At 46.8% G+C, this 57,671-nt stretch carries 28 protein-coding genes (1 of these 28 running past the window's edge); 17 read left to right on the top strand and 11 right to left on the bottom strand.

The window, feature by feature from the left end; all coding sequences use genetic code 11:
* The 3 genes from L3C95_RS06715 to L3C95_RS06705 form a co-directional block, all read left to right on the top strand.
* Positions 1 to 44 carry the 3' end of an alpha/beta hydrolase gene (locus tag L3C95_RS06715; RefSeq protein ID WP_236386048.1) on the top strand. It extends 757 nt beyond the left edge of the window, so the window shows 44 of its 801 coding nt (coding positions 758-801); the start codon falls outside the window, past its left edge; it ends in the stop codon at positions 42 to 44.
* Positions 45 to 340: 296 nt separating this feature from the next.
* The gene (locus L3C95_RS06710) at positions 341 to 1,672 is read left to right on the top strand and encodes a M23 family metallopeptidase (protein WP_236386047.1); all 1,332 of its coding nucleotides are present in this window, start codon (positions 341 to 343) and stop codon (positions 1,670 to 1,672) included.
* 51 nt (positions 1,673 to 1,723) lie between these two features.
* Positions 1,724 to 2,083, top strand: coding sequence for a DUF6717 family protein (locus L3C95_RS06705; protein WP_236386046.1), 360 nt, complete (start codon positions 1,724 to 1,726; stop codon positions 2,081 to 2,083).
* 49 nt (positions 2,084 to 2,132) lie between these two features.
* Here L3C95_RS06705 and L3C95_RS06700 read toward each other — a convergent pair whose 3' ends face one another.
* Positions 2,133 to 3,224, bottom strand: a complete 1,092-nt coding sequence (locus L3C95_RS06700) for an amidohydrolase family protein (RefSeq protein ID WP_236386045.1) — start codon at positions 3,222 to 3,224, stop codon at positions 2,133 to 2,135.
* A 456-nt stretch (positions 3,225 to 3,680) separates the two neighbouring features.
* On the opposite strand from L3C95_RS06700, the gene L3C95_RS06695 reads away from it, so the two are divergent.
* Entirely contained in the window at positions 3,681 to 4,427 is a 747-nt protein-coding gene (locus L3C95_RS06695; RefSeq protein WP_236386044.1) for a ferritin-like domain-containing protein, read from the top strand.
* A gap of 20 nt (positions 4,428 to 4,447) precedes the next feature.
* Positions 4,448 to 5,101 carry a DUF1361 domain-containing protein gene (locus L3C95_RS06690; protein ID WP_236386043.1) on the top strand — a complete coding sequence of 218 codons (654 nt, stop codon included), beginning with the start codon at positions 4,448 to 4,450 and terminating at the stop codon, positions 5,099 to 5,101.
* A gap of 189 nt (positions 5,102 to 5,290) precedes the next feature.
* On the opposite strand, the gene L3C95_RS06685 is transcribed toward L3C95_RS06690, so the two are convergent.
* Complete coding sequence (locus L3C95_RS06685) at positions 5,291 to 6,016, bottom strand: SDR family oxidoreductase (RefSeq protein ID WP_236386042.1); 726 nt, start codon at positions 6,014 to 6,016, stop codon at positions 5,291 to 5,293.
* Between the two features lie 182 nt (positions 6,017 to 6,198).
* Between L3C95_RS06685 and L3C95_RS06680 the strand changes: the two genes are divergently transcribed.
* Positions 6,199 to 6,399 (top strand): hypothetical protein, encoded by a 201-nt coding sequence (locus L3C95_RS06680; protein WP_236386040.1) that lies wholly within the window; start codon positions 6,199 to 6,201, stop codon positions 6,397 to 6,399.
* A 10-nt stretch (positions 6,400 to 6,409) separates the two neighbouring features.
* Here the strand turns inward: L3C95_RS06680 and L3C95_RS06675 are convergent, their stop codons facing one another.
* Positions 6,410 to 6,880: a DinB family protein gene (locus L3C95_RS06675; protein ID WP_236386039.1), complete on the bottom strand. Its 471-nt coding sequence runs from the start codon at positions 6,878 to 6,880 to the stop codon at positions 6,410 to 6,412.
* Positions 6,881 to 7,145: 265 nt separating this feature from the next.
* Between L3C95_RS06675 and L3C95_RS06670 the strand changes: the two genes are divergently transcribed.
* From L3C95_RS06670 to L3C95_RS06620, 11 genes are all read left to right on the top strand, one after another.
* Positions 7,146 to 7,931, top strand: coding sequence for a hypothetical protein (locus L3C95_RS06670; protein ID WP_236386038.1), 786 nt, complete (start codon positions 7,146 to 7,148; stop codon positions 7,929 to 7,931).
* A gap of 24 nt (positions 7,932 to 7,955) precedes the next feature.
* Entirely contained in the window at positions 7,956 to 8,294 is a 339-nt protein-coding gene (locus L3C95_RS06665; protein ID WP_236386037.1) for a hypothetical protein, read from the top strand.
* 22 nt (positions 8,295 to 8,316) lie between these two features.
* Positions 8,317 to 9,189, top strand: coding sequence for a hypothetical protein (locus tag L3C95_RS06660; protein WP_236386036.1), 873 nt, complete (start codon positions 8,317 to 8,319; stop codon positions 9,187 to 9,189).
* A 5-nt stretch (positions 9,190 to 9,194) separates the two neighbouring features.
* The gene (locus L3C95_RS06655; RefSeq protein WP_236386035.1) at positions 9,195 to 9,869 is read left to right on the top strand and encodes a response regulator transcription factor; all 675 of its coding nucleotides are present in this window, start codon (positions 9,195 to 9,197) and stop codon (positions 9,867 to 9,869) included.
* Positions 9,847 to 11,196 (top strand): sensor histidine kinase, encoded by a 1,350-nt coding sequence (locus L3C95_RS06650; RefSeq protein ID WP_236386034.1) that lies wholly within the window; start codon positions 9,847 to 9,849, stop codon positions 11,194 to 11,196. Before L3C95_RS06655 ends, L3C95_RS06650 begins: the two co-directional genes overlap by 23 nt.
* A gap of 146 nt (positions 11,197 to 11,342) precedes the next feature.
* On the top strand, positions 11,343 to 11,948 hold the full coding sequence (locus tag L3C95_RS06645; protein ID WP_236386033.1) for a Crp/Fnr family transcriptional regulator: 606 nt from the start codon (positions 11,343 to 11,345) through the stop codon (positions 11,946 to 11,948).
* A gap of 83 nt (positions 11,949 to 12,031) precedes the next feature.
* Complete coding sequence (locus L3C95_RS06640) at positions 12,032 to 12,430, top strand: YybH family protein (protein ID WP_236386032.1); 399 nt, start codon at positions 12,032 to 12,034, stop codon at positions 12,428 to 12,430.
* A gap of 60 nt (positions 12,431 to 12,490) precedes the next feature.
* Positions 12,491 to 13,459 (top strand): zinc-binding alcohol dehydrogenase family protein, encoded by a 969-nt coding sequence (locus L3C95_RS06635; protein ID WP_236386030.1) that lies wholly within the window; start codon positions 12,491 to 12,493, stop codon positions 13,457 to 13,459.
* A 242-nt stretch (positions 13,460 to 13,701) separates the two neighbouring features.
* Positions 13,702 to 14,028 (top strand): MGMT family protein, encoded by a 327-nt coding sequence (locus tag L3C95_RS06630; RefSeq protein ID WP_236386028.1) that lies wholly within the window; start codon positions 13,702 to 13,704, stop codon positions 14,026 to 14,028.
* A gap of 207 nt (positions 14,029 to 14,235) precedes the next feature.
* Positions 14,236 to 15,738: a choice-of-anchor I family protein gene (locus L3C95_RS06625; RefSeq protein ID WP_236386025.1), complete on the top strand. Its 1,503-nt coding sequence runs from the start codon at positions 14,236 to 14,238 to the stop codon at positions 15,736 to 15,738.
* 255 nt (positions 15,739 to 15,993) lie between these two features.
* Positions 15,994 to 18,438, top strand: a complete 2,445-nt coding sequence (locus L3C95_RS06620; RefSeq protein WP_236386023.1) for a TonB-dependent receptor — start codon at positions 15,994 to 15,996, stop codon at positions 18,436 to 18,438.
* A gap of 110 nt (positions 18,439 to 18,548) precedes the next feature.
* On the opposite strand, the gene L3C95_RS06615 is transcribed toward L3C95_RS06620, so the two are convergent.
* From L3C95_RS06615 to L3C95_RS06580, 8 genes are all read right to left on the bottom strand, one after another.
* Complete coding sequence (locus L3C95_RS06615; protein WP_236386022.1) at positions 18,549 to 19,868, bottom strand: KamA family radical SAM protein; 1,320 nt, start codon at positions 19,866 to 19,868, stop codon at positions 18,549 to 18,551.
* A 48-nt stretch (positions 19,869 to 19,916) separates the two neighbouring features.
* Complete coding sequence (locus L3C95_RS06610) at positions 19,917 to 20,882, bottom strand: TauD/TfdA family dioxygenase (RefSeq protein WP_236386021.1); 966 nt, start codon at positions 20,880 to 20,882, stop codon at positions 19,917 to 19,919.
* A 26-nt stretch (positions 20,883 to 20,908) separates the two neighbouring features.
* The gene (locus L3C95_RS06605; RefSeq protein ID WP_236386020.1) at positions 20,909 to 22,507 is read right to left on the bottom strand and encodes an MBL fold metallo-hydrolase; all 1,599 of its coding nucleotides are present in this window, start codon (positions 22,505 to 22,507) and stop codon (positions 20,909 to 20,911) included.
* 29 nt (positions 22,508 to 22,536) lie between these two features.
* Positions 22,537 to 37,779, bottom strand: coding sequence for a non-ribosomal peptide synthetase (locus L3C95_RS06600; RefSeq protein WP_236386019.1), 15,243 nt, complete (start codon positions 37,777 to 37,779; stop codon positions 22,537 to 22,539).
* A 32-nt stretch (positions 37,780 to 37,811) separates the two neighbouring features.
* Positions 37,812 to 38,474 carry a methyltransferase domain-containing protein gene (locus tag L3C95_RS06595; RefSeq protein WP_236386018.1) on the bottom strand — a complete coding sequence of 221 codons (663 nt, stop codon included), beginning with the start codon at positions 38,472 to 38,474 and terminating at the stop codon, positions 37,812 to 37,814.
* Between the two features lie 20 nt (positions 38,475 to 38,494).
* Positions 38,495 to 46,627, bottom strand: a complete 8,133-nt coding sequence (locus L3C95_RS06590) for a non-ribosomal peptide synthetase (protein ID WP_236386017.1) — start codon at positions 46,625 to 46,627, stop codon at positions 38,495 to 38,497.
* Positions 46,624 to 49,986, bottom strand: a complete 3,363-nt coding sequence (locus L3C95_RS06585; protein WP_236386016.1) for an amino acid adenylation domain-containing protein — start codon at positions 49,984 to 49,986, stop codon at positions 46,624 to 46,626. The genes L3C95_RS06590 and L3C95_RS06585 overlap by 4 nt, the downstream gene beginning before the upstream one ends.
* On the bottom strand, positions 49,983 to 57,671 hold a 7,689-nt coding region (locus tag L3C95_RS06580; RefSeq protein ID WP_262915845.1), incomplete at its 5' end, for a non-ribosomal peptide synthetase. The genes L3C95_RS06585 and L3C95_RS06580, both read right to left, overlap by 4 nt.

Genomic DNA, 57,671 nt, shown 5'->3' with positions numbered 1-57,671 from the left:
CACCGGAGAAAACGGCGGCTTTGCTCGAGTCATTTGCAAAATAATGAGGCATTTCGGAGCATATGAGTTGCATATGACTAGCATATGACCAGGATTAACTTCCGATTATCCTCCGATCAAATCGGAGGATAATCGGAAGTTAATCCTGGTCATATGCTAGTTACATCCTGGTCATATCCCCACATCAGGACAATAGAACCGATAGCATGAATCCGGTAGAGATTCGCCTGACCTTCGGTCAAGGTAGGATGAGTAACAGGGAAGGGCATCCAAAGAGGGGGGAGTTGACTTGTCAACGACTGGCGTGACAATTGTATGCTTTACTCTGAAACACATCGTTATGATCAACAGAATAGCATATAACAGCCCGATTACGGGGCTTTTTTTCATATACTGCCTTCTTGTATGCACGGCGTGTTCGTCGTCAAAACGGGGCTTATTTGCAAAGAAAACCGCCCATGAGCAGTATGCCAGCCGTATTACAGACGCCGGACTGGGTACCAGTACAATGGGCAGCCTGTGGTTTGCGGCTGCAGAAAAGGCCTTGGTCCGTCCATTGACAGTAACGTTGCCTTACAGGGAAACGGGGTATTTTGCTGCAGAGAAACCGGATGCTGCCGGTTATCTTTTTACAGCGCGTCGTGGTGACAGGCTGGATGTTCAGATCACTGTAAAATCATCAGTCCGCCTGCAACTTTTCACCGAGCTCTGGCAACCGGCAGAAGGGAGTGAGAAACCACGGCTGCTGGCTACGGCAGATACTGTTACCGGCAGCTTACAGTACGAGATAGAGCGAAACGGCCGTTTTTTACTTCGTCTGCAACCAGAGTTACTGCAAAGCGGTGAATATACTGTGAGCATCAATACAGCCCCCTCACTGGCATTTCCGGTGGCAGGCAATATGGATCACCGGATCGGCAGTTTCTGGGGTGACAGACGCGATAAAGGCGCCCGTAGTCATGAAGGGATCGATATCTTCGGCAAATTCCGGACACCGGTAGTGGCAGCGGCGGATGGTATTGTTACCAGTACCCGACAGACCAACCTGGGAGGGAAAGTGGTCTTTTTATCTCCAAACGGGAAACCATATGCCCTGTATTATGCACATCTTGACTCACAACTGGTCAGAGAAGGGCAAAGAGTACGTACGGGCGATACGCTGGGCCTGATGGGCAATACAGGTAATGCCCGTACAACACCCACTCATCTGCATTTTGGCATATATACCAACAGCGGCGCCGTTGATCCACTACCATTTGTAAGCAGGAACAGACCAGAACCTGCAACAGTACAGGCCAATACCAGCCTACTCCGGCAAACTGCCCGCAGCACAACTGCAACGCCATTGTATGCTTCTCCCATAAAAAACAGCACCTCTCTGGAAAAATTGCCGGCAAACTACATTATGTATGTGATGGCTGCCACAGGCAACTGGTATAAAGTAGTGCTGCCTGATAGCCGGGAAGGATTTGTAGAGAGCAAATCTGTATCCGGACAGCCGTATAAACGATTGCTCACTAAAACAAGCACACGCTTATTCGACGCACCCGACAGCATAGCGGCTGTGAAAACGACGATTCCCAAGGGGAAAGATATTAACGTTTTAGGCAGCAATGGTATCTACCAGTTTGTTAACTATGAAGAGCTGAATGGCTGGATACAGGTTGATTAGCGTTGTGTTCAGGAAGAAATCAATACCTTTGCCACCTTTAAATATTCGGAGATGAGACACACATTCAGATTTTACAAGTCTCCCTCAAACAGGTGGTACATTGATCTTCCGGGATGGGAAGGCAGTATCAGCGAGCTGGAAATGGTTGAAGGTGCGGATACTATGCTTGACAAGATTAGTGGTGATACCAACGAATGTTTTATTGACATCAGCGACGAACCTTTTGAGGGATCGGATACGGTTAAACTGGTTAGCGACTTACGTGATTCCATAGGTGGGGGCAATTATATAATGGAAACATATATGGGCGAACCTGTCAACCATCCGATGTGGCTTTGCGCGGTTACAGAACATGTATTTGCAGACCTTCCGGAAGCTATTTATGTTAGTCCGGTAACAAATAACGATTGATGTTATAACCAAAAGGGACTGAGAAATCAGCCCCTTTTTTAATGTGATATTATTCAAACAAACTCTTATCTATTCCAGGAATGATCCTCAACGCATTCTGATAATATACTTTCTTCAATATATCATCCGGCAGCGCCATACCATACATACGCCAGAAAGCATGATACTTTTTGTGATACGGGAAATATTCATCTGCAGTTTCAAGTACGCGGAAATACGTGGTATATTCTTCCGGCTGCCAGGAATCTTTACCGAAAAGGATCCGGTTCTGATACTTCTCAAAGAATTGTCTTGCCATCCTCGGTTGACGCCCCAGTTCAGCAATCACTGCTCCAAATTCAACATACATATTCGGTATCTGTTCCATCAGTTGCGATAAATGAGCCAGGTCGCTCGCGTACCAGCCGAAATGCGCATTTATAAAGGTGGTAGCCGGATGTTTCCTGAACATGCGGTGTTGCTCCTCAATGATCTGTTCCCAGGGTGCCGGATCAGTATTACTGCGTTTGCGGCCCGGATGAGTAATCAATTCCAGCCAGCGTTCGTTGTTATTATCCGCCGGCTGCCAGAATTGTTTGGGATCAGCGGCATGTATCAAGACGGGGATCTTCAGTTTACCACACTGGTCCCATACGGCATCCAGCCGGGGATCATCAATGGCTACCCGCTTGCCGTTATTATCACGTACACTAAGTCCCAGGTTCTTGAATACTTTCAGACCGTTTGCACCATTCTTCACGTCTTCTGTCAGCTGACGCACGGCTTTCTCCGTCCAGCCCTCCTCTCCTATGCCGCTGAAATCAATATTGGCGAAAATGATAAACCTGTTTGGCGCCTTACTCTTTACATTGTCTGTCTGCGCTTTCAGGCGGCTGCCGTTTCCACCACTAAGATTCACCATCACTTTCATGTTCAGGGCATCCATATCCTGTAGCAGGTCCCGCAGGTTTCCCGACGACAAGCCATTCTGATGATTATGCACATCTATAAAAGGGAACTTCGCCTTTGTCAGTTTATGTTCCGGTACTACCAGGGAGGAAGGCGGGTCGTATTTTTCAAAATCAATGGTGGGTCTTTCCTGGCCATAACACATAGAGCTGGTACTTAGTAAGGCACAGGCGACAATAGACAGTTTACGCATATGTTCTAGAGATAGTTTATTCTAAATTTATAAAAAGATCATAAGTATCAAAGGCAAGCTTTATGAGCGGTAAAAGGAAAGCAAAAATATTTTGTTGAAAGTTAAAAATTATTCATTTACTTTGTCATTCAAAGTGCTTTAAAAACACTTTTCAGACATTGAGGAACACCGGCCTGCATTAACTTGTAACCCATTCATGGTAATGCAGTTAGCCGAATACCTATATGTTTACCTATTGCCGGCAGTTGCACGTCAAAGGATACCATAATGGTTCCCGAACCCGATGGTAGCATCATCTTTTGTACACTTCAGTAACCCGGTTCATTGAATCAGGACAAGCATAATGCTGATAGTCTGATATAGGCATTGTCTTGTCATTTTTTTGCCTTTACACTTTGAAACACAAAGTATATATAGAACAATTACGACCTGTACTCACTATGAAAAATATAACACATGAAGACAAGTAATCAGTGGATTTTGTACTTCGAAGAAAACGCAAAACAGCGACGTATAGACTGGTCTTTGAACCCCGATATTTCTGAACAGGAAATTTCAACAATACTCCACTCTCTGCAAGCCTGGCAGCTGGGAGAGACATCTGACGGCCGGCATCTACTGCAGGCAGTAACCAGGTACGCAAAGCAGATAAATGACCTGGCTTATATTGAAGCTACCGCGCTGTTTATAAAGGAAGAACAGAAACATGGCAACAATTTAGGGACTTACCTGGACAGAATAGGAAAGCCAAGGATCAAAGCGGACCTCGGCGATACTCTTTTCAGAAAAGTGAGGTATTTCAACGCCAATATGGAAATATGGACACTCACCGTTACAGTTGTTGAAAGTACCGCACAAATATTCTATCAGTCCATGAAAGATGCTACCCGCTGTAAGTTACTGAAGCAGATCTGTACCGATATACTCATTGATGAAGCGCCTCATATTGCGTTTCAGACCGAGCGGCTTTCGATCATCTTCAATAGTAAGACCGCTTTAGGGAAAACAATCGCCCTGAAGGTCTATTATGTTTTCTTCTTCTCTACGGCACTCGTGGTGTGGATGGCGCACAGGAAGCTGTTCAAAGCAGGTGGTAACACGCTTGGGAAATTTATGCTCAAGATGAGATACAAGTACAATAGGATCATCAATCGCATCACTGCTAACAGCGCTATATTCAGAAACAGTGTTATTGCACACTAATGTTTTAAATTATTTTGTCAATGTTAAAGAACATTTCTCCACTTGAAAGAATGCTGCTGGTATCAGTATCCTTTACCATGCTGTTGTTGTTAACAAGGGTGATGTACACGAAAGAGCTGGTTTACGGTTTTTACATCTGGAATACCTTCCTGGCAATATTGCCTTTATTATTCAGCCGTTCGCTGATCCGGCAGAACAGGTTCAATCTCAGGGCAATACTTCTCCTCACCTGCTGGCTGGCATTCTTTCCGAATGCTGCTTATATCATAACAGATCTTTTTCATTATACAGAAAAGCCGCCCGTTCCTAAATGGTTTGATCTGCTACTGGTAACTTCGGCAGCATGGAACGGTCTTCTACTGGGGATTGTATCGCTTATGCAGATAGAACAGTTTTTGTCAGGGCACCTGAGAGACGGATGGGTAAAGATTTCTGTGATCATTAGTTTTATATTATGCGGCTATGGCGTCTATATAGGCAGGTACCTGCGTTTCAATAGCTGGGATGCCGTTACCGAGCCGCAAAAGCTTCTATATACATTCTCCGTGCATATTTTCCGGCCACAGGAGCATGTCATGATGTGGGCGTTTACCTTTCTGTTCGGAACTATGTTTGGCATTGTTTATTTCACGTTAAAACAATTCCGATTACCCGCGGTTGTCAACCGGTTATAAAGACACGTTGCCGGGTTGAAACCGGCGCTACAAACACCCCGCACCTAGCGGAGCCGATTGGTGTTTTGTTCCCGGCTTATTATCATCCCGGGGCTGTCCCCGCAGAATCAGATGACACTATTGTTTGTAAAATAGTGTCATCTGATAAGCCTAATAAGCCAGGCAGGAGCTTTTTGAGTTACCACCCCGTCAGCTTGGGTTCAGCCTGTTAAAAGCGCTATTCAGCTCTTCCGAGCCGGCTTTCGACACGGCTTCAGTGAATCCGAAAGTCAATGCTGTTTTACCTTCTTTTAACTGTGTGAATATAGCGTCTAAAAAATCACTTACCGGAGGGGCCGCATCGTGCAGGCCCTTTCCACCAAGATCGGTATTCAGTGCGGGCGGTATCACTTCAATCACTTCTATGCCTCTTGCCTTGAGCAGGTATTTTGACGAAAGTGTGAAGGAATGGAAAAAGGCTTTGGTGCCGCTGTATACAGGTACTTTAGTCAGTGGTACGAATGACAGTCCGGAGGTCACGTTCACAATCGTATGCAGTGATTGCAGTTTAATGAATAGCGCAGTCAAATGCACCGGTGCTTCGATGTTCGTAGCAATTTCATTTTTTGCACGTTGATAAAAGTCCGCATCTGTGATGTTCATCCAGTTCTGGATACCTGCATTGTTCACCAGTACGTTCAGATCACTGTGCTGGGTGGCAACCCAGTTATAAAGATCTTCCCGTCCAGCTTCTGCTGACAAATCGCATACTTTGGTAATGATGGATGGATATTTAGCTGTAACCTCTTTTAAGGCAGATTCGCGTCTTCCACAGATCAACACGGTATTGCCTTCCTGTAGAAATCTTTCTGCAAGCCCCAGTCCAATACCGCTGGCGCCGCCGGTAATTAAAATTTTATTTCCTGTTAGTTTCATGAATAGTGCTGTTTACGATAAAGAATGAGCAAAATTAAGAAGGGACGGTATCAGACCAGTTACGAACATCAAACCATCATTTGCGAAATTCAAACAATCCATTCATTTGCCTGTAAAACCTGCTCATTGTGTTAATGCCTTGGCATGATTTTGTTACCTGAACAATAAATAAATGATATTTTATGATACAGGACAATCCTAAAGATAAAGACGTCAAAAAAGAAAAAGAAGATTCCAGCATAAAGCCAGACCCTGAAACACTCGGACCGGATCCTGAGGAGCATATGAAAGGGCCAATCTCTTCCATTGTCAGGAAGATTGGCGAGGAAGCTGAAGAAAATGACGAGAAAGATAGTGATGAAAAAGAAGAGGAAAATGATTGAGGCCGTGTAATTAATTACCGGCCTTAATCAGCTTTTTCAGGATCACAATCTGCCCCAGATGATAGTGCAAATGCTCCACCGTACCTTGCAGATTTCTATAAGTGGATGAATGATCTGCCACAATTGGCTCCGGCAACCTGCTTTCATTTACCTTTTTTATTGCCTCTGCCAGTTCATAAGCAGAAGCTACCAGTTCCTTCTTCAGGTTCGTCCAATCCTGTTCACTTGTTAAGCCGGGAACATCAAATCCGTTAACATCAGGTATGGTTACCCTGATCCCGTTTATACGTTGTATCATCACCCGGTTCCAGTAGATAAGATGATTTACCAGCGCTGCGATCGTGTTGGGCGAAGCTTTTGTTTTCAAAGTGGCTTCCTGTACTGTTACGTCCTTCAGGCTATCCATAATATTTACATCAGTCCAGTTTTCTCCCTCGATGACGTCCAGCAGATGTGTGGATATTTGTGTAAGAATATTCATAGCTGTGATGGTTACTATATAAAGATATCACTTCCTCTTCGATGCCCGATTGCAAAAAATAGCCGTTCCTGCCCAGAGAACCCCAAATACCAGGCCATGACACCAGAAGGCCTCCCCTGTTGCACATGATATTATTTTAACGTGCTTCAAGTATTTTTCTGGCATTCTGCCTTCTCCCCCACAAGCCGTTTTTCATTTTTTCTTCATGTTGGGCATCTAAGTTTGCATCAACAAGCAATAAATACTAACTTAAAATTGGAAATGTATGAAAACAACACTTTTTGTCATTGCTGCTTTTTTATTTTCAAACGCTATATTTGCCCAGCAAGCAACTGTTAAGACAACACAATCGGCGACCGTCGGGACAAATTCAGTGAACGGAACAATGTCTGGGCAGACTCATGCCCAGGCTGATGTTAAATCAGGCAATGTAAAAACAGCGTCTACTGGAGCTGCAAATGCATCAACAGGAGTAAATACTAAAAACAGTACAGCCATTGCTGCTCAAGACAAAACAAACATTTCTGCAGCTGCTACAGAGCATGCAGATGTATTAAAGAATAGTGTAAACAGTGCAAGCGGTGTGACTGTTAAAAGCACACAAAACACCACGACTGCTGTCAATAGCGACATAAAAGAGAACGCTGTGGGTACCAGTAACGTGGCTGTTAAAAGCACACAAAACGCCGCCACTGCTGTCAACAATGACATAAAACAGACGGCTGCAGGTACCATTAACACCACTGTTAAAAGCACGCAGAATGTTGGTACTGCTGTCAACAGTGAGATTAAACAGACAACTGTCGGCACCACTAATGCTACTGTTAAAAGCACGCAGCATATCGCCACAAATGTCAACAGCGACATTAAACAAACTGCTGTTGGTACAAAAGCAGCTGTAAAATCAGTAGATGCAGGTGTAAAAAATCATACTAAAATTGCCGCTTCCTCATCTATCAAGGCTGCAGGAGCTGTGCACAATACCGTGAAAGTGCCATCTATCAAAACTGCTACTCATGTCGGAGCAAATATGAAGGTAGGCCTGAGGTAACACATTATTAATACTGTCGTGAATATGAACAAAGGGGCTATATATCGCCATGTAGGAATAACCGCTATACTATCAATCATTTCCCTCTATAGTTGGGGTAGTACTACACTACCCCAACCTACTTACAAGGTAATTCCCCCGGATGCCGTGCGGATGGACACCATTCCTGTCAAAAAGCCGGTAGAGACGGAAACAGTAGAACCAACGCAGGAGCTGCCTGTGGAACCGGTTATTAAAGAGGTTCCCAAGGCTAAAAAACAGGTGAAACCTATAGCCGTTCCATCAGTGATAACGCCTGTAAAAACACCGAAAATCATCAAGCCAAAGATTGTCATCAAGAAAATAGGTGTTCGTGTTCCATAGCACAGCGCTTCAATGAAAAACCATGAAACAGATATTCTTTTTACTGCCAATATTATTAGCCAGTGCTTTCTGCCAGGCGCAGACAGACAGTACATTACAAAAGGACAGTGCAGCTACCGCTGAAAAATCCACACTTACTATTGGAACCAGTTATGCCAACAATGCGAACTATTACGGTCAGAAAGCAGATGAAAGAATGGCCTATGTAGCGGCAGTAGCCAAATATCAGCATCGCTCAGGCTTCTCACTGACCGGTACCAGCTATCGTTTACTGAATGACCATGACCGTGTTGTTTCTGCATACAGTGCAGGAGCAGGCTTTTCCTTTAAACTGAGTAAACGTTTGTCGGCAGAGCTGAGCTATAATTATACTTTTTATCCTAAGCTTTCTCCTTTCCTGCAAGCGGCCAATCCTCATTCAGCAGCTGTGGGGCTTACGCACAGCGGCTGGCTCACAACTACGCTGGGAGTGGATTACGCATTTGGAAAGACGAATGACTTCTTCTCTACGCTGGGTATCAGCAAACAGATCAACCTGTTTAGCCTGACCTCAAAAGACATCGTCACACTTACGCCGTTGATAGATGTAACAGCCGGCACACAACGGTTTTATACCTATTACATACAGGAAAAAACTATCAGAGATAGTTTGCTGGGCATTCTTCCCCCCATTTTAGGTACCACTCCGGGAGGCGGGACAGGCAGCACGTCTACTACCGAGACAACAACCAGCTATGATCTGCTGTCCTACAATCTGAAACTGCCGCTGGCTTATAACAGGGCGAGCTATATGATAGAGGTAGAGTACCAGCTTTCTCTACTCGGACAAAAGTCGCAGTCTGATCCGGGAAAGGCCAATTCATTTTTCACCGCGAGCTTTTACTACCAGTTTTGATTGATATGAAAGTACTGATCATTGAAGATGAAAGAGGGATGGCACTGGAAATGGAAGATTTCCTGATAAAGGCAGGATATCTTTGTGACCTTGCCTTTACCGCCAAACAGGCAAGACAGCTCATGGAAGAAGGTCCTTATGACTTTATACTGCTTGATCTTGGTCTGCCAGACAAGGATGGATTATTAGTGCTGGAAGATGCCAAGAAGATCTGTCCGGAAGCTTCTTACATTATTCTCACTGCCCGTGGTAAACTGGAAGACCGTATAAAGGGGCTGGACCTGGGAGCAGATGATTATCTCCCGAAGCCCTTTTCACTGCTGGAACTGCAGTCACGTATGCAGGCGATCAGTCGCAGGAAATCCGGGCTTAGAGACAACCTCGTGGCACTGGGCGATTTCACTGTCAACTTAAATACCAGGATGATATTGTATGGAGATGCAGATATTGGCCTCTCGAAAAAAGAGTTTGACTTGCTGAGTTATATGCTGCTGAACAAGAACCGTCCACTAACACGCATGCAGCTGAGTGAGCATATCTGGGGAAGTTTTTCGGACGATGATTATGATTCCAACTATATTGATGTGCACATAAAGAACATCCGTAAAAAACTGACTGAACATGGACCGGTAGAATGGCTGCAAACCATCAGAGGGGTTGGATATAAAATTAAACTATAACCATATCGTGAAGCTGCTTACCAAACTTACGCTTACCTCTACCCTGTCCAAGATAGCAACGGTCATTCTCTTCATTATACTGTTGCCTGCCCTCATAGACAGGGTGGCTTTTCAAAGCACGAACCGCCTGTTAAAGCAGCAGGCAAAAAAGGTAATGACGAATATTCAGACGAACGGTATAGACTATTATCTGCAGGGAGATTCCACATATGGCAGTTATACCCTGCTCCGGGAAGAGTATATTTCCCTTGAACGGGCGAGGCATATTTACTCATCAGATACTATCCAGACCGCGCAAAGAATTATAGAGGGAGATACTGTCATGTACCGGATCCTGAACCAGGCCTTCGAGTACAATGACCAGTTGTACGAGCTGGAGATTGGTAAAACAATTGCGTCTATCAGTCAGTATAATGGTCCGCTGCAAAGGATTGCCCTGTATGTATTAGGAATGCTGACGATACTGACACTGCTTACGGACATTTCTTTTACGCGTATCCTCCTAAAACCTTTGCAAACGATCATTCAGACTAAACTGATCAATCCTGTATTTCCCTTCAAGGAAATTCCTCCTCCTATCCGGACTACAACCATTGACTTCAGGTACCTGGACAACTCCCTGATTGCATTGATGAACAGGATAAAAGAAGACTTTGACAGGGAAAGGGAGTTCACCTCCAATGCTTCTCATGAACTGATGACGCCAATTGGCATCCTGCAGACCAAGATGGAAAATCTGCTGCTGTCAAATGACCTTGACGAAACAGCGATGGAGAAGATCATGGAAATGATGAAGACACTCAACCGCCTGAAGAAGATCGTTCATTCACTGCTATTAATATCGAGGATTGAAAATGATCAATATACCAGGCAGGATAATATCCAGCCAGAGAAAATGATCAGCGAGATCATACAGGAACTGACACACCGGCTGGAAGACAAGAATATCAGCATCACGGCCTCCCTGCAGCCGCATATTATGTTGCGCAAACTGAACCATGATCTGTTGTTCCAGTTATTCTACAATCTTATCAACAATGCTATCCGGTACAACAGACCCGATGGAAGTATTCATATCAGTGATACGCTTAGGACAGATGGCTCCTATGCCATTGCTATCAGGGATACGGGAATAGGCATTGATCCCTCAGATATTGACACCATATTCAACCGTTTCCGGAAGAAGAATACGACGGATGGCGAGGGCTATGGACTAGGCTTGTCTATTGTAAAAAGTATTGCTGACTATCATGGCATCAGAATGAAAGTGGTTTCGGAGGTAGGTACTGGTACCACCATCCATGTGATATTTCCTTCAGCACATTGATCACATCTTCATTCGGGCGATAAAAAGTACTAAAAGAGCCTTCGTCTGCTACCTATGGACGGGCACCGCTGATCTTCCATATTTAACTATCTTTACCATCTATGGCGGAATACTCATTTATATTATAAACTTTCATTCTTTGGATTGTGAGTACTGAAAATACGTCAGTAAAACAGTTAATAAACTATTTCAAAAATTACTTCCCACTCAACAGCAAGGAGCGTGATGAATTGTCTGTGCATTTTACGGAGCGTAAAGTAAAGCGTCGCGGGTTTATTCTTCAACAGGGAGATGTATGTCGTCATTTTACATTTGTGATTAGCGGTTGCTTTAAAATGTATGCAGTGGATAAGAATGGAAAGGAGCACAATATCCAGTTTGCAGCAGAGAATGACTGGATTACTGATCTGGCCAGCTTTTATGCTGAAAAACCAAGCCAGCTTTATATAGAAGCGATGGAATCATCTGTTATCTTACAGATAAAACATCCGGATCTGCTCTCCCTCTATATCAACCATCACAAATTCGACCGCAATTTCAGGATCATCATCGAGCAAAAATTCATAGCCCTGCAGAACAGGGTATTGCAGAATATCAGTTCAACAGCAGAAGAGCGCTATCAGTCATTTCTGGAACAATACCCTCATATTGCCAACCGCTTGCCTAACACGCAGATAGCCTCTTACCTTGGGATCACTCCGGAATTCCTCAGTAAGGTGCGCAAAGACCTGACACAAAAGCCGCACCCTTAAACTATATTAAGGGTATTTCTTAACATACCTCATTGGCTGATCCTGCCTTAAGATGCCACCTTTGCATTACAAAAAGGATAATCATGGGCATTCAGGAAGAAAAGCAGGCGATTCAACAATTACTGACTGCATATGCAGATACGTTAAATACTGCGAATATTCCGCTGATACATCTGTTTTACACTTCGGATGGCCTTTTTATGGCCGCTGATACTAAGACATTTACCACCCTGGATCTATCCACAAGGAATAATGGAAGTTACCTCAAAAGGACAAAATTTCATATCGATTTCACCGTCCATGATATTGCATTAGATACCCGCTATGCATTTGTGCAGGCAACAGCCGTAGCTACTACTCATGATCCGGTAAACGGACAACAATCGATACAGAGTAGAGATTTCTTTGTGCTTCGTAAAGAAGCTAAAGCATGGAAGATCTACCGGTATATGTTCAATTATGATGAAGACCATCCGAAATGATGGTAGTCGTATGCAGGCCCGGACTATAAAGCAATTAATAATTATCTAAACAAAGGATATATGAGAGCAGCAGTATTATACTACCCTGGTGGTCCCGAAAACTTTATACTGGAGCAAAGACCGGTACCTGTTGCGGGTGATGGCCAGGTGTTGATAAAGGTAAAAGCTTTTGGGTTGAACAGGTCAGAATTAATGACACGCAAAGGCTTATCGCCCAGCGTTGTTTTTCCCCGGGTATTGGGCATTGAATGCGTTGGTGAAGTTGAAAATGATCCGGCAGGAGTATTTAAAAAAGGAGAAAAAGTAGCTGCGTTCATGGGCGAAATGGGAAGAGCGTATGACGGCAGCTATGCAGAATATGCGGTACTCCCCGGATCTATTCTTACGCCTTTCCATAGTCATTTAAGCTGGGAGCAACTGGGCGCTATACCAGAGATGTTCCAGACCGTTTATGGATCATTGCATCTTGCACTGGGCATTAAAAAGAACGAAACCTTACTGATCAGGGGAGGCACTTCTTCTATTGGCATGCTTGCTACCCAGATCGCGAAAAAGGAGGGGCTGTATATAGTGGCCACCACCAGGAAACCAGAAAAGGAACAGCTGCTTTTAGATAATGGTGTTGATGAAGTACTCATTGATGATGGTAATCTGTCGTCAAAAGTTAAGGCCTCATTTCCTGCCGGTATAGACAAAATACTTGAATTGGTGGGTACCGGAACATTAAAGGATTCATTGCAATGTGCCGCACAGGGAGGTACCGTGTGCATGGCGGGTATGCTCTCAGAGCAGTGGTCCATCAGTGATTTTGCGCCTATGGAATATATTCCGGCAACGGTCCGTCTAACTATGTACAGCACTGGTCAGATCAGGGTGAACAAGGAGCATTTCCAGGCGTTTATCCGTGATGTGGAAGCGGGTAATATAAAGCTCAATATCAGTTGCACATTTAAGCTGGACGATATTGCTGCAGCGCATAGGTTGATGGATAGCAATTCGGCGGATGGGAAGATTGTGGTGGTTATCTGAAATATCCCATATTTTCTCCGAGCTGGATAACTGCTCAAACGCATCCGTCAACACTTCAAACTTGCTCTTCAGATCAGCCAAATAGCTGCTTCAAAAAACCGGAAAATCCCCTCCTGTAGTTTTGAATAACCATAAAACCTAAGCTGGGTTACAGGATATCGGGTTTCTTGATCTGATATCTTACATAATCTGGACCTTGGTTATTCAGAATTCTCTATCTTCATAAAGATTAATTATTCTGTATGATGAATGATCCGGATTTCAATAAACTCGTTTATGAGATTGCCAGATTAGTACCTAAAGGCCGTGTAACTTCTTATGGAGCGATTGCTAAAGCCTTGGGTAAGGGAAACTACTCCCGCATGGTAGGGCATGCCATGGGCGCCTGTGGTCATGAAAAACCACCTGTACCAGCACAGCGTGTGGTGAACAGCCAGGGACAACTGACAGGAGAGCCGGCGGGTATCGCAGCAAGGAAGAAACTACTTGAAAAGGAAGGAGTGGAAGTAAAAGGCGACAAGGTTGTAAACTTCAGGAAGTTCTTCTGGGATCCAAGCCAGGAATTATAAGGCCCCACCTAACGGTCAGGGGCATTTTATACATACTTTACCCTGTTGGCATTAGAATCGGTAACGTCGTAATATGATACCATCAAGTGCCGGAGAGTAAGAATGGTGCTCAGAGGCATCAGATATTAATAATTAAAAAACATTTTCTTAATAATATGTTCATATGTGTTTAGTACCCTTGCGGACTTCAAAACCTATATGACACATATGAAATTAAAACACCTGTTACCTTTTGTTATCCTTGCGATGACTGCTGCCTGTTCCAAGGACGACCATCCCAACGAGCCCACTGTTAATGAAGATCCTGCTACATTCACCGAAATTGGCACACTGGATATTGGTATAGCAGGCGCAGCTGAGATCAGCGCTTACGACCCCTCCACTAAAAGACTATTTGTAGTAAACAACGGCGGCCGGAATAAGATCGATGTTATAGACATGAGTGATCCCGCCAAAATGAAGTTAGTTGACTCCATTCTGACCAATAGCGGCGCAGTTAACAGTGTATCTGTAAGCGACGGTAAGCTGGCCGCGGCCATAGAGGCTTTAGACAAACAACAGCCTGGTAAAGTAACTGTTTATAATACCAGCAATTACCAGGAGATAAAAACCATCGCTACCGGATCTTTACCGGACATGGTAACCTTCAGCCCGGATGGTAACTATATTCTTACTGCCAATGAGGGTGAACCCGATGCAACTTATACTAACGATCCTATAGGCTCTGTTTCTGTGATCAGTGTAAAAGATAACTACAGTGTTGTCACAATTGATTTCAGCAGCTTCGCTTCACAGCAGGCGGCCCTGCAGCAAAGAGGATTACGTGTATTCGGTCCTAATGCCAGCTTTGCCCAGGACATGGAACCAGAATATATCACTGTATCACCAGACTCAAAAACTGCCTGGGTTACCTTGCAGGAAAATAACGCTATCGGGAAGATTGACCTGACAACAAAAACTGCTACCGATATTTTCCCACTGGGCTTTAAGGACTATAATAACGATACCAATACCATCGATCCATCAGATAAGGATAATAGCGTTGGCTTCGGTAAATGGTCTGTTAAAGGTATGTATCAGCCTGATGCCATTGCTGTACTACAAACAGGAGGCATCCCTTACCTGTTTACTGTAAATGAAGGCGATGTACGTGAATACACCGCTTTTAAAGAAGCTGACCGTATCAAAAACATTGCACTGGATCCTACTGCTTTTCCTAACGCTGCAGAGCTACAGGCGGATGCTAAACTGGGCCGTCTGAACATTACCAAGACTTTGGGCGATGCTAACGGAGATGGTCTTTATGAGACACTTTTCTCTTTTGGTGCACGTTCCTTCAGCGTTTGGAATGGCGTTAACGGTTCTCTCATCTATGACAGTAAAAATGAATTAGAAGTAAAGACCAATGCCGCTGGTTATTATGACGATGCCCGCAGTGATGACAAAGGTGTTGAGCCGGAAGGTATTACTCTTGGACAGGTAGGTAATAAGAACATTGCTTTCATTGGCATGGAACGTGCAGACGCTATAGCAATTTACGATGTATCTATACCGAATGCTCCAAGCTTTCTTCAGATACTGAAATCGGGCGATGCTCCTGAAGGAGTACTGTTTGTGCCAGCCAAAAACAGCCCTACCGGCAAGAGCCTCCTGATCATAAGCAATGAGGATGATGGCGTTTTAAAAGTATATACGCCGAAAACATTATAATAATCTGACTAATATACTTCATTAAAAAGGCCTTCGCATTAACTATGGAGGCCTTTTTTTAATGCGTTTTACCCTTTGCTTTTTTATTTTTAATACGATTATTTCCCCCCGATAAAAAGCAATAAAAAACATAATGACAAGATAAGTTAAGCCGTCAGCAACCAGCATTTTTTCCCGATAGCGTAAAACTTATTCCCGAATGTTAAAACAAATAACCCCATAATACACCAATTTCGCGGCCGAAATCAATGCTATATGAAATCATTTCTACTGCTGCTTTTGGCGCTTATGATGCTTTGCCCCGGCGTTCTTTTGGCTAACGATAACGAGTCTGATGGCAACGGAATTATCAGAGGTACGGTTACCACTACTGATGGAAAACCAGCTGACCAGGTTACGGTGAGACTCAAAAACACAAAGAAAACTACTGTTACAGATGAAAATGGCGTTTTCGTTCTGAGCAATGTGAAGCCTGGTACCTACACCTTGCAGGTAACGCTGGTGGGATACGGTTCCAAAGAAGAGACGGTAACAGTATCAAGCGACAAAACTGTTCAGGTAGCCATTTCATTATCATTATCTGACATACAGCTGAAGGAAGTGGAGGTAAACACAGGCCGCAGCAAATTTGCTAAAAAGGAGTCTGAATACGTGGCGCGCCTGCCGCTGAAGAACCTGGAGAATCCACAGGTATACAATGTGGTTTCAAAAGAGCTGATGCAGGAACAGGTGGTTGTCAGCTTTGACGATGCCTTAAAAAACACGCCAGGTGTGAACAGGCTATGGTCTTCTACCGGCCGTCCGAATGATGGTGCAGGTTATTTTTCCATGCGCGGCTTCAGCGTACAACCTACGATGATCAATGGTGTTCCTGGTCTCACCAATGGAGGTATAGACCCGGCAAATGTAGAGCGGATTGAATCTATCAAGGGGCCGTCAGGTACTTTATTTGGTAGCAGCTTTATTTCTTTTGGCGGATTATTAAATATTGTGACCAAAAAACCATACGATCATTTTGGTGGAGAAGTAAGTTATACCGCGGGAGGATTTGGACTGAGCCGTTTTGCTGCTGACGTGAATACACCGTTAAATGCAGACAAAACTGCCTTATTGCGTGTAAACGCTGCTTATCACAGCGAAGGGAGCTTCCAGGATGCCGGATTCAAAAAGTCATTCTTTTTAGCCCCTAGTCTTTCGTTTAAAGCAAATGACAGGCTGTCTTTCCTGGTGAATGCAGAGTTCTATACCGCGCAGAGCACCAATGCGCTCATGGTATTCATGAACAGAAGCCGTGCGCTGATTGCACACACTCCTGCTGAATTAAATATGGACTTTGACAGGTCTTACACCAGCAACGATATTACTTACAAAACACCTACCATCAATTTATACGGACAGGCTACCTATAAAATATCCGATCAATGGATATCACAGACCAACCTGTCAAGAAGCGTGCGTAAAAGCGACGGTAATTACTCTTATGTGATGTTCCTGGATGGAAGTCCGACCGGTCCTATCGCTGCTAACGACACGTTGATCAGCCGCTTTGTTTACTATCAGAACTCTACCACTACCACTACCGATATTCAACAGAATTTCATAGGAGATTTCAGGATCGGCAGCCTGCGTAACAGACTGGTATTTGGGCTTGATTTCGCGGATGTAAGTGCTGTAAATGATAACAGTGCCTATGCACTATTCGACTATGTAAACGTTACGCGTAACAATGATCCACGCTATGCCACGCTTACCAAAGCTGCAGTAGATGCTAAACTGGCCGGCCTTGGCGGTACAAAAGATGGTAACAGCAACCAGGTTTACAGCGCTTATGTTTCGGATGTGTTGAACGTGACAGACGCGTTAAGTGTGATGGCTAGCGTACGTATTGACCGTTTCGAAAGCAAGGGAAGTAAAAACTACGCTACTGGGGTGACCAGTGGTAAATATGGACAGACTGCAGTGTCTCCGAAATTCGGATTGGTATACCAGATCGTACAAGACCAGGTAAGTGTGTTTGGTAATTATATGAATGGTTTCCGTAACGTTGCTCCGGGTACAAAGGTACTGGACGACTATACCAATATTTTCAAGCCGCAACAGGCTAACCAATGGGAAGGCGGTGTAAAAGTTGACATGTTCAATCACAAGCTGACCGCTACTGCCAGCTACTACGACCTGTTGGTAAAGAATATTACACGTGGAGAAACAGTGGTACGCGACGGACAAAGTTATAATGTCACTGTTCAGGATGGTACACAGAAAAGTAAAGGTATTGAACTGGACCTGATCGCCAATCCCATTCCTGGTCTGAACATCGTAGCAGGATATAGCTATAATGACAGCAAGGCGGTACAGGCTATTGCCGCTTTAAAGGGCAGAAGACCAACTTCCGCAGGTCCGGCTAACCTGGCAAATGCATGGATCAGCTACACCTTTACAAAAGGTACTGTTAAGGGATTAGGTATCGGCTTCGGTGGTAACTATGCAAGCGATAATATTATCACCAATGATGCAAGAACCGGCTTATTCACCTTGCCTTCTTACACAGTGCTGAATGCATCCATTTTCTATAATGCAAGTAAATACCGTATCGGTGTAAAGCTGGACAACCTGGCTGATAAAGAATATTTCGGCGGATGGACAACACTGGAAAAACAAATGCCAAGACGTCTGTCAACCAATTTTGTTTTCAAGTTCTAGCTTCATCCCGGATGAGATTCTGTTAAACCCGAAAAGCCGCAGGCGTTTGCCTGCGGCTTTTTATTTGTCAGCCATTGCAATTATCTTTTTGCCGGATCAGCCTTTGTTCTTTACACTTGCAAAGAAATATTCCCATACCGCAATTCATTCCTGTCATAATCGTCCTGGTCACTGAAAAATTCCCTGTACCGCTCATCATAACAGGATAGATCATCAAACCATTTCGGATGGTCATTGCTGCCCCGGGCCTTGAATGTCTTATATGCCAGCGACCCATTCCTATGCTGCAGAAAACGTAACTGGTATACGTCATCCTCAATATCTAATAACTCTACTTTACCAGTGGTCATAGACATTACGGGGCCTCGGGCTGTGCGGCACAAACCACCTGTCAATTGTACGGCGCCACGATAAATATGCAATGCCGTCTCCAATGATTCAGCGAAGTAGTGCTGAGCGCCCGTATCCCTGGGCAGGAACATATAATAAGGCACACAACCCAGCTGCACCTGGCGCTCCCACATGGTTGACCAGATCCTTACCTTATTATTAATATGTCTCAGTAATGGCGCCTGTGTACGTATCTCGGCTCCTATCTTCCGCAGGTTGAATATGGCCTCCTGCGCCACTGCTGTCTCGAACTCCACGTAGTGATTAAAATGAGCCATGATAGCCAGGTGCTTTCCTGCAGCGGTTACTTTGGCTAATAACTCCAACAACTCGTCCTTGTCGGTGTCTGTCACGAACTTGTGAGGCCAGTAGCTGAGCGATTTCGTCCCTATCCTGATCACCTTCAGGCTTTTCACTTCCAGCAGGGGCAGCAGATAATTTGCCAGGATACGGGGACTCATAACCATAGGGTCCCCTCCTGTCAGCAACACATCTGAGATGTAAGGATTAGCCTTGAGGTAGGCTACCAGCGGCTCTATTTCTTTCGCCTGCATCTTGAAGCCCGGTTCATTAACGAACTGAGGCCACCTGAAGCAGAACGTGCAATAAGCGTGGCAGGTCTGGCTATGACTGGGAAAGAACAGTATAGTATTACGGTATTTATGTTGCATACCATCCAGCTTTTCTCCCAGGAAATAAGGTGTATTATGATCCACCTGGCCAGCAGGATGTGGATTCAATGACAACCGTATATCATGGATCAGATTACGGTAGGATACCTCATCCATGTTCCGCATTCCCCATTTCAATTGATCATAATGTAATTCGGTCAGCATTTCCTTATGTGGAAAGTTCAGGCGAAAGATCGGGTCGTCGGGAACATTTGTCCAGTTAATAAGATTCTCCAATACGTAGTTATTCGTCTTAAAAGGATAGATCTCACTAACTATTCTGATGTCCTCCATCTGCCTGTGATCCAGTAACATTAATTGGGGAATCTTATCAAGCTGATTGATATTGTATGATTTGAACTTAAACATTACAAAAAATTGAAAGGGAGTTTACGAAAAGGGGAAGCATCTCCGGACTCAGGCCATCGAAACCAATATCTTTCTATCTCCGGTAAATGGCAGACGACCATGTAGCGACAGCATATTATCCACCATCAACAGATCACCATTTTCCCAGGGAACAGGAACTGTTACGTCGTCCATTACCCGGATGATCTCATCGATATATTCTTTCTGTATCTCTGAGCCATCGCCGTAACGGGCATACATAGGCAGTCCATTAGGATCATTATTTGCCAGGAACATCAGGGTTTCAAACACTTCCTCACCATAAATGACAGGATAAAACTGATCTACCTGGTTAAACCATAAGCGGTCGCCGGTAACAGGATGTTTCCTGATGGCGGGTCTTGTCTGTTCGAGTCGCACGGCACCGTCAGGTTGCCATTTAACGGTGATACCGTTTTCATTGCAATAAGACTCCATGAACTGTTTATCTGTCGTTTCGAATGCTTCCTGCCAGGAAGGACCAAGTCCTGCACCGCCGTGCAGATTGCGGATATAAGTAATGCCTTTCGCTTCAAATTCTTCTACTATAGCAGGAGAAAGTAATTCCAGCACCTTCTTGCAATCGCCGACGGTTGTTTCACCTCCCGTATCTGCTTTGTTGATACAGCAAAAGAAGATATGCGCCGGCCAGAGATTAGAATAGGAAAATTCAGTGTGCAGGCGGATGATAGACGCTGCATCGTATTCGGAGGCATTGTATACATTGGAGGTATGTTTGCTTCTGCTGGAATTCCCATCCAGGAAACTGGAGGAGGCAGGATGCAGACGTTTCATTAACCCGCTAAAAGCGTCAATAGAATCTATATTAATGCCTCTTACGTGAATAGCACCATTTCTCAGCAGTGTCGATTCCATGAGTTCGCGTTTCTCATGGTACCAGTCAGCGAAGAAATCAGTGCTTACCTGCTCTTCAAATTTCAGGAACACGGGCAGTTTATCCTCACCTATGTGAGCAATAGATTTAGTTAAGTTCATACATGAAGGTTTAGCGATGTTATAAATCAGATTTCATACAATAATTCTTTTTCGCCGAACAGTCTCTCTGCGGCTATGTTGTTTTCTCCGCAATCTGTGATCAGCTTATTGGATGCTACAATGGGGTTGGCATCCTCATGATATCTTACACTGCTGATAAATTCAATCCAGGGTTCCAGCCCCATTGCGTACACATACAATTCACGGGGTTTAAATGTACTCACGAGCGCTTGTCCGCGGGGAAAGTTGGACCCTGCCAGCCTGCGGGAAAGATCCTTTTCTCTTTGTATCTCTTCCGTCATCAGTGGTCCGTATACCCATGTAAAGGGCGCACCATCGCACTCCATACCGAGGAAGATGATATCCACGGGCCCCGTCTGTTTCACGACGTGTTCATACAAGCGGGGTTCTATATTGCATGAGTCAGCGAGGAATAACATGGACTGTGAACCGATCCTCACATGATAGCAGAGCTTCGAACGGATGTTCAGGTCACCGTGTTCACCGAGGAAAGGTAGGCCGGTAATTGTACAGTTACTGAAAGTGATAGACTCCATTTCTTCCAGTTCCACTACATTATGGAAACCGATCATGTTGAACATCAGCTTAAGATTCGGGTCCTGCAGGTTCCCCATACTGCCTCTCGGTACAATGATCTTTTTGGTCTTATGACGCAGATAGAGCATGGTTTCAAACAGGATATGGTCCTGGTGATTGTGTGTGATCAGGATATAGTCTATTTCCTCTGGCAGATCGCTGTAAGAGAATCTTTCCACCTCGGCCTGGTAACCGTAATAACTGATAACAGGATCCACGAGAATTGATATTTCCTTCGTTTCTACCAGGATACAGGCATGTCCGAAGTAACGCATCCGTATTTTATCACCGGTATAACGTTCGTATTTAGGAGGGGCCTCTGTTGTGAAAAATGATTGGAACAGTTCAAGATCTTCATCAGCGATGCCCAATGCATCTTTTATTTCACTGAAACTACCCGGAACCGTCCTCATACGATGCAGGCGGTCTACCAGGCTGCTGGAGAAAGGAATATTCAGTTCTATACTGGTCGTATCTTTCAACCTTGCTGTACTCAGTACAAAAGGGCGTTCATCGTTGGTGGTAAGCCACATAGCCAGACTCTGCGCGTTCTCGTTGTAATATTCACTCTTATACATCAGCTGCTCGAAAAAACGGAAACCGGGATTGTTATGCAGATCGTAATTGATCTCAACAAGTCCTTTCAATATATCAGGTACTCTTTCATACAAAGGATCCAGCGAGAACCCGTGCGCTTCCTGCTGCAAGAGGTTGTCCAGATCCTTGATAGCTTCGGCAAGTTCCAGCATGTGTTTCCTGCTTTCTTTTGTTTCAGCGATCAGTTGTTTAATATCCTCTGCCCGGTTCGTATCATAGTTCATGAACGGTCCTCCCAGCATTTTCGGATTACGGATAGCTGCAGCGTGCACCTGCGGCGCCTGTACATAAGAGCTCATGATCCTGAGGTGCCTCGACTGTATGTTCATAGCCGCTGTTGGGGGATAGATCAGGTGCGTCCAGGCATACCACTTATCTATTAAGGGTTCTAATACCACATTGGGTCTGAGGTATACCACTTCATTTTCCATAAAAACAATATTAACGTTAACAAAACGGGTTACTTATCCTTGTCTGTGATGCTTGTTACCACCAATTGCAGGTTCCTGGGCAATGTGATGGCATCATAATGGTCTCCCTGTGTGAACAGATGCGTGAAGCGGCCGCTGGTATACCGTTCCCAATCTTTCATGTGGAGGAAATCATTATGAATATTCTGTTTGGCCTTAAAGGCGATAATATCTCCTTTTATCTTTCCTTTCTGTTCATACGCTTCGCTGAGACGGAGATTATGATAGAACAGTTGCTCGAGGTGGTTCCTGTGGGTATCTTCCAGCCCTACATCTGCCAGCCAGTCACGCAGCCAGTTTACCTCCTGCTGAATGGCATCCCTTGAAAGCTCTATCGACTGTTTACGTTTCTTTTTATCCCTGATGTCTCTGTCCAGGAGCAGCAAAGTGGTACGTATTCCTTTTTCCTCCAGCATCTTCGCTACTTCGAAGGCAATAGTACCACCGAAAGAGAAACCTGTCAGTACTACTTCCTTTCCTGGTTCATTCTCCAGTATAGCCGTCGCAAACCGCCTAACCTTTTGTTCGATGGTAGTGTCGAAATCTTTACCATCATCAAAGCCTGCATCCTGTAAACCATAGCAGTTATATGTTCCCTGCAGCGCTTTACCCAGTTCCATATATAACAAGGAAGTACCTATCAGGGGCGCAAAGCAATACATACGGGGCAGATCCGGTTCTTTCCTGTTCAGGCTTAACAAAGTGCCCTTCTGTTCTCCACGTGTATCAGCGAGTGCTAACAGTGATTCAATAGTGGGATGGCCAAGGAAATCGCGCAGTGATAATCTCAGGTTAAGCTCCTTATTCATCCTTGATACCAGCTGCACCGCCCTCATGGAGTGACCTCCCAGTTCGAAGAAGCTGCTGGTAACACCCACAGCATCCAGGTTCAATACTTCTGCCCATATTACAGCCATCTGACTTTCCAGTTCATTGCGGGGTGCTACAAATGTTGTAAGACTATCTATTTCCGGCGCTGGCAGCAGGGTCTTATCTACCTTACCATTGGTGGTCAATGGTACAGCAGGTATCAGTATGAACCATGCAGGTACCATAAATGCAGGTAAGAACCTGCCGATATGCTGTTGCAGCTCTTTCCGGTCTACTGCTGTTTGTGCTGTATAATAAGCCACCAGGTACTCTTCCTGCTGAAGTGATGTTTTGGTTACGATGGCCTCTTTTATGCCGGGATACTTCAGGATGGCAGACGCGATCTCGCCTGGTTCGATACGGAAACCATTCAGTTTGATCTGCTCATCCGCCCGTCCTGTATATTCAATCTCACCTTTATGATTCCATCTTCCCTTATCACCACTGCGATATAATTTGCCAGGACCAAAAGGATCAGTAACAAAGCGGGCAGCAGTCAGTTCTTCCCTGTTGAGATAGCCAATAGCCACGCCTGCGCCACCGATATAGATCTCTCCTTCTACACCTACAGGCTGCAGTTGTTGCAGTTCATCGAGAATATAGATCTGTGCATTATCTATAGGCTTACCAATAGTAATATAATCTGCGGATGTTATTTCACTGACTGTACAACCCACCGTTGTTTCCGTCGGACCGTATTCATTGAAGATCCTCATCTGAGGGTTCAACTCTTTCAGTGTGAGAACATGATCTGGCAGGAGGGCTTCTCCACCTACAATGGCAGTATTGACAGCCGTTTTCTCTAACTGTAGGCTTGCCAGTACACGTATATGTGCCGGTGTGATCTTTACCGCCGTCAGCCTGTCGTTTGTAAAGACCTCTTTCAGCGCTGCCAGTACATCTTCTTCCGGCGTCAGGCATACTTCATCACCACGCAGTAAGCCACTCAGCAGACTGGTAATGGTAAGGTCGAAAGACAATGAAGAGAATACGCCGAATACATGGCCGGTGGTATTGTCAAAGTAGTGACGGTTAACGAATGTCAGGTAGTTCATCAGAGATGCATGAGAGATCAGCACTCCTTTTGGCATACCTGTAGAACCGGAAGTGTAGATGATGTATGCGGGAGCTTCCTGGTTTACAGCTGGCAGTGTTCCGGGCACCGTCTGATCAATATCCTTTACAGCCCCATTCAGTGCCAGTACCCTTCCGCTCCACGGCCATCCGTCATGATCTGTCATTAACAATGTGGCCGCCGCATCATCGAGAATGTACCTGATCCTGTCTTCAGGCAGGGTACTGTCTATTGGAAGATAGGCGGCTCCTGTTTTGAGAATAGCCAGTATACTGATAAGCGACCACTCATTCCTGTTGACCATGATCGCCACCACATCTCCCGCTTTTGCCTGGTAGTGTTGTATGAGATAAGCAGCCAGTTTATCTGACAAGCTATCTAATGCTGTAAATGTGTACTTTGTCTTACCAGCAATAAGTGCATTCTTGTCAGGATGCATAGCAGCTACCTTCCTGAAGGCGTCTACAATGGTCACTGAAGGAATATCTGCACTGGTATCATTCAGTGTTGTCAACAGCAGCGTTTCTTCCTGCGCAGGAAGAAATTTTATACGGTTCAGCGATAAAGCTGGATATTCTCCTGCATTGATGATCAACTGATATATGTGTTCACAGAGACGGACCATTCTGGCCTCGTCAAACAACACTGTACTATACTCCAAGGTCAGTAAAAGATCATCTCCCTGTTTTCTGAAGAAGAATGTGAGATCAAACTTACTGATCTCTGTGGCTACTGATGCTTCTTCCACAAGCATATCCTGCAGGTTCAACAGGTCTTCTTCCTTCCTGTCTTCATCCTGTAATACCAGCATGACATTGAACAGCGTGCGCTTATTGAGCGGCTTGTATTCATTCACGGCATCTACCAGCAACTCAAACGGGAATGATATGCGGTCGTAAGCAGCAATAGCATTCGCCTTCACTTCCCTGAGCAAGGCATCAAATCCACATTCCTCATCAATCCGCGAACGAAGCGCGATGGTATTCAGAAAGAAGCCTATCTGATTTTGCAGATCGGGATGTTCCCTGCCGGTAACAGGCAATCCAAGCACAATATCCTTGTCTCCCGTATAACGATAGATCAGCAGCTTAACGATAGCAGCAAGCCCCATCATAAGTGTGGCCTCCTGTTCTTTTATCAGGGTGAAGAGTTTTCCGTTAAGTACTCCCTGCATCCTGCTGTAATATCTCTTGCCCGTATTATCCGGTATAGCAGGTCTTGGTCTGTCAGCCGGCAGTTCCAGCACCGGTATATCGCCCGAGAAGCGATTTACCCAGTATTCCCGGTGTTCCGACATCTTTGCGATGTTCTCCTCATTCTTCGTCCACATCACAAAGTCCCGGAACTGCAAGGGCAGCGGTTCCAATGGATTGGGTCTGTCTTCCAGGCATGCGGAGTACAGTATTACCAGTTCACGCATCATGACCTGCATCGACCATTCATCTGCAATGATATGATGTATACATACCAGGAAAAGGTATTGGTCATCTTTTACCTGCCACAGCTTTAATCTTAATAATGGTCCCATCCTGAGATTAATAGGAATACCGGCCCATTCTTCCGCCGCTACGAGGCTTTGCTGTTCCGCATCAGGAAGCGCCCGCAGGTCTTCAAAGCTTATCCAGTTATCGAAATCGTCATATTGTTTTATCTGCTGCACAGGTTTGTCGTTCACCAGGAACAGCACGGAGCGCAATATTTCATAACGCTCCACCAGCAGGCGTACAGCTGCTTCAAATGCAGTCCTGTTAAATGGTCCTCTAAGCCAGTAGGTATACGGCATATTGAACGTTTCCAGGTTGTTGAGCATCTGCTGCTGAATCCATAAGCGTTCCTGACTATTGGAAAGCGGATAATATTCCTGTACAGGCGCCGGCGGTATAGCGCTGAATAATTGTTTTCCACTCTGGTCTATCAGGGCAGCCAGGTCGGATAATACCGACCGCAGGAAAATTTCTTTCAGCGGTAGTTTTACTTCAAGACGTTTATAGATCAGGGAGGCTGTCTGTATCGCTTTCAGTGAGTGTCCTCCTAATGTGAAGAAGTTGTCGTTCCTGCCGATGTTCTTTGTACCGAGTACCTCTTCCCATATCTTAGCCAGCACCTTCTCCGTCATTGTTTCCGGGGCTATATAAGCACCTTTGGTTAGTCCGGGCACTGGCAGACGGGCACGGTCCACTTTGCCATTCCTGTTCAGCGGAACAGCATCCAGCAGCACCAGGTGAGCCGGCACCATATAATCCGGCAGGAAACGCTGCAGATATTCGCGGACGGTATCTGGCTGTATATTCCTGTCGCTAGCATAGTAAGCTACCAGGTATTTATCGGCGCCATTACCATAAGCCAGTACAGTAGCATGGGTAATGCCCTCCAGCCTGATCATCAGGGCCTGAATTTCACCCGGCTCTATACGGTAACCACGGATCTTCACCTGGAAATCTGCCCTGCCATTGAACCGGATCAATCCTTCCTCCGTCCATGAGCAGACATCACCGGTATTGTACATCACCGTGCCGGGTTGGTACGGATTATCAATGAAGCGACTGGCTGTCAGCTCCGGCTGTCCCAGGTACCCAGTGGCAATACCAGGTCCGCTGAAATATATTACGCCCGGAACACCTACCGGTAATAATTGCAGATTAGCATCCAGGATATATGCCGGCATATTGGATAAACCCCGGCCTAAGATCAGTGATTCATTCGCTTTCGTAAGCTGATACCAGGTACAGTAAATAGTAGTCTCTGTAGGACCATACATATTCCACAACACCTTACATCTATCCAGCAGCCGTTGTGCCAGCGATGCACTCAGGGTATCTCCCCCTGTGATGATCGTCAGTCCTTCTGTTCCATTCCACCCACTTTCAGTCAGCAGGTGCCACATACCCGGCGTTGCCTGCATAAAAGTGATTCCCTGCTGCATCATCAGCTGCAGCGCCTCAGGAGAGTGGACCTCATCCCTGCTGGCCAATACCACCGTAGCCCCATTTATCAATGGCAGCAGCAATTCCAGTACAGACATATCAAACGAAGCCGTTGTAATAGCCAGTAACTTATCGGTATTGTTGATACCCGTCTTTTTGCTAAGCCCCTGGAACAGATTATAAACCGCGCCATGAGGGATCATTACGCCTTTTGGTTTACCGGTGGAACCTGAGGTATAGATCACATAAGCTACATCCGCTGGCTGGATTTCATGAACACTGACTACTGCGTCTGACAACAGTTCTTCTGTGATTATCTGTCCCTGATAGAACGACAGTAAGGGCACTTCTTCCACTCCTGCAACAACTGCAGTTGCCTCACTGGTCTCAAGCAGGTATTGTAATCTTTCTGGCGGAGCGGTGATATCAAGTGGCAGATAACCGGCACCGGATTTAAGTATCCCCAGTATGGCAATCAGTAGCCATTCATTACGATCCACCATCACGGCTACGAGTTTATTAGCGCCCGCATAACCGTTGTGCTGCAGATAGGCGGCCAGTCTGTCGGCGCGTTTATTAAGCTCAGCGTACGTTATCTGCCGTTTACCGCTAACAAGCGCTATCGCTCCCGGTGTAGTTGCTGCGTGTCTGCCGATCAGTGTCCCCAGCGGTGTAAAGGGCGGGAATTCCTCTGCTATGTTATTATAGTTATGCAGCAAGTCATGTTCTTCTTCAGGACTCAGGTAAGACAATCGCGATATTGGTGTAGACGGTGCAGCTACTGCCGCTTCTATCAGCCGATGCAGATGTTGCCCCATACGTGTGATGCGGGCATGCGTAAACAGCGCACTGTTATATTCTATCTGCAATTGCAGACCATCCGCCTGTTGTTTAAAATAGAAGGTAATATCAAACTTGCTGCCCCCAAGATGCATATCCAGCTCTTCGTCACGACGGACTGTTCCGCCTACAGGCACTTCTTCATCTGCATCCCTGAGCACTATCATGACGTCAAAAATTGCCGAGCGGCTTACATCGCGGTTAATGTCTATGTCTTCCACCAGCAGATTGAAAGGATATTCCTGGTTAGCGTACGCTTCCAGCGCTGTCTCTCTTACAGCCAACAGATTGCCGGCAAAGCCCTCGTCTCCTGTGAGCGTGGTTCTAAGTACCAGGGTGTTCACATACAAGCCTATCTGGTCTTCCAGATCAGGGTGTTCCCTTCCGGCTACGGGCGTACCGACAACAATGTCTGTTTGCCCCGTATAACGATACAGGAGAGATTTCACGGCCGCCACCAATCCCATGAACAAGGTAGCCTGCTTACCAGCCACCAGTGACTGTAGTGCTGCCAGCACCTCGGCCGGAATAGTATGGTAATAATTTCCTCCCTCAAAACGCTGTATAGGCGGACGAGGGAAATCAGCAGGCAGTTCCAGTACAGGCAGATCTTCCTGCAGCTTACTCCTCCAGTATGCCTGCTGCGCCAATAGTGACGCACTATCACGATTATTGCGCTGCCAGCTTGTATAATCTTTGTATTGAACAGACAGCACCGGCAAACGAGCCTCTTCCTTGTTCTCCAGCGCCGTATAGATAGTTGTAAGTTCGCGCTTCAGTACCTGTAGCGACCATTCATCTGCAATGATGTGATGAATAACCAGCACGAGATAATGATGCGTGTCACTATCACTAAATACAGCGGCCCTTAACAAAGGACCATTACTAAGATCAAAAGGCTGGCGGGTGAATGCCGCTATCTTCGCCTGCAGACTGCTATCGGCAGCTTCGCTATGCAAATGGAAACCGGCAGATTGTCTCACCATCTGCACCGGCTTACCATCTATAGTATCAAATACGGTACGCAATATTTCATGACGGGCGATGAGGATCCCGAATGCTGCTGCAAGCAACTCCCGGTCCAGCTTACCCTCGTATTCAAACACCTCTGTGATAGAATACGCCAGGTCAATACCATCAAACTGATGTAATACCCACAGCCGCTGTTGTGCATAAGACACAGGGTAATAAGCCGCAGGTGCTGCTGATGGTATGGCTATATATTGTTCACGTTTGGAATGCTGTATGAAGGATGCCAGCGCTTCCAGCGTGGGATGTTTAAACACATCTTTCAGCGAGATCTTCACAGAAAGGTCTTTATACACCCTGGCTACCAGCTGCATGGCTTTTAATGAATGTCCTCCGCAGGTAAAGAAGTCGTCCGTTACACTTACCTGTGACAGACCAAGAATATCTCTCCATATTGCTGCGAGTTGTTTCTCCAGCTTGTTACGCGGTGCGATGTACTGGTTTCCGGTGGTAGTCAGCGGAACGGGTAGTTTTACTTTATCCACCTTTCCGTTGCTGTTCAGCGGCATAGCCTCCAGCTGTACGTACCAATTGGGAACCATGTACTCTGGCAGGGACTGCGACAAGTATGTCCTCAAATCCGCTGTAGTGATACTATGATCTGCCGTATAGTAGGCCACCAGCTGTTTATCCTCTTTTTGTGTCACTACAGTAACAAACACTTCCTTCACACCCTCATAAGCAGACAGCGCCTGCGCGATCTCTGCTGTTTCGATACGATAACCGCGGATCTTATGCTGTTCGTCCCTTCTGCCGGCATATCCTAATTGTCCGTTAAAGTACCAGCGCCCACGGTCGCCACTACGATATAAGAGATGATCGGTTAAGGTATGATGTATAAACTTCCCGGCTGTAAGCTGTGGTTGCCCGAGATAACCAGCTGCCACCCCGGTACCTCCGATAAAGATCTCACCCTCAATACCTACAGGCGACAACTGCAGCCTGTCGTCCAGTACGAGGATCTGCGCATTGGCCACAGGTGTTCCTATGTAGATACGGTTGTCGTCCTTCACTTCATAAACAGTACATCCTACTGTCGTTTCTGTAGGACCATATTCGTTAAAGATCCTGATATCAGGGTTGAGTTGTCGTAATATCCTGATATGTCCACTATGCAATTCTTCGCCTCCGGCGATGATCGTATGGACTTTGGTAGCCGTAATATTGAGCAGTTCCAGCGCACTGATATGAGAGGGCGTCAGCTTCACCGCATTTACTACAGCACTGGTGAAAGTTTCAGATAATACCTGTTCGATGTTCTCTCCGGGGAAGAGCTGCACACTGTCTCCTCTCAGCAATCCTGACAGAAGCCCTGTAATCGTGAGGTCGAAAGATAAGGATGTAAACACACTGAAAACATTGCCCCGCTGATCATTGAAGTACCAGCTATTGGCCCATAACAGATAATTCAGGAGTGCTTTATGTTGTATAATAACGCCCTTAGGATTGCCGGTGGAGCCAGATGTATACATTACATAGGCCACATCTTCCGGAGCAACAAGCGGCAAGGGACCGCTCTCCCATTGTGTAATACCTGTGCGGATAGCGGATGTAGACAGTACCGGCACATCTGCGATAGTGATTTCTTCATCTGCAATCACTAATACCGCCGCAGTGTCTCTGAGAATATAACTGATCCGCTGAACAGGATAAGTAACATCCATCGGCACATATGCGGCGCCTGCTTTCAAAACGGCCAGTACAGAAACGACCGCCCACTCATTCCGTGGTAAAAGCAACCCAACTATATTACCTGGTTTTAAGCCATAATGGCTGATAAGACGCGTAGCCAGACGGTTAGTATAGTCGTCCAGTGTTGAGAAAGACATTTGCCGTTCTTCGCACAATATTGCAGGAAGGTCTGCCCAGACAGGGCTGCGCAAGCCCAAGAGTGCCGGCAAAGTATCTTTGCTAATCGGTGCTACTGTTTTATTGAATACATGTAACAGTCTCTCTTTTTCCCCGGCATCCAGGAAATCCGCATCAATAACAGCAGCTCCGCCACATAATTGTTCCAGCAGTTTTCCGAAGTGCCGACCCATGAGCTCAATCCTTTCTCTTGCGAAGAGATCTGTGTTATATTCCAATGTCAGCGTAATACCATCTCCACGGTCGAGGAACCAGAAGGTAAGATCATATAAGCTGGTAGTAACACCCACCCTGTCTTCTTCTACCTGCAGACCATTCATTTGTGGTATAACTTCTTCCGCCTGCATACCCTGTTGCATGACCACTGCCACATCAAAAATGGGAAAGCGACTGAGATCACGTGGTATATCCAGCTCATCTACCAGTTTATCAAAAGGATATACCTGGTGCTCAAATGCCGCCAGCATAACATGTTTCACCTGATCCAGCAATGCCGGAAACGCTGCATTGCCATCAATGACAGTTCTCAGCGCCAGCGTATTCACATAAAAACCGATCTGTTCTTCCAACTGTAAATGTTCTCTTCCCGCTACTGTGGTACCCACGATGATATCTGTCTGTCCTGTGTAACGGTAAAGCAGCGCTTTCACAGTAGCTACTAATCCCATGAATAAAGTGGCACCCGCTGTTCCGGTCACTTCTTCTAAAGAAGTCCTGAGTGTAGCAGGGATATGAAAACGCAGCTGCTCACCATTATAAGTGCGATTGTTACCTCTGGCATGATCGAGCGGTAGTTCCAATACGGGTAATTCGCCGGAGAGCGTATTGTGCCAGAAATCCCTATGCTCCTGTAAGTTGTCGCCACTCAGCTGTTCCAGCTGCCACACCGCGTAATCTTTATACTGGAGCGGTAGTGGTTTATATTGATAAGCCTTTCCGCTATGAAATGCATTGTATGCGGTGATCACTTCTTTCACAAACACCTGCATAGACCATTCATCGGAAACGATATGATGTACAGCAAGCAAAAGCGTATGCTGATCTGCTGATAATTGCAATAACCAAACACGCAATAATGGTCCCTGGCTAAGAGAGAATGGCGTAGCTGCCATTAACTGTTTATATTGCTCTACCGTGCCGCTACCGTCGCTGAGATCATGTGTAACGATAGTGAAATCCAGATCATTTGCTACCATTACTTTCTGCCTGGGAGTTCCATTGACCAAAGGGAAAATCGTACGCAGACTTTCATGCTTTTCTATCACTTTCAGGAAAGCCTGCTGCAAAGCGGCCTGGTTCAGGGCGCCCTGTAAAGTGTAAGCCAGCGGACGACTATAAGCCACGAGGTTTTCTTCCAGCTGATCAATCACCCACAAGCGACGCTGCCCGTGTGAAAGCGGATAGTCCTGCTGAACGGGCGCCAGAGCGATCTGCTGATATTTTCCCGCATTCGTTCCGCTGATTAATACTGCCTGAGCAGAAATTGTAGTATGATTAAAGATATCGGCGATGGTCAGCTGTATCTCAAGCTCCTTATAAATACGTGATATCAGCTGTATGGCCTTCAATGAAGAGCCGCCAATGGTAAAGAATGAAGTATTGCGCCTTACTTTATCCACACGCAGAATAGCCTTCCAGATACCGGCAAGCTGCTGTTCTACACCCTCATGTGGTTCGTCACTGCCTTCCTGTTCCTTGCGGTCCGCAGGTCTGGGCAGCTTTTTCCGGTCTACCTTTCCATTGATATTCAGCGGAAAGGCCTCCATATAAATATAATGCACCGGCAGATGCGTAAGCGGCAGTTCTTTCTCCAGCAAAGCTCTCAATGTGGAGGCTTCATATTCTCTCCCACTGTAGTAACAGATCAGCTCCTGCACCAGCTCTTCGTCCTGCTGTACGATCAGCTCTACCTGGCGTATGTCCTCCAACCCCAGCAATGCCTGGCGTATGCCGTCCAGTTCTATACGCACACCGTGCAGTTTTACCTGATCATCTCTTCTGCCAAGGAGCTCAAGTATACCATCATTACTGTAGCGGCCTATATCGCCGGTACGGCAAACGAGGAACCGGTCATCTTCCAGCAATGGATTAGGTACAAATAAAGTATCCGTCAGTATGGGGTCAGTATACCCCAGGGTAACATATGGACTACTGATATAAACCTCTCCGATCTCTCCCTCCACACAAAGTAATCCATTGTTGATGACGGCAATGCTCGTATCGGCGATAGGTTTCCCGACGGGCAGCACATCTCCCGGCTCCCAATCCAAATTATCTATATGATAACAGCTCTTTAGAATAGTGGTTTCTGTCAGTCCGTACATATTCGACAGACGTGCGCCACCATTTACTTTCTGCCAGTTCAGCACATCGCGTCCATACAAACGTTCTCCCGCGAGTACAACATGTCGCAGTGCCGGCAGGTTAATACGCGATTCCTCCATTTCACGTGTAATAAGGCGAAACAGGGAGGGAACCGTCTGAAGAATGGAAATACGCATATCAGACAACCATTGCACCAGCGAAGGAATACGTTGACGGGTATCAGGAGCGGGTATGCATAATGTAGCCCCCGAAGTAAGTGCCACAAGTATATCTTTCAGGGATGCATCAAACGTGACAGGCGCTATCTGACTGATCCTGCTGTCAATGCTGACTGCAAATTCCTTACTATGCCATTGTATGTAATGACTGAGGCTACGGTGACTACCTTTGATGCCCTTGGGCACACCAGTTGAACCGGAAGTATAAAATACATAAGCAGGCGCGTCATCCGGGATAATAACATCCAGCGCTGCGGAAGATAATTCTTCCGGCAACACTTCATACGCTGGCAACATACTTTCCGGTGTAAAACAACGATACGGACGTTTTTCAATACCTATCAGCGATGAGAATGCAATGTCCAGTTCACTCAGGATCTCTTCTCCGGATGCGGGCATTTCAAGCACCAGGGGAATATCTCCTGCCATTCCTTTGACATGCTGCAGGGAATTGCTGTCAGTGATCAATATTACCGGATTCAGTTGTTGCAATATCCCTGACAATATACGTTGTGGTTGCCGCAGGTCCAGCGGCAGGTATACCCCACCACTTTTCATCACCGCCAGCATAGCCGTAACCAGGTTGATACCGGATGTGAGCACGACACCGATAGCATCTCCAGGGGTCACTCCTTTTGCTTTCAGCAATCTCGCCAACCGGTTACTGTCCTTCTCCAATTCTTCGTAACTAATCCTGGCCGCTTCTTCTTGGACAGCCACCAGCTGAGGATACAGCGCGGCTGTTTCAGCAAACAGCTGGAATACTGGTGTATGCGATTTTACGACTTGTCGTTTGTCAAAAGCTACTGCCCCTTCCGGCACCGACCTATTATGATACGTCAATGTCCGGAGACTGTTGTCGGGGGTTGCTAGTATTGCCGTGAGCAGCCTGTCAAGGTCTTCAGATATGGTAATGATCCGGCTCGCGTTGAACAGATCAGTATTATATTCGATACCGGCTTCCAGCACCTCATTCCGGATGCTGAACTGAAAACGCAGGTCTCCTTTACTGATGGATAAGAGCGAAGGCGCCGTTTCTATCTCTATTCCCTTCATTTCCTGTACTGCCGAAGTATCCAACTGCACATTCTGCAATACCACCGCCACATCAAATAAAGGGTTACGGGCGGGATCTGCATCTGCGCCCAACTCGTCTACCAGCAGATCAAATGGATATGTCTGATGCTGAAATCCGTTTACAGCACAATGTTTTACAGCCTCCAGCAATACCGAAAAGCCTTCGTTGCCATCTACCTGTGTTCTAAGTGCAATTGTATTGAGATAATAACCGATCTGGTCTTCCAATTCAGTATGCTCGCGGCCAGCAACAGGTGTACCTATTACGATATCTGACTGCCCTGTATAACGGAACAGCAAGGTTTTCACCAATGCTACCAATCCCATAAACAGGGTGGCTTCTTTTTTATTCAGATATGCCTGGAAAGCAATGCTTCTTTCTTTATCAATATTGAAATGATACTGCGCTCCTCTATAAGTGGGTATCTGTGGCCGTTGCCTGTCTGCCGGCAGCAACAATGCCTGTATGTCGCCGGCCAGCTGCTCCAGCCAGTATTTACGGTGTGTGCTATGTTCACTGTTCTCTACCTGTGTTATCTGCCAGGCAGCATAATCTTTATACTGCAGCTGCAATGGTGATAATGGACTACCCTTCCCATCATGATACGCATTATAGAGCAGTAACAATTCCTTTATCATTAGCTGCATCGACCATTCATCAGAAATGATATGATGGATACCAAACAGTAATGTAAATTCTTCCGCGGCGGTTTGCAGCAACACAATACGAAGCAGGGGTCCTTTATCAAGATCATAAGGTGTTTCTACTACTTCTCTCTGACGTTGTGCAATGATCAATTCAATATCTTCCCCTGCACTGATATCCTGGAAGGTAATTGCAAAACCTGATTCTGCCAGGCTATTGATCTTTTGTTTAGGTTCTCCGTTGTGTAATATGAAAACAGTTCTTAGCGACTCATGCCGCTCAAGCACCGTATAAAATGCTGCAGTTAATGCCTCCTTGTTCAGTTTTCCTTTCAGCCGATATGTCTCCAGTCCGTTAAAAGGCTGTGCATCCCGCAATCTTTGGGACTGCAACCATAAACGCCTTTGAGAATATGACAGCGCATAATGCGCCTGTACGGCGACGGGCCTGATGGACTGAAAAACCGCTTTCTTCGCTTCGCGGATCAGTATTGCCTGTCCGGCTATGGAAGTATGTTTAAAGATATCGGCAATGGTGAGCTGTACATCATGCTCCTTATAAATACGAGAGATCAGCTGGATAGCTTTTAAGGACGATCCTCCATTCACAAAAAATGAAGCATCCCTGCTGATATTTGTGATGCCGAGGATAGCCTGCCAGATGGTTAACAATTGCTGTTCCAGTCCGGCATGCGGCGCATCAAACTGATGCCCTGCCACGAGTTGTTCCGGTCTGGGCAAACGCTTTCTGTCCACCTTACCATTAATGTTCAGCGGAAAGCTGGCCAGCCACACATAATGTGCCGGCAGATGGCTGACAGGCAATTCTTCTCCCAATAGCTCACGCAGGTCAGCATCTTTTCGGGGATTACCCACATAATAACAGATCAATTCCTGCTGAAAGTCATCGTCCTGATATACGACCAATTCCACCTGATCCACCCCTTCCTGTTTCAGCATGGACGATTTAACTGCATCCAGCTCTACACGCACGCCATGGATCTTTACCTGTTCATCGCGCCGTCCCAGCAATTCCAGCGTACCATCCGGGCGGTAACGTCCCAGGTCGCCTGTTCTGCATACAATATCTTGCCGGTCTTTTACCAGCGGATTCTGCACAAATAGTGTCTGAACATTTTCCTGATCAATATAACCTTTGGTTACATAGGGGCTCTTAATATATACATCTCCTATTTCACCTCCTGTACATAAACCACTTTCATTGATAACGGCCAGCTGAGTATTGCTGATGGCTTTTCCTACCGGGATCACTTCTCCCGGCTGCCATTCCCAATGCGGGATACGATAGCAGGACTTGAGGATGGTCGTTTCAGTAAGACCATACATATTGTAGATAACAGTATGCTCTCCGGCAACAGCACGCCAGTTAAGCACATCCTTTCCGTATAACTTTTCGCCTGCCAGCACCACGTATTTCAATTGTGGTAAGATGATCTGCTGCTCCTTCATGGTCCTGGTGATGAGGCGGAACAAAGAAGGCACTGTTTGCAGCAGCGTAATGCCGGAATTGTACAGCCACTTTACGAGGGCCGGTAACTGATAACGCACAGCAGGATCAGGTATGCACAGGGTTGCGCCAGTGCTCAATGCAGTGAGTATATCTTTCAATGATGCATCAAAAGTGACCGGGGCCAACTGACTGATCCGGGTTGACTCATCCATCTTTAGTTCCCCCGCATGCCAATGGACATAATGGCTCAGGCTTTCATGGCATCCCAGAATACCTTTGGGAGTACCAGTAGTACCGGAAGTAAAGAAAATATAATTGCTGTCATCCGCCTGTTGTGGTACTTCTGGCAATGTAGTACTGAAGGCAGACAACGTAAGTGTTTCACAAGTATAATTATCACCTGTCAATCGGGCCAATGTATAACCTGACTCCTGTGTTTCAATCATACTGGCATCCAGCTGCAAATCTGCCAGTAAGCTATGCGCTGCCGCAGGGAGACCTATCAGCAAAGGGATATGCACTTTCCGTTGCAGGAGGAACTGTTGCAGCTTGTCCAGATCTTCTGAAAAGGTGATCAGCGCTGACGGATTTGTAAGCGACAGCATCTGTAATACACGCGCCGGCGCCTGGTCAATATCCAGGGGCACATACACCTGGTTGGTCTTGAAACATGACAGCATGGCAACAGTCAGCCTGATGCTGGAATGCATAACAACGCCGACGTTACTGCCGGGAGTAATACCGAGCGACAATAACACATGAGACAATCTGTTACTTTCCTTAGAAAGTGCTTCATAGCTGATTACATCGTGGGACTCTTCAATAGCTACCTTGTCTTTCAGCAATGCAGCCTTATTTTCTATAACGCTATGGATAAATGATTTCGACATCTGGAATGAAGTTTTGGGAATCTTGCAATATTTCAGGGGCGCTGCAGAACGAGTATCAGCCTGTCAGCCGGCTCTTTTCTGAAATATTTCGGGATAACACGTTGTTCTTTTATGCTAAATCCTGCGGCCAGCGATGCTGCTATCACAGATTCATTATCGGAAGGCCGCTTTCCTGAAAAAAGTATGGGCAGGCCATAGTCACAAACATTATTAATAAAAAGATGCCCGCCGGATTTGACCAGTGTAAACAACTCTGCAAGCAGACTCTTATAGTCTACATAGTTCAGTACCTGGGAAATAATGATATTATCGAATACCTCACCAGCCAACTGCTGTTGCAGATCCTCCGCAAAGGACACTGCATTCATATCAAGATTGAGTAAACGGCAAGCGCCCTGGTCCCGGAGCCATTGTAAGGCATCCCTGTCGTTTTCCAGGAAAGTGATACTTGCTGACGCTGGCAGCACTTCCCTTAATTCAGGGGAGTATAACAGCGGAGTGAAAAACGGACCAATCTCCAGGATATCACCTTTCAGCTGTCTCCTGTTCTTCAGCAAATAGGGGATCAGTCTCCTGCCACCCATTACCATTCTTATCCGGGCGTCCCGATCAAATTCTTCACCAAACCGGTTGTCAGTGAGCGGCCATCCGCTCCATTCAACCATATATTTCTCCGGAATTAAAGCGTCGATCATCAGGGTTTCTTTTTGGGTTGTTAATAAGATTCATCAATGTCAGACATGAAATGAATTTGTTGCTTCTCAAGACGGGCCGCCTGGGTATCTTCCATATAGCTGATCCGGCGGAGTAATATACCGGGATCAGCAACGACATTGGTCAACAATGCTTTCAGGTCCACGAACATCTGTTCTATACGTGAGGCATCAAACAAATCGGTATTATATTCAATATTGCCGGCTATACCACCTTCACTCTCTATAAACTGGAAACGGAGATCTCCCTTGCTGATATGCAGCTCCGGCAATTCCGCCTGTATGGTCACTCCTTCCATAACGGTATCCTGTCCCTTATTCACCTGTACGTTTTGCAATATCACAGTGACATCAAAAACGGGATTGCGGGAGATATCCGTACCTGCACCCAGTTCTTCCACCAGGTGATCAAACGGATATTCCTGGTGTGCATATCCTTCCAGGGCAATCTTCTTTACCTGCTCCAGGTAACTGCTGAAGGTTTCTTCTCCACTTAGCTTTGTGCGTAGCGCAATTGTGTTGAGGTAATATCCTACCTGGTTCTCCAGGTCCGGATGCTCTCTGCCTGCTACAGGCGTGCCAATGATAATGTCTTCCTGTCCGGTGTAACGGTACAGTAACGTCTTCACCAATGTTACCAATCCCATGAACAAAGTACAGTTACTGTTGTTCAGCAATTGCCTGAACCCATCCGCAAGAGATGCATCTATGCTGAAATGGAAATGCTGTCCATTGTAAGTCTGAACGGCCGGCCGCTGGCGACCGGAAGTCAGGGATAAGCGGGGCAGCTCGCCTCCCAGTCTGGACAACCAGTATTCCCGGTGTGCTGTGAACAGGCTATCGTTTGCTGATGCCAGTTGCCAGCGTGCATAATCCCTGTACTGTATCCTTAAGGGGGGAAGTACTGCAGCTGTTCCTTTCAGCGCTGCATTGTACAGCAACTGCAGTTCCCGCAACATGATCTGCATAGACCATTCATCCGAGATGATATGATGGATACCAAAGAGCAAGGTATATGATGCCGGTCCGGTCTTTATCAGTTGTATCCTTAACAGGGGGCCCTTATCCAGTTCATAAGGCGTACCTGCAATCGCCAGTTTGCGTTGCGCGATCTTTTCCTGTTGTGCAGGGTCGGCAGAGAGGTCTTCATAGATCATGCTGAAGCCTGTGCTATCAACCGGACGAACACCTTGCTGCGGTTCGCCATCTACCAGTACGAACACCGTTCTCAGACTTTCATGTCTTTCCAGGAGGAGCCCAAATGCCTTTGACAATACCTCCGGTTGCAGGTCACCTTCCAGATAATACACTTCAAGGCCATTAAAAGGCTGTATTTCGCATAAACGCTGACAAACCACCCATAACCTTCGCTGCGCATGAGAAAGGGGATAAAAGGCACTTTCCTGCGTTTTTCTGATCTCCTGATATCCGGCCTTCTTTGCACTGTCCAGCAATGCTGCCTGTGCAGCGATGGTCGGGTGATTAAATGCATCACCGATGGTGAGCTGTACATCCAGCTCCTTATAAATGCGGGAAATAAGCTGTATTGCCTTCAGCGAAGAACCTCCTGCCACAAAGAAGGAAGTATTCCTTCCAATACGGGACACTCCCAAGAGTCGCTGCCATATACCGAGCAGCTGCTGCTCCGTGCCGTTCTGAGGAGCTTCGTATTGCTCTCCCTCCATGATCTCTTCCGGCCGGGGCAACTTCTTACGGTCTACCTTCCCGTTAAGGTTGAGCGGGAAGCTTTCCATCCATATGTAATATCCGGGCAGGTGACTGGCAGGTAGTTCATTCGCCAACTGCTGCCGGAGTTCCCCGCTGTCCCGGTGTTGACCGCTATAATAGCATAACAGGGTCTGTTCGTCTTCCTGTTCATGCAGTATCAGCTCTACCTGTGTAATACCACTAAGCCTGAGCAGGCTGCTGCGGATACCCGCAAGCTCTATACGTACCCCATGTAATTTAATCTGCTCGTCACGGCGTCCCAGCAATTCCAGTGTGCCGTCCTTATGGAAACGTCCCAGGTCACCGGTCCGGCAAACAAGTTCTTCCCGGTCCTTCACCAATGGATTCTGTACAAAGAGTTGTGCGGTCAGAGAAGCATCTGTATACCCCTGCGTCATGTACGGGCTTTTGATATACACCTCTCCTATCTCCCCTTCTACACATAAAACATCATTGCTGATGACAGCGACGCTGGTATGGCTGATAGGAGTGCCTGCCGGGATCACAGAACCTGCTTCATGTTCTCCATCAGGGACTTCGTAATAACATTTCAGAATAGTTGTTTCTGTCAGACCATACATATTAGCGATACGGGCAGTTGTATTGATCTTTCTCCACTGACTGATATCACGTCCATACAATTTCTCTCCTGCAAGTACGATCTGCCTTAGGGAAGGTATATTGCGCTGCTCCTGTAAGAGACTCTTTGTAATAAGTCTGAATAAGGAAGGTACTGTTTGCAGGATGGTAATGCCTGCATCTGACAACCACCGGCCCAGCTGATGTGGCCTGTAACGGTCTTCCGCTGAAGGCATACAAAGTGTGGCTCCAGCTGTTAATGCTACCAGTATATCTTTCAGTGAGGCATCGAATGTAACAGGCGCCAGCTGACTGATACGGTCAGCGGCATCAACGACGTAGTGCTCCCGGTGCCAGTGAATATAATGGGCAAGGCTCTGGCTCCGGCCGATAATACCCTTAGGCGCACCTGTTGAACCGGATGTATAAAAAATGTAGGCTGCATTGTTACCGGCAACTGGCAGCGGACTATCCTCCACTGCAGGAATGTCGGCAGGCCAGTAGCTTCCTCCTTCAAGTTGCATCAACTGCAGCTCCTGCGAGGCTACTGCAATAGCTGAAATATCATCCAGCTCCAATCCCTTTACAAGGGAACCCATAGAAGATGGTACACCTAGCAGGTAGGGTACGGCGACGCCTATGTCAGAGAATTTCTCCATATGCTCTGATCCAACGATCAGTATATGCGGGGCTTGTGCCTCGAGTATATTTTTTAGTCGCCCTACAGGTTGATCCACATCCAATGGCATATATACCACACCTGCTTTCAAACAAGCGAGTAAAGTGGTGACCAGGCGTATACCGGCAGGTAGCAGTACACCCACCGTATGCCCGGGCATTATATCCAGTGCATGCAATGCCTGTCTCAAGCGGTTGCTATCGGCCTCCAGGCTGGCATAGGTGATGCTCTCCTCCGGTGTTTCAATGGCATGTTTTGCCGGATACTGTGCGGCGATCGCAGAGAAAGAAGTGTGTAGGGTGGGCAATTCCTGCACCGGCATTACTTTATCAAAATCTGCTGCTGCAGCGGGTACCAGGTGATTATGGTATACATGCTGCTTTAATGGCAAACCGGGCCTTGCGATTACTGCCCCCAGCAACCGATCCAGGTCGCCGGCCATATTAGCCACCCGCTTCTCATCGAACAATGCTGTGTTATATTCAATACTGCCTTCCAGTGAGCCATTATCCAGCGCAAACTGAAAACGCAGATCACCTTTACTCGTTTTCACATCTACCCGCTCCCTTTCCACACTCAGTCCCTGCAATGCGGCTTCCGGACCGTCATGTACCCTGATATTCTGCAATACCACTACCACATCGAACAAGGGGTTTCTGCCCTGGTCTGTTCCCGCACCCAGGTCTTCCACCAATGCATCAAACGGATATAGCTGATGGTCAAAAGCTGATAAGGCTGTTTTCTTTACCCGCTGTAACAGCTCGCCGAAATCGATATTACCTGACACCTGTGTGCGTAAGGCCAGGGTATTGAGATAATAACCTATCTGGTCTTCAAGGTCGGGATGATCACGACCCGCTACCGGTGTACCGATAATAATATCTTCCTCTGCCGTATACCTGAACAGCAAAGCTTTTACCAGCGCAAGCAATCCCATAAAAGGAGTCACACCTTCTCTTTCGAGGTAAGCAACGAATGCACGGGCATTGGCGGTGTCGATAGTAAAACTATACTGAGCACCATCGTAAGTTCTGATTGCCGGCCGTGGACGATCCATCGGCAATATCAATCGTGGTAAGGGACCTTCCAATGTTCGCAACCAGTATTGCTGTAGTGTCTGAACGGCTGTACCCGAAAGCTGCCTGCTATGCCAGGCAGCATAATCGCGGTACTGTATTTTTAAGGGAGACAGTGAAATGTCGTGTTTATTACTGTAGGCGTTATAATACACCAGCAGTTCCCTCAACATCAGTTGCATAGACCATTCATCAGAAATGATATGATGAATGCCAAACAACAATGTATGTGTTTGTTCACCGGTTTTCACCAGCTGCACTCTCAGCAGCGGGCCTTCCGCCAGGTTATAAGGCGTCCTGGCTATCGCATTGATCATCTCCTGCGGAACTGCACCCAGCTCGGCATATTGCACATCAAAACCACTTTCTGCCACTGTACGTATGCGCTGCTTAGGAGATCCGTCTACCAGTACGAACGTAGTGCGGAGACTTTCATGCCGTTGTAACAGTGCATTGAACGCTGCTATCAGCGCAGCTTTGTCTAACGTACCCTGCAAGCGGTATATCTCCAGTCCATTGAACGACAATGAGACATTTTGCTGTTGGGCTGCTATCCAGATCCTTTTTTGCGCATGCGAGAGCTCATAGTACTCCTGTGTCTGCACCGGAGTGATAGTCTCGTATAATGCTTTCTGCGCTTTGCTTACCAGCACTGCCTGCGCTGCTATGGTAGGATGATCAAAAATTTCCTTGATAGTAAGATGTACTTCCTTTTCTTTAAAGATCAGGGAAATCAGTTGTATGGCTTTTAGGGAAGAACCTCCTATCACGAAAAATGATTCCTCGCGGCCAATACGCTCTATGCCAAGCAGGCGTTTCCAGAGCAAGCTGATATCCTGCTCTATTCCCGGCAAAGGCGCTTTATATTTATCTGCCGACAACAATGCCTCCGGTTGCGGCAATTTCCTGCGGTCTACTTTACCATTAATATTCAGCGGAAATGCATCCATCCACAGATAGTATGCCGGCAGATGGCTTGCAGGCAGTACTTGCTCCAGTTCCTGCCGCAGGTTTTCGCTCTTCCACTGCTGACCGGTATAATAGCAAAGCAGCACCTGCCCGCCATCTTCGGTCTGCTGTACGATCAGCTCCGTTTGTGTAATACCTTCCAGTTGCAGTATGCTGCTGCTCACTGCACCCAGTTCCACCCGCACGCCATGCAGTTTTATCTGCTCGTCGTTACGACCCAGTAATTCCAGCATACCATCTTCGCGATAGCGGCCAACATCACCTGTCCGGCATACGTATTCCACCCGGTCGTTCACTAATGGGTTCCTTACAAACAATTTTTCTGTGAGCGCCGGATCTGTATAGCCAAGGCTTACATAAGGACTTTTGATATACACATCACCAATTTCGCCGGCTACGCACAATACGTTATTCCTGACAACAGCTATACTGGTGTTGGCGATAGGCTGGCCTACAGGTATGATGTCGCCTGCGGCCCCCTCCCATTGTGTTAGCGGGTAGTAGCTTTTCAGTATCGTCGTTTCGGTAAGACCATACATATTCACCATCAATGCATCATTGCCATTAACTGCCCGCCATTGCTGAATATCCCGGCCATACAATCTTTCTCCCGCCAGTACTATCAGGCGGAGTGACTGTAAACGGCTGTTAGCAGCTGCCAGTTCTTTGGTGATCAGCCGGAACAGGGAAGGAACAGTCTGCAGGATTGTAATATTAGCCGCCGCCAGCCATTTCACCAGTAACGCCATCTGAAAACGTTCTTCCGGCTCAGGAATGCAAAGTGTAGCGCCACTTGTTAAAGCTACCAGTATGTCTTTCAGCGAGGCATCAAATGTGGCAGGCGCCAGTTGGCTTATGCTGTCCTTACTTCCTACCTGATACGTTTCCCGATGCCAGTGTATATAATGCGCCAGACTCTGAAGATCACCTTTAATTCCTTTAGGTGTTCCTGTTGAACCGGATGTGAAGAAGATATAGGTACCTGCATATGCGGGGATGGTTTCCTCTCCTACTATTGGTAGCGTAATCCCGCTTAATACGTAATCTGTCCCATTATAAGCATACAGTTGTAGTTGTTCGGCCAAACTATCTATCAGTGAAATATCATCCAGTTCCAGGTCTTCCAGCAAAGTTGATGTCAAACCAGGTAATCCCAGCAGATAAGGCACCCTGGTATCCAGTTGCTGACCGATAGCTTTTACCTGCTCCAGGTCCTCCATTCCTGTGATAAGTACCTGTGGGGCTTGCTCTTTCAGGATCTGCAGACTCCTGGTTAAAGGCTGCTGTATATCCAGCGGCATATATACGCCACCACTGTGCAAACAGGCAATCAGAGAAACAACCTGCCGGGTTCCGGAAGGCAGGAATACGCCAACACGGGTCTCCGGAGAAACACCCAGCAATGCCAGTAACTGTGCCAGCCGCCGGCTTCTCTCATCTAATGCTTTGTAGGTCAGTTGCTCTTTACCTGACGATATCGCAATGTTCCCGGCAAATCTACGTGCAGTATCATTAAGCACAACATGTAATGCGGGGTACTGCGGAGCCGCCATCACCTTGTCAAAGTCTGCCGCTCCCTGTGGGATGGTTTTATCATGGTAAACGTGCTGCTGTAGCGGCAACATTGGATTGGCAAGAATGGAAGACAGCAGACGGTTAAGGTCTGCTGCTATCACGGCTATCCTCGAAGCATTGAACAAATCTGTATTGTATTCAATTCCACCTTCCAGTACACCATTTTCGTATGCAAACTGGAAGCGCAGATCCCCCTTACTGATATGCAGATCTACCGCCCTGGTATCTATCGTAATACCATTCATGGCGGGGAAAGCACGCTGACGTTGCTGTTCGCTCTGCATAATCACTACCACATCAAACAGGGGATGCCTGTTAGGCGCTGGTGCGATGCCCAGGTCTTCTACCAGCTGGTCAAAGGGATACATCTCATGACCAAACCCATTCAACGCTGTCTCCTTTACCTTTTCCAGCAGCTGATCAAATCCTGCGGTACCATCTATTCTCGTTCTCAATGCCAGTGCATTCAGAAAGTTACCAATCACTCCTTCCAGGTCGGGGTGCTCACGGCCTGCCACAGAAGTACCGATGATAATATCTTCAGCTGCCGTATAACGGTACAGCAACACTTTCACCAATGCCAGCAGTCCCATGAAAAGCGTTGCACCTTTCGACTGCACATACTGCTGCAACTGTGGCCCGGTATTTTCGCTGAATGTGAAATTGTACTGTGCCCCCTGGTGGGTCAATACATCTGCTCTTGGTTTATCCAGGGGCAATTGGAGCACAGGTAATTTACCGCTTAGATGATCCAGCCAGTAATCACGATGTGCATTTATCCTGTCTCCCTGTAAATGTTGTAGCTGCCAGGCTGCATAATCTTTAAACTGAACAGGCAGGGGTGACAGGTCGGGCATCGCATCTGCATCGAAAGCATTATACAGGAGCAGTAATTCCTGTAACATCACCTGCATTGACCACTCATCGGAAATAATATGATGCATGGACAATAACAAGAGGAACTGCTGTACACCTGTCTCCAGCACATGTACTTTAAATAACGGCCCTGTCAGCAGATCAAATGGAGTATTGGCAACAGCCTGCACATAAGCCTCCGCGTCTTCCGGCTGAGACCACGTTACTTCGAACCCGCAATCACTAAAAGGTATGATACGCAATTTCGGCAGGCCATCTACAACCGCAAACAGTGTTCTCAGGCTCTCATGACGTTCAACCAATGCTGCAAACGCCCCGGACAAGGCCGCTTTATTCAGCGGACCTTCCAGGGTATACACGTTGAACATGTTGTAGGTTAACTGTCCTTGTCCCTTCTGTTCCAACAGCCACATTCTTTTCTGTGCAGGCGACAATTCATAATAGGGGCTTTCCGCTACCTGAGGGATCTTCCGGAAAGCAGCATGTTCTATATTTTTCAGGAAACGGGTGATCAACTCTTTATTTGACCTGATCTCTGCAATCAGGTCGGCGGTCAGTACGCCATCAGGCGCAGTAATACTGAGCTTATCATCTTTCAGCCTGAGTTGAACTTCTAGTTCCTTTAACCGGGAAAGTAAACGCTGGATGCTCATAAAATGATCTCATCGGTTTTATTGGTGCTCAATTTTTCATATTGACTGTCCCTGGCCCATTCCATAATTTCTATTTCCGCATAGAGATCTGCCAGGGTGGGTAACATAAACAGGTCGCGCAGTTCCAGTTTCAGTGACAGTTCTTTCTGAATCCTGGACAATACAAGTATGGCCTTGAGGGAATGTCCGCCCAATGCAAAGAAGTTGTCGGTAATACCCACACGTTCCACACCAAGCACTTCTTCCCAGATAGTGGCCAGCAATTGTTCTGTCTTATTTCTGGGCGCTACATATTGTACCTGTTTACGTTCGGGTTCGGGCAGCAGACTACGATCCACCTTTCCATTCGGCGTCAGCGGAAATTCCTCCAGGCGAAGAATATAGGCGGGCACCATGTAATCGGGCAGATAGCGTCGTAAATGCTGTTGTATGATCTCTTCGGATACATTGTCCTGGCTTGTATAATAAGCGGCAAGATATTTCTCGTTCTCCCGCTCAAAGGCACATACAATAGCATGGTTAACACCTGCATACTGTAGCAGTATATGCTCTATCTCTCCCGGTTCTATCCTGTATCCGCGTATCTTCAGCTGATGGTCGCCACGGCCGTAATACCTGAGATATCCATCGGCCGTCCAGCTACAGATATCGCCGGTATCATACATGAGTGTTCCCTGCAGGAAGGGATTATCTGTAAATCTGCCGGCTGTCAGTTCCGGTTGTCCCAGGTAGCCCGCCGACACTCCGGCCCCGCTGACGAATAATCTGCCGGGTACACCAACCGGAAGCAATTGCCGGTTGGCATCCAATACATAAGCCTTCATGTTTGAAATACCCCTGCCGATCAGTACTGCATCCGCAGCCTGCCGTACCTTATGCCAGGTGGCATAAACGGTGGTTTCCGTCGGGCCATACATATTCCATAAAGTATCGCAACGGTCCAGTAAACGTTGCGCCAGTGAAATGCCAAGTGCCTCGCCGCCGGTAATGATCTTTAACGCCGGGTTACCTTGCCATCCGCTTTCTATAAGTAAATGCCACATACCCGGAGTAGCCTGCATCATCGTAATACCATCATCCAGGAGCACCTGTAATGCATCTGTCGAATACACTTCTTCACCTGTGGCTATGACCAGCTGACTTCCGTTCACTAAGGGCAGCAACAATTCCACGACAGACATATCAAAGGAGGCCGTTGTAACTGCCAGCCATTTGTCTGCGGCACTGATGCCTGTTTCGTGACTCATTGCCTGCATCAGGTTATAAAGCGCCGCATGACTGATCATCACGCCTTTCGGCTGTCCTGTAGATCCTGAAGTATATATAACATATGCGAGTGTATCGGGAGTTATCTGCAATAACTGCGGCATTGCTGAACTACTGTATATCGCTTCATCACTGACAATCACTGCCTGCCCATCATAGCCAGACAAGAGCGCCTGCAATCCTTCGCTGGTCAATACGACACTGCTTCCACTGGCAGTCAGTATCTGACGGATACGTTCTGCCGGTGCGTTATAGTCAACCGGCAGATAAGCAACACCAGATTGTAATACTCCCAGTATAGCAACAGGCAACCACTCAGTGCGCTCCAGCAATATACCTACAGGCGCCTGATCACCGGGCTTCCGTTGTTGTTGCAGGTAAGCAGCTAACAGCTTTGCCTTTCTTTCCAGCTCACCATAACTTAACCGGCTTCCTCCGGCAATAACGGCCGTCTTCTCCCAGTGTAATGCAGCCTGCTTTGCAATAAGTGCAGGTACCGGCACAAATGCCGGAAATGCAACTGAGGTATCATTAAACTGCTCCAATATCAGTTGCGATTCTGCCGGGTTGATATATGGCAGTTCACTGATGGCCAGGTCCGGTGATGCTGTTGCGCTCACCAGCAGTCCTTCCAGATGTGTAACCATCCGTTCTATCCTGACACGGCTGAAAACATCTTTGTTGTATTCAAGTTCTATCTGCAAGCCTTCGGGTTTCTGTTTGAAGTAGAATGTCAGGTCAAACTTGCTACCAGAGAGAGGGATATCCAGTTCCTGCACATCTACACCAGGAAGTTTCAAGGGGATGCTTTCATTAGCATCCTGCAGTACTACCATGACATCAAATATGGGTGAACGGCTGATATCCCTTTTCATGCCCAGTTCCTCCACCAGCAGGTTGAAAGGATAGTGCTGATTGGCATAGGCCTTCAAAGCCATATCCTTCACGCTATCCAGCAGCTCATTAAATCCTTTCTTTCCATCTAACTGCGTACGTAATACCAATGTATTCACATAAAAGCCTATCTGGTCTTCCAGGTCAGGATGCTCTCTTCCCGCCACCGGTGTTCCCACAATAAGATCTTCCTGCCCGGTATAACGATATAATAGGGTCTTTACGATAGCCACCAATCCCATAAAAACAGAGGCGGTACGTTTCTGTACCAGGTGGGCGAACAATTGTTGTTTTTCTGCCGGGATCATCGCCACTACACGTTCTCCGTTGTAGGTCTGCACTGGTGGACGAGGCTGATCTGCCGGCAGTTCAAGTACCGGCAGGGGGCCTTTCAAATGCTCCAGCCAATAGTTTCGCTGCTCCTGTCCACTGCTCTCATGCAATGATTCCAGCTGCCATGCGGTATAGTCTTTATACTGGATCTCCAGTACAGCAGGTGTGATGGTTACCCCCTGGGAATAAGCGTCATATAAGGACAGTATTTCTTTCACCAGCAGTTGCATAGACCATTCATCTGCAACGATGTGATGGATGCAGAAAGCAAACAGGGATACCTGCGGAGCTACCCTCAGCAGGCATACTCTTAGCAATGGCCCTTCCTGCAGATTGAAAGGTGTGGATATGACATGTTGTATCTTTTCCCAGGCAGCCTTAGAGGGATCAGGTAATACCTGAAGATCTTCATATATCAGCTGACAACCGGCGGCTGAAGCAGGTAATATTTTCTGACGCGGTTCCCCATCCGACAACAGGAATACGGTCCTTAGACTTTCATGGCGCTGTACTACCGTCTGAAATGCCTTCTCCATTGCCGCTATGTCGAGGTTACCGCGAATGTTGCAGATCATGGGTATGTTATATACGGCAGTGGTATCTCCAAACTGGTCCATCAGCCACAGTCTGCGCTGCGCATGGGAAACCTGGTAGTGCTCCTGTTGGGGCACGGGTTTGATCTTCCGGTAGTTTCCTCCCTGCAGATTACGCAGGAATGAGGTGATGGCAGATTTTTCCTTCTTCAGTTCCTGGATAAGTTCGGGCGTAAGTACCCCCTCAGGGGCACTAATGCTCAGCTGACCATCTTTCAACTGAAGGCTCACCTGCAATTGCTTCAACCTGGCTAACAATAAGCTTATGCTCATAATAGTATCTCGTCAATTTTTGTGGGATTCGTAATAGTGGTTACATTGGTTTGCGTGCTCTTCGCCCATATCAGCACGGCTATTTCATCATGAAAATCTGAGAGTATGGGGTGCTGGAATAAACTGCTTAATTCCAGTTTTATGGAAAACTCTTTATGTATTCTTGACAACACCTGTATTGCCTTCAGTGATTGTCCTCCGAGCAGGAAGAAATTGTCATCTATGCCCACCCTTGAAACGCCCAGTATATCCTGCCATATAACAGCCAGTTTTTCTTCCGTTTCATTCCTCGGTGCGGTAAAGTCGGTAGTAACGGGAACAGGGGCTGGTAATGCATCCCTGTCTGTTTTTCCATTCACTGTAAGTGGTATGGAAGGTACCCTTATGAAATAGGCAGGTATCATGTACTCGGGCAGATGATGCTGCAACCAGGCTCTCAGTGTCTGCGGAGGAATCTCATCATTTCCTACGTAGTATGCAGCCAGAAAAACGTCGGCGGCGTTGCCGAATGCACATACAACTGCCTGTTCTATCTGCTCGTGCTGCATCAGTTGATGTGCAGCCTCTGCCGGCTCTACGCGGTTTCCCCTGATCTTCACCTGTTCATCTGCACGACCCGTGAATTCAATGTTCCCATCAGCCAGCCATCTTCCCGTATCTCCGCTGTCGTACATCACACCACTATGGAAAGGATTGCTTAAGAAGCGCTCTGCCGTCAGATCCGGCAATCCGAGGTACCCCAGTGCAAGTCCCTCTCCTGCTATATATATCCTGCCATTCACTCCCACCGGCTGCAAACGCATGTTTTCGTCGAGTATATACACCTTTCTGCCTGCAATCGGCTTTCCGATAGGCACAGCACCTTTTGTTGCGTTGGTAACCCGGAAAGAGGTAGTTACTACTGTCGATTCCGTAGGACCATAGTTGTTATACAATTTGCACACTGGTGCGGGTATATGCCCCAGGGCTTCCCCTCCAGTCAGTAGTGTCAGATCAGTATTTAGTGCAACTCCGCTGTTCAGCAGTGTTCTGCAAACTGCTGTTGGGAGGAAACAGTGAGAAATATCATGCGTTGCCAGGAAGCTCCCCAGCAATTCCATATCCGATCTGGCGCTTTCCGGTATCGTGTATAAGGTTGCTCCATTCAGCAGATAGGGCCATATTTCCCAACCGGAAGCATCAAAGCTAACGCCGGCAAACAGGGTCGCCCTGCTATTTGCATTCACCTGGAAGGCTGTCGTATGCCAGTCACACAACTGTACGATGCTGGAATGAGACACCATTACTCCTTTGGGCCTTCCCGAAGATCCGGAGGTATAAATAACGTATGCCAGATCATCTGCTTCGGGTATAACAATATCCTGTTGCTGTCCAATCTCTTCCCAGCGCACATCTGCCGGCAATACGGTTACATCTTCGCAGCTAAATGGCACTGCAGATAGGGCCACTTTAACACCTGCATCTGCAAGCATATACCGGATCCTTTCCACAGGCAGACTGGCGTCGACCGGCAGGTATGCGGCGCCTGCTTTTAACACGCCCAGCATGCCGGTTATTAGCCACTCACTCCTGTTCATGATCAGCGCTACGGGTTCCTTTGGTTTAACCTCACCGGCAGTAACCAGGTACCTGGCTAATTGCGTTGAACGATTGGACAATGTTCTGTAGTCCAGCTGTGTGCCCGCATCCAGGTAAGCGATTTTTTGTGGTGTACGCCTCGCCTGAGCTTCAAACCTGCTCACCAGCGTTTCTTCAGACACTGGTGCTACCAGGCCATTGAACGCTTCCAGTAACTGCGCATTTTCTTCATCTGACAGCATTGCTGCATCTCTGATCGGGCAATCGGGATCTGCTGCAAATGCTGCTGCCAGTTGTATAAAATGGTTCCCCAGTCCCTGTATCCGCTCCTTATCAAATAAGGCGGTATTATATTCCAATGTAAGCGCTAATTCCTCATCCGTTTCGGTGAACAAGAAGGTCAGGTCAAACTTGCTGAAACCAGTATCCAATTTTATTTCAGTAGCGTTGATATCTTTCAGTCCTACCGACTTTCTGCCATCATGCAATACCATCATCACATCGAATAGCGGAGAATGGCTTAAATCCCTCCTGAGAGACAGTTCCTTCAGTAAAAGGTCAAAAGGATATTCCTGATGTGTATATGCATCCAGCAACAACGCTTTCACCTTTCGCAGTAAACTGGCAAAACCAGCAGCCGCATCCAGTTGCATGCGTAAAGCCAACAGATTGACGTAAAATCCGATCTGGTCTTTTAAAGCAGGATGATCCCGTCCGGCTACCGGTGTTCCTACTATAATATCTTTTTGTCCCGAGTAACGGTATAAGAGCACATATACCAGCGACAACAAGCCCATGAACAGACTGCTGTTTTCCTCTTTCATTAAACGCTGGAGTGCTTTAAACGCCCCGGCAGGAATAACTACATCAATACGTTCACCACTATAAGTCATGACAGGTTCCCGCTGACGGTCTGTAGGCATAGACAACAAGGGCAGGGGCTCATGCAGGAGCTGTGTCCAGTACTTTCTGGCGGCAGCAGCTCTTTCTTCCTGTAAGACTGTTTGCTGCCAGACACTATAGTCCTTATACTGTATAGCAAGATTGTTTAAGCCAGGCTGATTCCCCTCGCGGTAAGCATTATACACTGCCAGCAGCTCTTCCATCAATATGCCCATGGACCACTCATCTGCAACGATGTGGTGCACTACCAGTACAAATACATATTCTTCCGCTTCCAATTGCCAGATACATGCACGTACAAGAGGACCTTCTTCCAGGTTGAAACTCGCGATCACTGCCTCTTCCGCAGCCTTAAGCACCAGCTGTTCTTTGTCTGCAACGGCCGACAGATCACCATATGCCAGATGAAATGTCATATCTGCAATCTGCTGAAAGGGAACACCATGTTGGGTAACGAACCTAGTCCGGAGACTTTCGTGACGCGCGATCACATATCTGAATGCAGCTTCCAGCAAAGGAATATCTATATTGCCTTTCAACCGGTAACAGAGGTGTATGTTATAAGCCACTGCTACTTCCTTAAACTGATCCAACACCCATAAGCGCTGTTGCGCATGCGATAAGGTATAGTATTCCTGTTGTGGTACCACTGGTATCGGCTGATAACCCGTCTGTTCCCGCTGCGCCAGTAACAATGCCTGGGCTTGTAATGCAGGATGAAGGAACAGATCGCGTAACTCAAGGCGTACACCTGTCTGCTCATAGACACGGGACAATACCCTCACTGCCGACAATGAATGACCGCCCAGGGAAAAGAAATTATCACCTCGGTGAATCACTGCTATTCCCAGTTCCGCCGCCCAGATACTCGCCAGTAATACTTCACGTTCTCCCTCCGGCAAGGCGGCTTGCGACACCTCAGGTAGGGGCAACCTTTCACGGTCTATCTTCCCATTCACCGTACGAGGCAGCTGCTCCAAACATACCAGGTGAGCAGGCACCATATACCAGGGTAGCAACGATAATAAATATGATCTTAATGTATCTGCACTAACTGTCTGACCACTGTAGTAAGCCACCAATTGTAATACGCCTCTTATCTCCACTGGTACTACCACACTGCTTTCTATCCCTGTATACCCCTGCAACACATATTCTATCTCTCCGGGTTCTACGCGATAGCCGCGTAGTTTCAACTGTGTGTCAACTCGACCGCCAAATACCAGCTCCCCATCAGCAGTCCACCAGCCCTGGTCGCCGGTACGGTATAATATACCAGCGCCATATTGATTCGGTATAAATCGTTCGGCGTTCAATTCATTCCGATGCAGATACCCCTTGCTGATGCCTGTTCCGCCCAAAACAATCTCGCCTCTCACTCCTGCCGGCTGCAAACGCCCCTGGCTATCCAGTATATATACAGCGCGATTACGGATCGGACGACCCAGCAAGCCTGCCTTTGAGCGATCTTCTATTTTATGATATGTGGCACATACTGTGCTCTCTGAAGGACCATAGGTATTGTAAATATTCAATGATAAGGGCAACTTATCTATCTGGCCCGGCCTTAATTCATCTCCTCCACTGATCAGTGTCTTCAGGCTGGATAGATCATACCCACCATGATTGATTTCACCAACGACAAGTGGCGTTGTACTTAACAACGTCACGCTATGACGATGGATCAACTCACATAAGGCGGATACTGCCTTACCGCCCTCCGGCGCTATCACTAACTCACCGCCTGCCATCAACACCGGATATAATTCCTCTACAGCGGTATCAAACGATAAGGAGGATTGATGTAATACCACATCTGCACTACTTATGCCAAAATACTCACTGAAAGTCTCCACGTAATCTGTCAGTGAATCATGACTGATCTGAACACCTTTCGGCTGACCAGTGGAACCAGAAGTATAGATCACATACGCGGTATCTTCTCCACTCACCTCCCAGGCAGGATAACTTTCAGCATAGCCCGATAAATCGGTTAACAACAATTCCTGACGGCAATTCAATTCAGGTATTGTTTTATCACTTAACAACAGCACAGCACCACTGTCTTCCAGCATATAACGGATGCGTTCTACAGGGTAATCAGTATCTATAGGCAAATACGCCGCTCCTGACTTCAATATACCCAGCAAGGCTATAACCGTACTTGCAGAACGGCCCGCCAGTAAGCCCACTATACTGCCAGCACCCACACCACATGTCAAACGCAGGTAATGCGCCAGGCGGTTAGAAGCTGATTCCAGTTCGGCATAACTCAATGCGCTCTCTCCATCCCTGATAGCTATCGCTGTGCCAGGGTGTCTGCTGATCAACTTTGTAACCGTTACCTGTGTTATTCCTGCCGGCTGAGGATTGAACGATAATAAACGCTCACGCTCCGTAGCTGACACAATATCGTAACTATTCAGCGCCATATCAGGTGAAGCTGCTATGGCAGCACACAGGTAACTATAATGTTCCAGCAAACGGCTCATCTGCCATTCGCTGAATAAAGAAGTATCATAACGCAGCTTTAGACTTATACCTTCTGCAGATGGCCAGCATTCCAGCTGCATCGCATTTAAACTGCTACCATTGTCCAGGTCTTCTGTTGTAACCTTCAGCCCTTCATTATTCTTTTTACTAAAATCCTGATAGAGGAATAAAATATCGTAAATGCCAGGTTCCTGTAACCCTGATAATATTTGTTCACTGCTCTCCTGGTGAACATATGCATCCAGTAACTGTTCATGTACATCCCGCTGGTAGTCGCGGAAACTCTTATCGCCTGCCAGCTTAAAACGCAGGGGTAATAACTGTAAATAGTATCCTACCTGACCTTCCAGGTCCGGATCTGTTCTGCCGGCGCTATCTGTGCTCAGCATCAACTCAGACTGACCTGTATATCGATGCAGCAATAGGCTGAATGCTGATAATAAGGTGGTAAACAATGTCACCTCATTGCTTATGCCAGATAAGCCAGCTACCAGTTCTGTATTTAAATGATGATATACAATGTGGCCTTTACGTGCATTATTACGGTGACCACCCCATACGCTCAGATCAGTAACAGGCAATACGCCAGTTAATAACGAAGACCAATAGTCCGTCTGCGTTGCCCGTTCTTCTGACCAGTCTAAATAATCTTTATACTGGATACGTGGCATTGGTAAGCTAGCCGTATCTCCAGACAAGTATAACTGTTCCAACTCCCGGCTGATCACATCTATAGACCAACCATCGCTGATAAGATGGTGAATGACAAATGCGAAGTAGTATTCGGTAGCAGATAACCTGAAAAGCGTTACCCGTAATAAAGGGCCATGATACAAGTCAAATGCAGTTGCAGCTTGTATCAGTGCTGCTGCTTTCGCGGCCGACAGTGGCTCTTCTTCACTACTTAGATCCACCACATTCACCCTAAAGCCAATTTCATCTACTGGTAACACCCGCTGATATACCTCTCCGTTCTGTACAACAAACACAGTACGAAGCGATTCATGGCGGGACACGATACAGGAAAATGCATCTATGAAAGCCTGATCGTTAAAATCCTGTTCATACGATAACCTGCAGAACTTTGCTATGTTAAAGGCAGTCTTAGCATCAGCTGTTGCTTCTGATAACCATATTCTCCGTTGTCCGGCTGATAATTTATAATGTGACCGGTTTGCCGTTACTGGTATCGGCTGATAGCCTGTCTGTTCTCGCTGTCCCAGTAACAATGCCTGGGCCTGTAGTTCAGGATGAAGGAACAGATCGCGTAACTCAAGGCGTACACCCGTCTGCTCATAGAGACGGGACAAGACCCTCACGGCTGATAGTGAATGACCGCCCAGCGCAAAGAAATTATCGCCTCGGTGAATCACTGCTATTCCCAATTCCCCTGCCCAGATACTTGCCAATAATACTTCGTGTTCTCCTTCCGGCAAAGCTACTTCCAACACAGTAGGTAAGGGCAACCTTTCACGGTCTATCTTCCCATTCACCGTACGAGGCAGCTGCTCCAAACATATCAGGTGAGCAGGCACCATATACCAGGGTAACAACGATAATAAATATGATCTTAATGTATCTGCACTAACTGTCTGACCACTGTAGTAAGCCACCAATTGTAATACGCCTCCTATCTCCACTGGCACTACCACACTGCTTTCTATCCCTGTATACCCCTGCAACACATATTCTATCTCTCCGGGTTCTACGCGATAGCCGCGTAGTTTCAACTGTGTGTCAACTCGACCTCCAAATACCAGCTCCCCATTAGCAGTCCACCAGCCCTGGTCTCCGGTACGGTACAACATACCAGCGCCATAATGATTCGGTATAAATCGTTCGCCGTTCAATTCAGCCCGATGCAGATACCCCTTGCTGATGCCTGTTCCGCCCAAAACAATCTCGCCTCTCATTCCTGCCGGCTGCAAGCGCCCCTGACTATCCAGTATATACACGGCACGATTACGGATCGGACGACCCAGCAAGCCTGCCTTTGAGCGATCTTCTATTTTATGATATGTGGCACATACCGTGCTCTCTGAGGGGCCATAGGTATTGTAAATATTCAATGATAAAGGCAACTTATCTATCTGACCCGGCCTTAATTCATCTCCTCCACTGATCAGTATCTTCAGGCTGGATAGATCATACCCACCATGATTGATTTCACCAACGACAAGTGGCGTTGTACTTAACAACGTCACGCTATGACGATGGATCAACTCACATAAGGCGGATACTGCCTTACCGCCCTCCGGCGCTATCACTAACTCACCGCCTGCCATCAACACCGGATATAATTCCTCTACAGCGGTATCAAACGATAAGGAGGATTGATGTAATACCACATCTGCACTACTTATGCCAAAATACTCACTGAAAGTCTCCACGTAATCTGTCAGTGAATCATGACTGATCTGAACACCTTTCGGCTGACCAGTGGAACCAGAAGTATAGATCACATACGCGGTATCTTCTCCACTCACCTCCCAGGCAGGATAACTTTCAGCATAGCCCGATAAATCGGTTAACAACAATTCCTGACGGCAATTCAATTCAGGTATTGTTTTATCACTTAACAACAGCACAGCACCACTGTCTTCCAGCATATAACGGATGCGTTCTACAGGGTAATCAGTATCTATAGGCAAATACGCCGCTCCTGACTTCAATATACCCAGCAAGGCTATAACCGTACTTGCAGAACGGCC

Origin of the sequence: Chitinophaga filiformis, from assembly GCF_021646545.1 — a bacterium.
GTDB lineage: Bacteria > Bacteroidota > Bacteroidia > Chitinophagales > Chitinophagaceae > Chitinophaga > Chitinophaga filiformis_A.
Note: the sequence above shows the minus strand (reverse complement) of the source record. Positions and strands in the feature narration are given on the sequence as shown.

Coding starts and splice junctions, on each gene's coding strand:
- L3C95_RS06610 (WP_236386021.1), bottom strand. CDS start 20,882: ATGAACTTAACTAAATCTATTGCTCACATAGGTGAGGATAAACTGCCC.
- L3C95_RS06605 (WP_236386020.1), bottom strand. CDS start 22,507: ATGGAAAATGAAGTGGTATACCTCAGACCCAATGTGGTATTAGAACCC.
- L3C95_RS06705 (WP_236386046.1), top strand. CDS start 1,724: ATGAGACACACATTCAGATTTTACAAGTCTCCCTCAAACAGGTGGTAC.
- L3C95_RS06630 (WP_236386028.1), top strand. CDS start 13,702: ATGATGAATGATCCGGATTTCAATAAACTCGTTTATGAGATTGCCAGA.
- L3C95_RS06680 (WP_236386040.1), top strand. CDS start 6,199: ATGATACAGGACAATCCTAAAGATAAAGACGTCAAAAAAGAAAAAGAA.
- L3C95_RS06685 (WP_236386042.1), bottom strand. CDS start 6,016: ATGAAACTAACAGGAAATAAAATTTTAATTACCGGCGGCGCCAGCGGT.
- L3C95_RS06655 (WP_236386035.1), top strand. CDS start 9,195: ATGAAAGTACTGATCATTGAAGATGAAAGAGGGATGGCACTGGAAATG.
- L3C95_RS06695 (WP_236386044.1), top strand. CDS start 3,681: ATGAAGACAAGTAATCAGTGGATTTTGTACTTCGAAGAAAACGCAAAA.
- L3C95_RS06615 (WP_236386022.1), bottom strand. CDS start 19,868: ATGTTTAAGTTCAAATCATACAATATCAATCAGCTTGATAAGATTCCC.
- L3C95_RS06710 (WP_236386047.1), top strand. CDS start 341: ATGATCAACAGAATAGCATATAACAGCCCGATTACGGGGCTTTTTTTC.
- L3C95_RS06690 (WP_236386043.1), top strand. CDS start 4,448: ATGTTAAAGAACATTTCTCCACTTGAAAGAATGCTGCTGGTATCAGTA.
- L3C95_RS06595 (WP_236386018.1), bottom strand. CDS start 38,474: ATGATCGACGCTTTAATTCCGGAGAAATATATGGTTGAATGGAGCGGA.
- L3C95_RS06590 (WP_236386017.1), bottom strand. CDS start 46,627: ATGAGCATCCAGCGTTTACTTTCCCGGTTAAAGGAACTAGAAGTTCAA.
- L3C95_RS06600 (WP_236386019.1), bottom strand. CDS start 37,779: ATGTCGAAATCATTTATCCATAGCGTTATAGAAAATAAGGCTGCATTG.
- L3C95_RS06625 (WP_236386025.1), top strand. CDS start 14,236: ATGAAATTAAAACACCTGTTACCTTTTGTTATCCTTGCGATGACTGCT.
- L3C95_RS06640 (WP_236386032.1), top strand. CDS start 12,032: ATGGGCATTCAGGAAGAAAAGCAGGCGATTCAACAATTACTGACTGCA.
- L3C95_RS06620 (WP_236386023.1), top strand. CDS start 15,994: ATGAAATCATTTCTACTGCTGCTTTTGGCGCTTATGATGCTTTGCCCC.
- L3C95_RS06665 (WP_236386037.1), top strand. CDS start 7,956: ATGAACAAAGGGGCTATATATCGCCATGTAGGAATAACCGCTATACTA.
- L3C95_RS06585 (WP_236386016.1), bottom strand. CDS start 49,986: ATGAGCATAAGCTTATTGTTAGCCAGGTTGAAGCAATTGCAGGTGAGC.
- L3C95_RS06700 (WP_236386045.1), bottom strand. CDS start 3,224: ATGCGTAAACTGTCTATTGTCGCCTGTGCCTTACTAAGTACCAGCTCT.
- L3C95_RS06675 (WP_236386039.1), bottom strand. CDS start 6,880: ATGAATATTCTTACACAAATATCCACACATCTGCTGGACGTCATCGAG.
- L3C95_RS06635 (WP_236386030.1), top strand. CDS start 12,491: ATGAGAGCAGCAGTATTATACTACCCTGGTGGTCCCGAAAACTTTATA.
- L3C95_RS06660 (WP_236386036.1), top strand. CDS start 8,317: ATGAAACAGATATTCTTTTTACTGCCAATATTATTAGCCAGTGCTTTC.
- L3C95_RS06670 (WP_236386038.1), top strand. CDS start 7,146: ATGAAAACAACACTTTTTGTCATTGCTGCTTTTTTATTTTCAAACGCT.